Source organism: Caballeronia sp. SL2Y3 (genome assembly GCF_022879575.1).
GTDB lineage: Bacteria > Pseudomonadota > Gammaproteobacteria > Burkholderiales > Burkholderiaceae > Caballeronia.
In genome coordinates, this window is sequence record NZ_CP084262.1 from 57,672 (window position 1) to 115,342 (window position 57,671).

The 57,671-nt window shown below is 61.9% G+C and carries 52 protein-coding genes and 1 pseudogene (2 of these 53 cut by a window edge); 26 read left to right on the forward strand and 27 right to left on the reverse strand.

Going from position 1 to position 57,671, the window contains the following annotated elements; translation table 11 throughout:
• On the forward strand, nt 1–222 hold the end of the coding sequence (treA, locus tag LDZ26_RS19280) for an alpha,alpha-trehalase TreA (RefSeq protein WP_244850862.1). Its footprint begins 1,419 nt before the window's first position; the window shows 222 of its 1,641 coding nt (coding positions 1,420–1,641); its start codon lies off the left edge, out of view; it ends in the stop codon at nt 220–222.
• 53 nt (nt 223–275) lie between these two features.
• On the opposite strand, the gene LDZ26_RS19285 is transcribed toward treA, so the two are convergent.
• Complete coding sequence (locus tag LDZ26_RS19285; protein ID WP_244850863.1) at nt 276–569, reverse strand: DUF1330 domain-containing protein; 294 nt, start codon at nt 567–569, stop codon at nt 276–278.
• Between the two features lie 165 nt (nt 570–734).
• Nucleotides 735–1,616: an oxaloacetate decarboxylase gene (locus tag LDZ26_RS19290; protein ID WP_244850864.1), complete on the reverse strand. Its 882-nt coding sequence runs from the start codon at nt 1,614–1,616 to the stop codon at nt 735–737.
• A 141-nt stretch (nt 1,617–1,757) separates the two neighbouring features.
• Between LDZ26_RS19290 and LDZ26_RS19295 the strand changes: the two genes are divergently transcribed.
• Nucleotides 1,758–2,906, forward strand: coding sequence for an alpha/beta fold hydrolase (locus tag LDZ26_RS19295; RefSeq protein ID WP_244850865.1), 1,149 nt, complete (start codon nt 1,758–1,760; stop codon nt 2,904–2,906).
• A 22-nt stretch (nt 2,907–2,928) separates the two neighbouring features.
• On the opposite strand, the gene LDZ26_RS19300 is transcribed toward LDZ26_RS19295, so the two are convergent.
• Together LDZ26_RS19300 and LDZ26_RS19305 are read right to left on the reverse strand one after the other, a co-directional pair.
• A complete protein-coding gene (locus tag LDZ26_RS19300) occupies nt 2,929–4,302 on the reverse strand; it encodes a sigma-54 dependent transcriptional regulator (RefSeq protein ID WP_244850866.1) in 1,374 nt (457 codons plus the stop codon).
• 336 nt (nt 4,303–4,638) lie between these two features.
• Entirely contained in the window at nt 4,639–4,941 is a 303-nt protein-coding gene (locus tag LDZ26_RS19305) for a hypothetical protein (RefSeq protein ID WP_244850867.1), read from the reverse strand.
• 237 nt (nt 4,942–5,178) lie between these two features.
• Between LDZ26_RS19305 and LDZ26_RS19310 the strand changes: the two genes are divergently transcribed.
• Together LDZ26_RS19310 and ppk2 are read left to right on the forward strand one after the other, a co-directional pair.
• Complete coding sequence (locus LDZ26_RS19310) at nt 5,179–5,400, forward strand: YdcH family protein (protein ID WP_244850868.1); 222 nt, start codon at nt 5,179–5,181, stop codon at nt 5,398–5,400.
• Between the two features lie 39 nt (nt 5,401–5,439).
• On the forward strand, nt 5,440–6,576 hold the full coding sequence (gene ppk2, locus LDZ26_RS19315) for a polyphosphate kinase 2 (protein WP_370650754.1): 1,137 nt from the start codon (nt 5,440–5,442) through the stop codon (nt 6,574–6,576).
• Here the strand turns inward: ppk2 and LDZ26_RS19320 are convergent.
• Nucleotides 6,573–7,457 (reverse strand): LysR family transcriptional regulator, encoded by an 885-nt coding sequence (locus LDZ26_RS19320; RefSeq protein ID WP_244850870.1) that lies wholly within the window; start codon nt 7,455–7,457, stop codon nt 6,573–6,575. The two genes, ppk2 and LDZ26_RS19320, sit on opposite strands and share 4 nt — an antisense overlap.
• Before the next feature lie 81 nt (nt 7,458–7,538).
• On the opposite strand from LDZ26_RS19320, the gene LDZ26_RS19325 reads away from it, so the two are divergent.
• Nucleotides 7,539–8,306 (forward strand): sulfite exporter TauE/SafE family protein, encoded by a 768-nt coding sequence (locus LDZ26_RS19325; RefSeq protein WP_244850871.1) that lies wholly within the window; start codon nt 7,539–7,541, stop codon nt 8,304–8,306.
• A gap of 130 nt (nt 8,307–8,436) precedes the next feature.
• Here LDZ26_RS19325 and LDZ26_RS19330 read toward each other — a convergent pair whose 3' ends face one another.
• Both LDZ26_RS19330 and LDZ26_RS19335 read right to left on the reverse strand, forming a co-directional pair.
• Nucleotides 8,437–8,952 carry a hypothetical protein gene (locus LDZ26_RS19330; RefSeq protein WP_244850872.1) on the reverse strand — a complete coding sequence of 172 codons (516 nt, stop codon included), beginning with the start codon at nt 8,950–8,952 and terminating at the stop codon, nt 8,437–8,439.
• A 180-nt stretch (nt 8,953–9,132) separates the two neighbouring features.
• The gene (locus LDZ26_RS19335) at nt 9,133–9,336 is read right to left on the reverse strand and encodes a cold-shock protein (protein ID WP_008347993.1); all 204 of its coding nucleotides are present in this window, start codon (nt 9,334–9,336) and stop codon (nt 9,133–9,135) included.
• A gap of 355 nt (nt 9,337–9,691) precedes the next feature.
• On the opposite strand from LDZ26_RS19335, the gene LDZ26_RS19340 reads away from it, so the two are divergent.
• Entirely contained in the window at nt 9,692–10,252 is a 561-nt protein-coding gene (locus LDZ26_RS19340) for a M48 family metalloprotease (RefSeq protein ID WP_244850873.1), read from the forward strand.
• Between the two features lie 219 nt (nt 10,253–10,471).
• Entirely contained in the window at nt 10,472–10,756 is a 285-nt protein-coding gene (locus LDZ26_RS19345; RefSeq protein ID WP_236572379.1) for a response regulator, read from the forward strand.
• Nucleotides 10,757–10,783: 27 nt separating this feature from the next.
• Here the strand turns inward: LDZ26_RS19345 and LDZ26_RS19350 are convergent, their stop codons facing one another.
• From LDZ26_RS19350 to LDZ26_RS19360, 3 genes are all read right to left on the reverse strand, one after another.
• On the reverse strand, nt 10,784–11,041 hold the full coding sequence (locus LDZ26_RS19350) for a hypothetical protein (RefSeq protein ID WP_244850874.1): 258 nt from the start codon (nt 11,039–11,041) through the stop codon (nt 10,784–10,786).
• Nucleotides 11,042–11,095: 54 nt separating this feature from the next.
• Nucleotides 11,096–12,331 (reverse strand): glycosyltransferase, encoded by a 1,236-nt coding sequence (locus LDZ26_RS19355; RefSeq protein WP_244850875.1) that lies wholly within the window; start codon nt 12,329–12,331, stop codon nt 11,096–11,098.
• Between the two features lie 489 nt (nt 12,332–12,820).
• On the reverse strand, nt 12,821–14,776 hold the full coding sequence (locus LDZ26_RS19360; RefSeq protein WP_244850876.1) for a methyl-accepting chemotaxis protein: 1,956 nt from the start codon (nt 14,774–14,776) through the stop codon (nt 12,821–12,823).
• A 406-nt stretch (nt 14,777–15,182) separates the two neighbouring features.
• Between LDZ26_RS19360 and LDZ26_RS19365 the strand changes: the two genes are divergently transcribed.
• Nucleotides 15,183–16,472, forward strand: coding sequence for an MFS transporter (locus LDZ26_RS19365; RefSeq protein WP_244850877.1), 1,290 nt, complete (start codon nt 15,183–15,185; stop codon nt 16,470–16,472).
• A 49-nt stretch (nt 16,473–16,521) separates the two neighbouring features.
• Here the strand turns inward: LDZ26_RS19365 and LDZ26_RS19370 are convergent, their stop codons facing one another.
• Nucleotides 16,522–17,529: a LacI family DNA-binding transcriptional regulator gene (locus LDZ26_RS19370; RefSeq protein WP_244850878.1), complete on the reverse strand. Its 1,008-nt coding sequence runs from the start codon at nt 17,527–17,529 to the stop codon at nt 16,522–16,524.
• Nucleotides 17,530–17,710: 181 nt separating this feature from the next.
• On the opposite strand from LDZ26_RS19370, the gene LDZ26_RS19375 reads away from it, so the two are divergent.
• The 4 genes from LDZ26_RS19375 to LDZ26_RS19390 all read left to right on the forward strand — a co-directional run bounded on the left by LDZ26_RS19375 (nt 17,711) and on the right by LDZ26_RS19390 (nt 22,103).
• Nucleotides 17,711–18,541: an NAD(P)-dependent oxidoreductase gene (locus tag LDZ26_RS19375; protein WP_244850879.1), complete on the forward strand. Its 831-nt coding sequence runs from the start codon at nt 17,711–17,713 to the stop codon at nt 18,539–18,541.
• A complete protein-coding gene (locus LDZ26_RS19380) occupies nt 18,538–19,446 on the forward strand; it encodes an SMP-30/gluconolactonase/LRE family protein (RefSeq protein WP_244850880.1) in 909 nt (302 codons plus the stop codon). The genes LDZ26_RS19375 and LDZ26_RS19380 overlap by 4 nt, the downstream gene beginning before the upstream one ends.
• 156 nt (nt 19,447–19,602) lie before the next feature.
• A complete protein-coding gene (locus LDZ26_RS19385) occupies nt 19,603–20,946 on the forward strand; it encodes an MFS transporter (RefSeq protein ID WP_244850881.1) in 1,344 nt (447 codons plus the stop codon).
• A gap of 179 nt (nt 20,947–21,125) precedes the next feature.
• Nucleotides 21,126–22,103: an aldo/keto reductase gene (locus LDZ26_RS19390; protein WP_244850882.1), complete on the forward strand. Its 978-nt coding sequence runs from the start codon at nt 21,126–21,128 to the stop codon at nt 22,101–22,103.
• 36 nt (nt 22,104–22,139) lie between these two features.
• Here the strand turns inward: LDZ26_RS19390 and LDZ26_RS19395 are convergent, their stop codons facing one another.
• Both LDZ26_RS19395 and LDZ26_RS19400 read right to left on the reverse strand, forming a co-directional pair.
• Nucleotides 22,140–23,495, reverse strand: coding sequence for a TAXI family TRAP transporter solute-binding subunit (locus tag LDZ26_RS19395; protein ID WP_370650745.1), 1,356 nt, complete (start codon nt 23,493–23,495; stop codon nt 22,140–22,142).
• Nucleotides 23,496–23,634: 139 nt separating this feature from the next.
• A complete protein-coding gene (locus tag LDZ26_RS19400) occupies nt 23,635–24,522 on the reverse strand; it encodes a hypothetical protein (RefSeq protein WP_244850884.1) in 888 nt (295 codons plus the stop codon).
• A gap of 401 nt (nt 24,523–24,923) precedes the next feature.
• On the opposite strand from LDZ26_RS19400, the gene LDZ26_RS19405 reads away from it, so the two are divergent.
• Nucleotides 24,924–25,088 (forward strand): hypothetical protein, encoded by a 165-nt coding sequence (locus tag LDZ26_RS19405; RefSeq protein WP_244850885.1) that lies wholly within the window; start codon nt 24,924–24,926, stop codon nt 25,086–25,088.
• A 13-nt stretch (nt 25,089–25,101) separates the two neighbouring features.
• Here the strand turns inward: LDZ26_RS19405 and LDZ26_RS19410 are convergent, their stop codons facing one another.
• The 3 genes from LDZ26_RS19410 to LDZ26_RS19420 form a co-directional block, all read right to left on the reverse strand.
• On the reverse strand, nt 25,102–25,539 hold the full coding sequence (locus LDZ26_RS19410) for a hypothetical protein (protein WP_244850886.1): 438 nt from the start codon (nt 25,537–25,539) through the stop codon (nt 25,102–25,104).
• A gap of 164 nt (nt 25,540–25,703) precedes the next feature.
• Nucleotides 25,704–26,627, reverse strand: coding sequence for a DNA-3-methyladenine glycosylase (locus LDZ26_RS19415; protein ID WP_244850887.1), 924 nt, complete (start codon nt 26,625–26,627; stop codon nt 25,704–25,706).
• A gap of 232 nt (nt 26,628–26,859) precedes the next feature.
• Entirely contained in the window at nt 26,860–27,603 is a 744-nt protein-coding gene (locus LDZ26_RS19420) for a GntR family transcriptional regulator (protein ID WP_244850888.1), read from the reverse strand.
• Between the two features lie 165 nt (nt 27,604–27,768).
• Between LDZ26_RS19420 and LDZ26_RS19425 the strand changes: the two genes are divergently transcribed.
• From LDZ26_RS19425 to LDZ26_RS19455, 7 genes and pseudogenes are all read left to right on the forward strand, one after another.
• Nucleotides 27,769–28,989 (forward strand): alanine--glyoxylate aminotransferase family protein, encoded by a 1,221-nt coding sequence (locus LDZ26_RS19425; RefSeq protein ID WP_244850889.1) that lies wholly within the window; start codon nt 27,769–27,771, stop codon nt 28,987–28,989.
• Nucleotides 28,986–29,777, forward strand: a complete 792-nt coding sequence (locus LDZ26_RS19430) for a 2-keto-4-pentenoate hydratase (RefSeq protein WP_244850890.1) — start codon at nt 28,986–28,988, stop codon at nt 29,775–29,777. Before LDZ26_RS19425 ends, LDZ26_RS19430 begins: the two co-directional genes overlap by 4 nt.
• 69 nt (nt 29,778–29,846) lie before the next feature.
• Complete coding sequence (locus LDZ26_RS19435) at nt 29,847–32,888, forward strand: FAD-binding and (Fe-S)-binding domain-containing protein (protein ID WP_244850891.1); 3,042 nt, start codon at nt 29,847–29,849, stop codon at nt 32,886–32,888.
• A 241-nt stretch (nt 32,889–33,129) separates the two neighbouring features.
• On the forward strand, nt 33,130–34,419 hold the full coding sequence (locus tag LDZ26_RS19440; protein WP_244850892.1) for an MFS transporter: 1,290 nt from the start codon (nt 33,130–33,132) through the stop codon (nt 34,417–34,419).
• Between the two features lie 71 nt (nt 34,420–34,490).
• Entirely contained in the window at nt 34,491–35,273 is a 783-nt protein-coding gene (locus tag LDZ26_RS19445) for an enoyl-CoA hydratase/isomerase family protein (protein ID WP_244850893.1), read from the forward strand.
• A gap of 79 nt (nt 35,274–35,352) precedes the next feature.
• Nucleotides 35,353–36,540 carry a CaiB/BaiF CoA-transferase family protein gene (locus tag LDZ26_RS19450; protein ID WP_244851093.1) on the forward strand — a complete coding sequence of 396 codons (1,188 nt, stop codon included), beginning with the start codon at nt 35,353–35,355 and terminating at the stop codon, nt 36,538–36,540.
• A 120-nt stretch (nt 36,541–36,660) separates the two neighbouring features.
• Nucleotides 36,661–37,808: pseudogene (locus LDZ26_RS19455) on the forward strand (DSD1 family PLP-dependent enzyme).
• Here the strand turns inward: LDZ26_RS19455 and LDZ26_RS19460 are convergent.
• From LDZ26_RS19460 to LDZ26_RS19480, 5 genes are all read right to left on the reverse strand, one after another.
• On the reverse strand, nt 37,805–38,833 hold the full coding sequence (locus LDZ26_RS19460; protein ID WP_244850894.1) for an aromatic acid exporter family protein: 1,029 nt from the start codon (nt 38,831–38,833) through the stop codon (nt 37,805–37,807). The pseudogene LDZ26_RS19455 and the gene LDZ26_RS19460 sit on opposite strands and share 4 nt — an antisense overlap.
• A gap of 53 nt (nt 38,834–38,886) precedes the next feature.
• Nucleotides 38,887–39,525 carry a LysE family translocator gene (locus LDZ26_RS19465; RefSeq protein ID WP_244850895.1) on the reverse strand — a complete coding sequence of 213 codons (639 nt, stop codon included), beginning with the start codon at nt 39,523–39,525 and terminating at the stop codon, nt 38,887–38,889.
• Nucleotides 39,526–39,581: 56 nt separating this feature from the next.
• On the reverse strand, nt 39,582–41,162 hold the full coding sequence (locus LDZ26_RS19470) for a diguanylate cyclase (RefSeq protein ID WP_244850896.1): 1,581 nt from the start codon (nt 41,160–41,162) through the stop codon (nt 39,582–39,584).
• Nucleotides 41,163–41,400: 238 nt separating this feature from the next.
• A complete protein-coding gene (locus LDZ26_RS19475; protein ID WP_244850897.1) occupies nt 41,401–42,255 on the reverse strand; it encodes a hypothetical protein in 855 nt (284 codons plus the stop codon).
• Between the two features lie 264 nt (nt 42,256–42,519).
• Nucleotides 42,520–43,620 (reverse strand): tartrate dehydrogenase, encoded by a 1,101-nt coding sequence (locus tag LDZ26_RS19480; protein ID WP_244850898.1) that lies wholly within the window; start codon nt 43,618–43,620, stop codon nt 42,520–42,522.
• A gap of 269 nt (nt 43,621–43,889) precedes the next feature.
• Between LDZ26_RS19480 and LDZ26_RS19485 the strand changes: the two genes are divergently transcribed.
• The 4 genes from LDZ26_RS19485 to LDZ26_RS19500 are packed head-to-tail and all read left to right on the forward strand — an operon-like array spanning nt 43,890 to nt 48,159.
• Complete coding sequence (locus tag LDZ26_RS19485; protein ID WP_244851094.1) at nt 43,890–45,128, forward strand: efflux RND transporter periplasmic adaptor subunit; 1,239 nt, start codon at nt 43,890–43,892, stop codon at nt 45,126–45,128.
• A 1-nt stretch (nt 45,129) separates the two neighbouring features.
• Nucleotides 45,130–45,822 (forward strand): ABC transporter ATP-binding protein, encoded by a 693-nt coding sequence (locus tag LDZ26_RS19490; protein ID WP_244850899.1) that lies wholly within the window; start codon nt 45,130–45,132, stop codon nt 45,820–45,822.
• Nucleotides 45,823–45,825: 3 nt separating this feature from the next.
• A complete protein-coding gene (locus LDZ26_RS19495) occupies nt 45,826–46,980 on the forward strand; it encodes an ABC transporter permease (protein ID WP_244850900.1) in 1,155 nt (384 codons plus the stop codon).
• Nucleotides 46,981–46,992: 12 nt separating this feature from the next.
• Nucleotides 46,993–48,159, forward strand: coding sequence for an ABC transporter permease (locus LDZ26_RS19500; RefSeq protein WP_244850901.1), 1,167 nt, complete (start codon nt 46,993–46,995; stop codon nt 48,157–48,159).
• Here the strand turns inward: LDZ26_RS19500 and LDZ26_RS19505 are convergent.
• Nucleotides 48,156–48,794: a DUF2278 family protein gene (locus tag LDZ26_RS19505; RefSeq protein WP_244850902.1), complete on the reverse strand. Its 639-nt coding sequence runs from the start codon at nt 48,792–48,794 to the stop codon at nt 48,156–48,158. The two genes, LDZ26_RS19500 and LDZ26_RS19505, sit on opposite strands and share 4 nt — an antisense overlap.
• 259 nt (nt 48,795–49,053) lie before the next feature.
• Between LDZ26_RS19505 and LDZ26_RS19510 the strand changes: the two genes are divergently transcribed.
• Both LDZ26_RS19510 and LDZ26_RS19515 read left to right on the forward strand, forming a co-directional pair.
• Entirely contained in the window at nt 49,054–51,381 is a 2,328-nt protein-coding gene (locus LDZ26_RS19510; protein WP_244850903.1) for a TonB-dependent receptor, read from the forward strand.
• A gap of 85 nt (nt 51,382–51,466) precedes the next feature.
• Nucleotides 51,467–51,754: a hypothetical protein gene (locus LDZ26_RS19515; RefSeq protein WP_244850904.1), complete on the forward strand. Its 288-nt coding sequence runs from the start codon at nt 51,467–51,469 to the stop codon at nt 51,752–51,754.
• Nucleotides 51,755–51,774: 20 nt separating this feature from the next.
• Here LDZ26_RS19515 and LDZ26_RS19520 read toward each other — a convergent pair whose 3' ends face one another.
• The 5 genes from LDZ26_RS19520 to LDZ26_RS19540 all read right to left on the reverse strand — a co-directional run.
• Complete coding sequence (locus LDZ26_RS19520) at nt 51,775–54,252, reverse strand: glycoside hydrolase family 2 protein (protein WP_244850905.1); 2,478 nt, start codon at nt 54,250–54,252, stop codon at nt 51,775–51,777.
• A gap of 61 nt (nt 54,253–54,313) precedes the next feature.
• The gene (locus tag LDZ26_RS19525; protein ID WP_244850906.1) at nt 54,314–55,306 is read right to left on the reverse strand and encodes a DUF1839 family protein; all 993 of its coding nucleotides are present in this window, start codon (nt 55,304–55,306) and stop codon (nt 54,314–54,316) included.
• Nucleotides 55,303–56,376, reverse strand: coding sequence for an amino acid--[acyl-carrier-protein] ligase (locus LDZ26_RS19530; protein ID WP_244850907.1), 1,074 nt, complete (start codon nt 56,374–56,376; stop codon nt 55,303–55,305). The genes LDZ26_RS19525 and LDZ26_RS19530 overlap by 4 nt, the downstream gene beginning before the upstream one ends.
• Before the next feature lie 2 nt (nt 56,377–56,378).
• Entirely contained in the window at nt 56,379–57,644 is a 1,266-nt protein-coding gene (locus LDZ26_RS19535) for an acyl-CoA dehydrogenase family protein (RefSeq protein WP_244850908.1), read from the reverse strand.
• Nucleotides 57,641–57,671: the 3' portion of an acyl carrier protein gene (locus tag LDZ26_RS19540; RefSeq protein ID WP_244851095.1), read on the reverse strand. Its footprint extends 221 nt past the window's final position; only the last 31 of its 252 coding nucleotides appear in the window; its start codon lies beyond the right edge, outside the window; its stop codon occupies nt 57,641–57,643. Before LDZ26_RS19540 ends, LDZ26_RS19535 begins: the two co-directional genes overlap by 4 nt.

Consider the following 57,671-nt stretch of genomic DNA (forward strand, 5'->3'; position numbering starts at 1 on the left):
CGGCGCTATGGCCGCGGCGATCTCGCGCAGCAGATCGGCACGCGCTTTCTCGCCGACGTGAACCATGTGTATGCGACGCAGCAAAAGCTCGTCGAGAAGTATGTCGTGGAAGGGGCGGGGACAGGCGGTGGCGGGGGCGGGGAATATCCGCTACAGGATGGCTTCGGATGGACCAATGGCGTGACCTTGCGCCTGCTCGATCTCTACGCGCCGGGTCAATGAACGCTTGAGCATGCGATGGCGGCGCGAGCACGCCGCCATCGGCTCACCGTGTTTTACGCGATGCCTTCGACGACGCGGAAATCGCGTTCGCATGCATCGCCCAGCACTCTCAGCGCTTCCTGGTACTTTTCGCCGTTGAACGTGGCGAGCGCCTGATCGAGCGAGTCGAATTCGACGAGCACCGTGCGTTCCGCAATGCCCGCGCCGTGCACCGTCGACGCTACGCCGCGAACCAGCGCGCGGCCGCCGCCTTCCTGAATCGCGACCGTTGCGAGCTTCGAATACTCAGCAACCTGATCGGGCTTCGTAATCTTGCGGTAAGCGCTGACCCAATAGCCTTTTGCCATCTGCAATCTCCTGATTTTCGTTGAGCGCCATGCGCCATGAGGCGAATGCAACGCGTCTGCAACCCGTCTGCGACGCATGCATTCTTGCGTAGGCGAGCATAGCAAAGAATCGGCTCGTGCCTTGCACTGTCGTCGCGATCGTTCTATCTGCGCATCCGCCAAGACTTACTCCGCTGCGTACTTGCGGTCGAGTTCGTCGAAGAGAGGCTTCTTCACGAGCCGTTGACGCTCGGAGAACGGCGCGACTACAGCCGGATCTTCATCCAGCTTGCCTTCTTGCTTCAGCGCGGTCAGCGCCGTCTGCATGCCGCGCACCGCGCTCTGCAACGCGGCGTTCGCGTAGAGCACGAGACTGAAGCCGAGGTTCTGCAATTCGTCGCGGCCCGTGACCGGCGTCTTGCCGCCGATCACGATGTTGATGAGTTGCGGCGCGGCGACGAGCCGCGTCAACGATGCGATCTGCTCCTGCGTTTCGATCGCTTCGATAAAGAGAATATCGGCGCCAGCCTCGACGAACTGATTCGCGCGTTCGATCGCGGCATCGAAGCCATGCACCGCGCAGGCGTCCGTGCGCGCGATGATCTGCAGGTTCTCGTCCTCGCGCGCATCCACGGCGGCGCGTATCTTGCCGAGCATCTCGCTCGTCGAGATGACGCTCTTGCCCGCGAAGTGGCCGCATTTCTTCGGCATGACCTGATCTTCCAGTTGAATGGCATCCGCGCCGGCGCGCTCGAGCGTGCGTACCGTATGGCGCACGTTGAGCGCGTTGCCGAAGCCCGTGTCCGCATCGACGACGAGCGGCAAGTCCACTGCATCGCGAATGCGATTCGTATGCTCCGCGATCTCCGCCAGTCCCATGAATGCGAGGTCCGGCAAGCCGAGGGACATGTTGGTGACGCCCGCGCCCGTGATGTAGATCGCCTCGAAGCCGAGGTCCGCGATAAGGCTTGCGCTCATCGCGTTGAACGCGCCCGGCAGGAGCAGACCACGGCGGGCATTCACGAGTTCGCGAAAGGCGGCGCGGCGGCGGGAAGTAGAGGTTGTCATGGCTGAAGAATCCCGGAAGTAGACGTAAGGCGTCGAGGCGAGCGTCGATAGCCGCCTCATAACCCGCCATGTTAAAGCGTGCAGCGCCTCGGCGCTTGCTGGAAATGGCATCATGTGGGCTCTCGCAGAAAGGAGCCGCGCATGAGTGAAACGCTGCCGGATATGCCCTTGCCCGACGGCGTGCGCGCGCGCATGGTCGACAACGGCAACGGCCTGTCGATGCATATGCTGGAAGCGGGGTATGAGACGCCGGACGCGCCGTGCATCGTGTTGCTGCACGGCTTTCCCGAACTGGCCTATAGCTGGCGCAAAGTCATGAAGCCGCTTGCGGATGCCGGCTATCACGTCATCGCGCCGGACCAGCGAGGCTACGGCAGAACCGGCGGGGCGGACACGCGCTTCGACGCCGGTCTCGCCGATTACGCGATGCCGAACCTCGTCCTCGATACCCTGGGCCTCGTTTTCGCGCTGGGGCATCGGTCGGTTGCCGCTGTCGTGGGGCACGATTTCGGCTCGCCCGTGGCGGCGTGGTGCGCGCTGACGAGGCCCGACGTCTTCCGCTCCGTCGTCATGATGAGCGCGCCGTTTGCAGGACCGCCTCGCTTCGCGTTCGACGAACCCGCCTCGCCCTCGATGACCGATGCCATGAACGAACTGGCCTCGCTCGATCCGCCGCGCAAGCACTATCAACGCTACTTCACGGAGCCACAGGCCAACGACGATATGCTGCACGCGCCGCAAGGCCTCGCCGATTTTCTGCGCGCGTATTGGCATGTGAAGAGCGCGGACTGGTCCGGCAACCGGCCGCATCCGCTCGTCGCGCCCGTTGTCGAAGAACTCGCCTTGCTGCCCGCTTATTACGTGATGGACGCGGACAAGACCATGCCGCAGACCGTCGCGCAAACCATGCCGTCCGCGGAAGAAGTTGCATCGTGCGCGTGGCTCGACGACGCCGAACTGCACGTTTATGCGAGCGAATTCGCACGAACGGGATTTCAGGGCGGATTGAACTGGTATCGCGCGAGCAACGACGCAGGCGAGAGCGCGCGCTTGCGCCTGTGGGCAGGGCGCACGATCGACGTGCCTGCGTGTTTCATTGCGGGAAGCAGCGACTGGGGCTGCTATCAGCGACCGGGCGATTTCGAAGCCATGCGTCAGTACGCGTGCACGAATTTTCGCGCGGCGCACTTTATCGAAGGCGCGGGGCATTGGGTGCAGCAGGAGCAGGCGCGAACCGTGGTGAGCCGCATCCTCCGCTTTCTGCGGCAGGACGCCGCGCTGCCCTTCTGAAGACGCGCGTAGCCGTGCGGCTTTAAGCGCTCGATACCTGCAACGTGCGCTCCTCTTTCGCGCGCAGCCCATAGGCCGTGAGCAGACGATACAGCGTGACGCGCGAGATGCCGAGCTCGTCGGCCGCTTCGCCGAGGCGCCCGCGATGCCGCAACAGCGCCACTTCGATGGCCTGCCGTTCCGCCGCTTCGCGCGCCTGCGCAAGCGTGGTCGGCGCGGCTTCCACATAGTCGCCGAGTTCGAGATCGCTCGCGAAAATCTGCCGCCCTTCGCTCATGACGATGGCGCGCCTCACCCGATTGATGAGTTCACGCACGTTGCCGGGCCACGCGTAGTTGTGAAGCGCGGCAATGGCGCAGGGCGAGAACCCGCGCAAGCGGCGGCTCGCATCCCGCCTGAAGCGTTCGAGCATATGGTTGGCGAGCAGTTCGATGTCCTTGCCGCGCACGCGCAACGGCGGCTCGTCGATCTGCAGGACGCATAGACGGTGATACAGGTCCGCGCGGAAGCGTCCTTCGAGCATCGCGGTTTGCATGTCGACGTGCGTGGCCGAAATGATGCGCACGTCCACCGCCGTCGACGTCTGCCCGCCAAGGCGCTCGATCTTGCGTTCCTGAAGAAAGCGCAGCAGGCTCGCCTGACTTTCGAGCGGCAGATCGCCGATTTCATCCAGAAAGAGCGTGCCGCCGTCCGCCGCTTCGACGCGGCCGATCTTGCGCTGGTTCGCGCCGGTGAACGCGCCGCGTTCGTAGCCGAAGAGCTCGGACTGCAAGAGATGCGGCGGAATCGCGCCGCAGTTAATGGCAACGAACGGCTGGTCGCGCCGCGCCGAACGCGCGTGAATGGCAAGCGCCGTCAGTTCCTTGCCGGTGCCCGATTCGCCCGAGATGAAAACCGGCGCATCGGTCATGGCGACCTTTCGAATGGAGCGATACAAGGCCTGCATCGCCTCGCAGGTGCCGACCATGCCGACTTCCTGGCCATCGGTCTTATAGGCATCGTTGGAGGCGGCGTCGTGCAGCGAGACCATGCCGTACGCATGGCCCACCGCATCGACGATGCGGTCGGATGCCGACGGCATTGTCACGTAGTCGAAGCAGTAATCGCGAATCAGGCGGGAAATATCGGGGTTTTCCGCGTGATCCGGATCGACGGTCGCGACCCAGCCGATGCGTTGGCTCGAAAGCAATCCGACGAGCGCGGCCGTGTCCTCGGCATAGCCACGGCTCGTCAGATCGATGATGCCTGCCGCCGCGCGCTTGTCATGCTTCGCGGCTTTAGGCGGCTTCGCAGGCGTCACGTATTCGATCGCCCAGCCACGCGCATGCAGTCGTTCGGTCAGATCGTCCGACGCTGCGCGGCCTGCGAAGTAAAGTGTTCTCGGTTCCCCGTACATGGCTTTCTCTCAGCATTTATTTGTATGTACCTACAGTATGCCTTCGACATCGCCGAGCGAAAAAGCCGCGCAAACGATAACCTGATTTTGATTATTTGAATGGGTCCGACTGAAACGATTAAGAAAGCTTCAGCAGAATTTGCGGGACAACCGTTCGTTTCATGCAAGAACGATCGTGCGATTCTTGCGCGAGGCGCGCGGCGCATGGCGGGGCGGCGCTTTCAGAGCCGGGCGCTTTTACTGATCGACTTTGATGTCGTGCAGCCGCGCGGTGCGTCGCCTCTGTGCCGATGCGGACAGGGCTGCGCGCATCGCGCGCGACGGAGCCAGTCTGCTTTATTTGCCGCTGCCTGCTGCTGCGCCTGCGCGAGCGGCGGCGCCGGTGTTGGCGGCAGCGTTCGACGGGTTCTGGCTGTTCACGCCGTTCGCCGTGTTTCCGTAAGTGCTTCCGGTGGAGGTCGAGTTTGAGTTCGAATAGGCAGGCGCCGATTTCGTCGGCTTAGGCTGAAGCGTCTGATTGATGACGCCGATCTGCCCGAGCTTGTGGGCAGCGGAATTGTCGGCTTGCGATACGGTGGCGAAAGCGAGGCCGCCGGCGCCGATCGCGAACGCGACGACGGAGGTAAGGGTTGTCTTCATGATGTCTCCCTGCGGGAACGCGCCGTCCCCGAACGACTATTGTGCGCGGCGCACGGGTAGTCCGGCAGAGGGGTTTTCGCCTACGACTCGCGTGCGGCGCCTCGCTGCCGCTTTACGATGCGGCGAAATCACGCAGCATCGAAGCAGGCGGAGAAGGGCGAAACGCGGTCGCGAATCGGTAAGATGTACTACGTAGTGTTGAGCAACGCCCTCGTTAAAACCGCATTGGAGAATCGCATGTTTCCCGAATACCGTGACCTGATATCCCGGCTCAAGACTGAAGACGCGCACTTCTCGAAGCTCTTTGAGCGGCACAATGCGCTCGATCATGAAATCCGCAACATGGAGAGCGGCGTAACGCCGGCCGATCCCTTCGCCGTCGAAGCGTTGAAGAAGGAAAAGCTGCGGCTGAAAGACAAGCTGTACGTCGTATTGCGCAAGGCCGCAGAAGCAGTTTGACGACACGGCTAGCGTACGCGCTGCCGCATACGCCGCGGCATTAGGGAGAAAAGGACTTTGAAAAACGCAAGACCAACCGGGACCCCCGCACGCCCGACTTCTCGACGCAACCCGCAGGAACAGGACAGCGACGTGAGCGTTGCCGAAGCGTCCGAGGCCATCTTCAGGCAGGAAACGCAGGACGCAGTGGATGCGGCCAATGAACTCATCACGAGCGGCATGGCGGACGTGCTCGCATCTGCCGCGTCGAACAGCGAAAGCACCGAAACGCGCATCGACACGCTGAAGGCCATCATAGGCGGCCTCTCTCCGGACGAAGCGGCCACCTTGCGCGCCTATCTCTTCGAGGCCACATCGCTCGTGGGAGCGCCGGCATCGCGCAGGCAGCGTCAGGACGAAGAACTGTCGGCCGGCTGGCGTCACGGAGAATATCCGTACAAGCATCTGATGTCGCGGCAGGCGTACGAGAAGCAGAAGTACCGGCTGCAGGTCGAATTGCTGAAGCTGCAGGCGTGGGTGAAAGAGACGGGTCAACGCGTCGTGATCCTGTTCGAAGGGCGCGATGCCGCAGGCAAAGGCGGCGCCATCAAGCGCTTCATGGAGCATCTGAATCCGCGCGGCGCGCGCGTGGTGGCGCTCGAAAAGCCTTCGGAACGCGAACGAGGCCAATGGTATTTCCAGCGTTACGTCGAACACCTTCCCACTGCCGGCGAGATCGTGCTGTTCGACCGCTCGTGGTACAACCGCGCGGGCGTCGAGCGCGTGATGGGCTTCTGCACGAATCAGGAGTACGACGCGTTCATGCAGCAGGTGCCGGCGTTCGAGCGGCACCTCACGCAAAGCGGCGTGCATATCATCAAGTTCTGGTTTTCCGTGAGCCGCGCGGAGCAGCGCCGCCGTTTCAAGGAACGTGAAGTGCATCCGCTCAAGCAATGGAAGCTCAGTCCCGTGGACCTCGCTTCACTCGACAAGTGGGACGACTACACCGCGGCGAAGGAAGCCATGTTCGCGCACACCGATACCGCCGATACGCCGTGGACCGTCGTGCGCTCCGATTGCAAGAAGCGCGCGCGCCTCAATGCCATGCGCTATGTGCTGCATCGGCTGCCGTATGCGAATCGCGATATCGGGACGATCGGTCCGGTCGATCCGCTGATCGTCGGGCGGGCGTTCTAGGCCGCAGCCTCGATCAGTTGATGCGCGAGCAGACTCGCATGAGGCGTCAGCGCATCGAAAGCGCGGGCGCAAAGCAGCAGGCGGCGCGCGGCCCACGGCTCCGATAGCGGCACGATCGCGAGACCGGGCCGCCGCAGCGCCTGCGCCGACACATCCGAAAGAATGGCGATTCCGATGCCCGCTTCGACCAGCATGCCCACGTTGTCGAGACTGCGCATGTGAATGCGGTAGTCCAGTTGCTTGCCGAGCCGCGACGCGCGTTCGGCCAAGTGCATCTCCAGCGCGGCATCCGCGAGTCCGACGTACGCTTCGCTCACGATATCCGCGAACGAAGCGGCGGATTGCTGCGCCACGCGGTGCGTGCGGTGCGCGACCACGACAAGCTGATCCTGCGCGATCACATGCGTTTGCAGGCTGGCAAGGTCGGTGATATCGGCCACGATGCCCAGGTCCGCGCGGCCTTCGGCGAGTGCCTGCACGATATCGACACTCGGCCGTTCGTCCAGATCGATCGAAAGATCGGGATGCGCCGCGAGAAAGCGCGCGAGTTGCATCGGCAAGAAGGCGGCGAGGGCAGCCGTATTGGACAGCAGTTTGATGCGGCCTTTCAGACCGGTCGCGTAATGACGCAGCTCGCCCTTCATCTGTTCGACCTGAGCCAGAATCATGCGTGCATGCCGCACGAACGCTTCGCCCGCGGCGGTCGCGTGTACGCCCCGGCGATTGCGTTCGAGAAGCGGTGCGCCGAGCGCCGCTTCCGTGCCCGCGATGCGTTCACTCGCCGATGCCAGCGCAAGATGCATGGCCTGCGCGCCCGCCGTGATGCTGCCGCGCTCCAGCACGGTCAGAAAAAGCCGCATGTCGGTGAGATCGAAGCGCATGCCGTGCCTTCGGTCGCGCCGAAGCCTCGCATTGGAATTGCCAGATTGTAAGCGCGCAGGCTGCCCGCTACGATCTGCCGCATGGAACCTCTTATCGTTGTGACAGGCGCGGGTTTCCTCGCGGGCGCGATGAACGCGCTCGCGGGCGGCGGCTCGTTCGTGAGCCTGCCCGCGCTCATTGCAGCGGGTTTGCCCCCGGTTCAGGCGAACGCTTCGTCGACCGTGGCGCTCTTTCCCGGCGGCGTGGTCAGCGCGTGGGCGTACCGCGACGGCTTGAGTCCGGTCGGCCCGGTGTCGCTGCGCGCGATGCTCTTCATCACCGTGATCGGCGGGTTGATCGGCGCGGCGCTGTTGCTGCGCACGTCGTCATCCACGTTCTCGTTCCTGTTGCCGTGGCTCATGCTCTGCGCGAGTCTCGCGCTCGCATTCGGCCGCACGCTGGGCGAAGCCTTGCGGCGACGGTGGCGCATCGGCGCGCCGTCGGTCCTCGCGATTCAGCTGGCGCTCGGCGTCTATGGCGGCTACTTCGGCGGGGCGGTCGGCATCATGATGATGGCCGTCTGGGGCTTGCTCGACGCGCGCGATCTCAAGAGCCTGAACGCGCCGCGTACGTTGCTCGTCAGCGCAGCGAACTCGGTCGCGGTGGTGACGTTCGCGCTGGCGCATGCGGTACGCTGGCCCGAGACCGGCGCGATGCTCGTCGCGGCCATCGCGGGCGGATACAGCGGCGCGCAGTTGGGACGCCGCGCGCCGCCTGGCGCGATCCGGGCCGGCACGCTGCTTCTGAGCGCAGGCATCACCATCGCGTTCTTCGTGCGAACGTATGGGCCGATGCTTCCGCATCGATGAAACATCATGATCGCCGCTCTGTTGGAAACGATTGGCGCGTTATCCGTGCTCGCGAGCGTGGCGGCGAAGATCGCATGGGCCCGCGACCATGCCGATGCAACGCCGCACGGGGATCAGCCGAGCGGGCCGCTCATTGAAGCGGACTTGCATAAGGCGGCAAGCCAAGCGCCTTCGCCGCCGATTCATACGCGCGGACGAAACGCGGGTCGTCGGCCGCTTCGCGCGCCATCCACGCGCCCAGCTCTTCGCTGCAAGCGGCCTGCGCGATGGAATCGAAACAGGCCGACTTCTCGGACATCATGCTCGCCGCCCAATAAAAGCCGAAGAGCGTTCTCTTTTCGGCAGGAGCCATACGGATCGCGTCGGGATCGACACCGGAAAACCAGCGCGCGAGCTTCATCTTGAGCGTGGCATCTGTCTCGTGAGGGTCGTAGGAAAAAAGATATCCGCCGCCTGATTGAGCCGTGTGAAAGTCGTCCATCACGACCGCGCTGACAAAACGCGCTGCCCGCGCGTTTAATGCAAACGATTGCGCGTGTGCGTTAGCGAACACACACCAGAGCATGATGAGCAACACATGGGCGGTGTACCGTGGCCAGACACGGCGCTTTTCTAGGCTGCTTCGCGGATTCACGCCAATGAACATCCAGGAATGTCGCTGCTTTGGATCGCAGCTTTGTATGCGATGCGTGAATTCTACTGACTTATTGCCTTTGCCGCGACGCGGATAAGGCGGCCTCATCGCCTTGGAGAAAGAATCTACAGTGCAAAAAACAAACGGCCCCGAAGGGCCGTTGTGCGCCGAGGCAGCCTGCTGATCAGTGACTTACAGCGGCTGGATCGTCGAAGCCTGCTTGCCCTTGGGGCCTTGCTTGACTTCGAAGCTCACCTTCTGGTTTTCCTGAAGCGACTTGAAACCCTTGGACTGGATTTCGGAGAAATGTGCAAACAGGTCCTCACCGCCGTCGTCCGGCGTAATGAAACCAAAACCCTTTGCATCGTTAAACCACTTGACGGTACCTGTTGCCATTTTTCCAACCCTAAGAGACGAATTTCGTTGAAGATGCGCTCGTGATGTCGAGCGAATACATTTTTACCATGACTCGGGATTTTGGTCCAATACGCGTTTTTGCTAAGCATGTGTACTTGCGCACGTCACAATAAACAAAATTACTTGGCCTCTCTCAGACGTCGGTTTAATTTGCCGCTTTTACTGAGCGAGGCATGATATGAGTCGATTGCATCGCGAGGTGGCAGGGTCGCAAGCACGTTGACGGCATAGCGCTCAAAATGACTGACACGCCGCCATCTTCTACGAAGAACTCGATGTCAGCATAAAGAGCGACTCACCGGCGAGCGATAGCCCAGTGGACTGACGTGGCGACATGGACAAGACGGAACAACTCGCATCGCGGCTCGTCGCGCATTACGCGCAGGCGTTGAGCATCGCGACGCCTGGTGTCCGGTTCGTGGAGACGTCGTGCGGGCCGTGCTATGACGCCTTGTTCAATCGCATCGAAATCGATTCGCGCACGCTCGCGTTGCCCGAGCCTGCGCTTCGTCTCGTTCTTGCGCACGAAGTCGCGCATGCGACTCAGCGCCCCGCGTTGCTCGCAGACTTCGTGCTGACCCTGCTCGGCGTGAGCTTGATCTTTGCGGTCCCATGCGCCCTGTTCGCGTCGTTGCCGGACGCGGAGCTGTGGCGTGTGTCCGTTCCGGGTGCATGCTTCGCACTCGTTCTGTTCGCGTCACGTAGGGCATGGCGCACACATGCCGACGCGCGGGCGGCGCGATTCGAACTCGACGCGGATGCAAAGGCCATGCGCCTTTGCGGCTCGCAAACGACGCTCGACGCGTTGGACTCGATGGTCGCGCACGGCTATCTCGATGCCACCCGGCATCGCGCGCTGAAGCATCAGCTTATCGTGCGCCGGGAAATTCACTAGAGCATTAGCAGGGCGCTCGGTCACTGGCCTCAATAAGGCAATCCGACTTTCGCGACCTCACTGCACGGCCAAAAGAATGGCTCGGTTTTTGCGTGCGTCTATTGCCTGACGCATCGGCCTCAAGCGCGACGCGAGCCCACGCCTTCCGGATGACCGACCATGTATGTCCTGTTTGTAGAAGATGACGCCCGTCTTTGCGATGCATTCAGAGACCTCGCCGTGTCTCTCGGACACGTTGCGCATGTCGCGTATGACGGTCATCAGGCGATGCTGCTCGCAGCCGAAAACCGCTACGACACGATCTTTATCGACATCGGCTTGCCGGATGTCGATGGCCGCGACCTGTGCCGGCGATTGCGGGCGGCAGGACCGAGCCAGCTTGCATGCGTCGTGGCGGTCACCGGCGACGACCGCCACAGGAACGAACTGCACGAGCATTTCGACGGCTATTTCCTGAAGCCTTTTACCGCCGATGGTTTTCGCGCCGTGCTCGACGCCTGCTGAACGCCAAACACGCTGACGTTCAAACGCTCAAACGTCCAGATCGTCGGCGGCCTTGCGCTCGCGGCGCTCTTCGTTCGCGCGGCGAGCGCGCAGGCGCTGTCGCGACAACTGGGCGATGACTTCGCCCGTCGACGCGCCGGCTGGGATCTCGTTGCGTATCACTTTGGGAACCATGGGCAAGCCCATGCGCTGCCTGCGCAGCGCAAGCGCGATGGCGGTGCGGCATGTTTGTCCGTGACAGTCCCATTCGTCGCGGATTCTTTCGCAATAGGGGCACTTTTCCATGCATGCAGTTTACTGCGAAACGCGGGACGCTCGCCCGCGCTCCCTCGTGCGGCTTTAGACGCGTGAGCGTTCGGTCATGCCCAGCCGCTCTCTCCTGAGCGGCCGCCGCTCCCGTTGATGACGATCGAGGCTGCGCCTCAGCACCTTCTTCACGAGCGACTTCAGAAAGTGAATGGACCGGTCGGTGCGCACATTGAGGTCGAAAGGCTTGAGTTCGACGACTGTACGTCCGTTGCGCTCGGCAAGTCTTGCGCGCGTGTTGCGGTGGTCGGCGGCCATGTCGGACAGGATTTCCGAAGCCTCGCGAAACGATGCTCGATCGACTCGCGCGCAAACGTGGCAGGCGCGCTGAAAGACTTTATCGAAGACGGCGAGCCAGAAGTCGTCCATCTCGCCGCCGTCGCAGCGCGCGAGCGCCTCTACGCCGTTCACCTGCAGATCGCGCATATCGTGCAGCGTGGCTTTCTGCGTGATGCTGCCGAACCGTCTGCGATAGCCGATCAGCGGCTCTGCAATGCGATAGATGCGATTCGCGAGCAGATACAAGGACGGCATGAGCGCCATGTCTTCGTAATGGCGGCCCACAGGAAACTGCGTGGTCTTGAAGAGTTCCGTGCGATACACGCGCGCCCAGACGAAAGTGTGGAACGTATCGGCGAAATGCAGTCGCGCATGACGATCCACCGGATGATCGCCGCCCTCCGCTTCGCTCACGAGAACGAGCTCGTCCAACTGGCGCCCCTCGTCGTCGATGATGCTCACGTTGTACTCGATCATGTCGTATTTACCTTCGGCGAGGCGCGGCATGATGGCCTCGGTGAATCCTTTCAGGTAAATGTCGTCGCCATCCAGGAAGCCGACGTATGGGGTCGTCACCGCGGCAAGACCCAGATTGCGGGCGGCGCTGACGCCGGCGTTCTCCTGCCGGACGAGTTGAATATGCGCGCCGCCGTCGCGTTCGATCATCAGTTGGACTGCGGAATTGGTCTCGTCATGGGACCCGTCGTCGACGACGATGATGCGCATCGCGTCGATGTGTGGCTGGCTCAGTAGCGACTCGAGCGCTTCTTCGATGTACCCCTCGACGTTATAGGCTGCAACCACGATGGTGAGCAGCGGACTTGTGTCTGACACAGGGTCACGCTCGAAAGACATAGGGACGCTCCGTCTAAATCGGGTTGAAGGAAGCGGCGCCGCGATGGCGACGCCGTGGCGCGAAACGCCGCGCTCCCCGGACGAATCTTGTGGTCGATCGCATCGCACACCTCGGCGTGGCATGCCGCCCGACAAGCGGCACGTTGCCGGTTGCGATGTCTAGTTATAGATGCTGGCAGACCCGGTCGCATGTCGAAAGACAGTGGACGAGCCAGTGGATGCCTTATACACCGAAGCGCATGCCCCGATGTGATGCACATCTTGTCAACCGCGCCACGCAATAGAGCATCTTCGCTGCGGTGGGTTCCCCGAATGAGCCTGAGAATCACGCCGATGCGTCTATTCACGGGCTTCTTGCATCCTAGCCGTTTAAAAGGAAGGATGGGTGGTCGTCGTTTAAATACTATGTCGCCTTGCGCAGGTCAAGCTCGTGCTGCTTATCAAGCGACGAAGATAGAGCAAGGACAGTGCCACGTTGCATGGCGGCGAGGCTGCGCACTGGCGTGCAGAGACGTATGTTGGCGGATAAGGCAGCCTCACGCGCCACTTATACAGCAGCGAAGTCGAACGGACCGCAAGCGATCCGTTAGCCGCTTGCGGCGAGGCGTTCAAGTCACGCGTACGTCACACGCGAAACATGCTGACTGCGTGTGCCAGCCGCTCGGCCTGATCGCGCAGCTCGGCGGTCGAATGTTCTGCTTCGCCAACGAGCGACGCGTTCTGCTGCGTCGCTTCGCCGATCTGCATCACGGCCATGTTCACCTGCTCGATGCCGCAAGCCTGCTCGCGTGAGGCGACACCGATCTCGCCGACGATTGCGTTCACGCGCGCGACGTGATCGACAATGCCGCGCATGGTGCCGCTTGCTTCCTCCGCTATCTTGAAGCCGTGCGACACCTTGTTCGCGGACTCCGAGATCAACGCATCGATTTCCTTGACCGCGCCAGCACTGCGCTGGGCGAGCGCCCGCACTTCCGATGCGACGACCGCGAAACCCTTTCCATGTTCGCCGGCACGCGCCGCCTCGACGGCCGCGTTGAGCGCGAGGATATTCGTCTGGAATGCGATGCCCTCGATCGTCGCGGTGATGTCAGCGATGCGCCGAGCGGATGCGTCGATCTCGCTCATCGTCTCGACGACGCGCGCCACGGCTTCGCCGCCCGCGCGTGCCGCGTCCGATGCCGATGCCACCAGCGTGCCCGCTTGCTCGGTGTTCGCTGCGTTTTGCTGAACGGTCGATGTGATCTGTTCCATGCTCGCCGCGGTCTCCTCGACGCTCGATGCCTGCGTCGCGATACGCATGGCGATGTCGCTGCTGCCGGACGCGATGCGCGCGGTGCCGTCCGTCATATCGGCGGATGCGCTTCGCACCTGCGCGACGATGCCGGCGAGCCCTTGCGAGACGCCGTCGATCGCGCGCATCAGACGCCCGATGTCGTCCTGGCGCGCCGTGTCGATGCGCACGGTCAGATCGCCCGCCGCGATGCGTTCGGAGGCGCGCGTCACTTCGTCGATAGGAGCGCCAACGAGCTTGGAGACGGCATACAGCAGCGCGCCGACGAGCGCGGCGATGACGACGAGGCCGAGCAAAAGGAAGCGATTGCGGCTTGCGTGAATGCCGGCGAGCAATTCATCGCGATATGCGATGCCGCCGATCATCCAGTTCCATTCGGGCACCGTTGTAAAGACGATCTCCTTTGCGCCGCCGTGGACATGCGCGTCGGCGCCGGCGATGTCGGCGCCATCGAACGCGAGCAGGCCTTCGCGCGTATCGAGCATGTGCGCGAACGGTGCAACGCGCTCGTCCGCCGCCTGCCCCTCGTTGCCGGGATGCACGAGCAGCTTGCCGCGGTTCGGCCCGTTCGACGCATCGACGACGAAGTGATAGCCGCTCTCGCCAACCGTCAACTTGCGGATGTCGTTCTGAAGCGCGGCCATTTCCGCCGTCACGTCGACGCCCACGAACAGCGCGCCGATCACGCGGCCTGCGGCATCTTTCACGGGCTTGTATTCGGTGATGTATTGCTTGCCGAAGAGCGCAGCCATGCCGATATAGCTTTTCCCTGCGAGCACCGGACCGTACGCGGGGCCTTTGCGGTCGAGCATCGTGCCCACGGCACGCGACCCGTCCTGCTTTTTGAGCGACGTGGTGACGCGCACGAAGTCGTCCCCGGTGCGCGCGAAGATGGTCGAGATCGCGCCGCTTTCTTCCAGAAACGCATCCGGAATGGAAAAGTCGCCGTTCAGGGGCTTATCGCCCGCGCTGAGGCGAGGCGTCGCTGCCCCGGCGACATCGACGGTTTGCGTGCCGTCGAGTGCGAAATCGTTAGGCAGGCGATGCGAGAACATGGTCATGAAGCGCGCGACTTCGGCGCTCACTGCCGTGTCGTACAGACGGATCATCGTCACTATCGAACGATTGTCGCTTTCCACGCGGGCGAGCGCATGAGCGTCGACTTGCTCGCCCGCGGAGCGCGTGACGGCAAGCGTGAAAGAGGCGACGACGATGGCGGCGAGCGTGCATGCGAGAACCGCGAACTTTGTCCCGGCATTCATGCGGGCGAGACGTTGAAAGAGCATAAGTACTTAAATCTTGGGAAGGTGTCCGGTATCTATCGGCAAAAAGTGGACGCAGCTTTAGTCGATCGGCCCTTTTTCCGTCTCGAGGTCTTCGCTTCGCACTGTCGGCCGTAATGGTCGCCGGCATTCTGTGTGCGGCATTCCGCACGCAAAATGCCACGGAGCCGCACTTGCTAGAAAACGATTAACGCTGCCGGCTCGCGCGGCATCACGTGGAACGACCCGTCGGCTCCGTTAGGGTAAGTCCCGGGGTAGGCGTCTTCGTGCAAATCGCTATATCCTTCGAAAAACGTTTTCCAAGAAAAGCGCAGCGCGGCTCTTTTAGCTCGACGCATGCAAACGGCGCCCGTCGCCTTCACAAACTGACACGCGGCACGACGAGCGCCGCCGCGTACCGGAGACATTCATGCAAACAGCCGTCGTCGGCCTCGCACGCACCGCCAGCAGGTATCGGTGGACCGTGTGTGCGTTGCTCTTCTTTGCGACCGTCATCAACTACATGGACCGGCAGATCCTGGGTCTGCTCGCGCCCCTGCTTCAGCATGACATCGGCTGGACGCAGATCCAGTACGGGCGCATCGTCATCGCGTTTTCGGCGTTCTATGCGGTCGGGCTGTTGTGCTTCGGGCGTATCGTCGACTGGCTCGGCACCCGGCTGTCGTACGCACTGGCGATGTTCGTCTGGAGCCTGGCCGCGATGCTGCATGCGGCGGTCGGTTCGGTGATGGGATTCGCGATGGTTCGCGCGCTGCTCGGCATCGGCGAGGGCGGCAACTTCCCGGCTGCGATCAAGACGACGGCGGAATGGTTTCCGCGCCACGAGCGCGCGCTCGCCACTGGTATTTTTAATTCAGGCGCGAATATCGGCGCGGTGTTCGCGCCCGCCATCATTCCGGCGCTCGCCGTGGCGCTGGGCTGGCGCGCGGCGTTCGTGATCGTCGGCGCAATCGGCCTCGTATGGCTCGTGGTCTGGTTCTTCATGTATCGCCAGCCCGACAGCCGCACGCACGGCGACGACCTTTCGCACGAAAAGGACGAAGCGGAAGCTGCCGACGCCGGCCATGCCAAGGCGGGCGCGCCGGGCTTCAAGGTGCTGATCCGCAAGCGCGAAACGTGGGCCTTCCTCATCGGCAAGTTCCTGACCGACCCGGTGTGGTGGTTCTACCTGTTCTGGCTGCCGAAGTGGCTCAACGAATCGCGCGGCATGGACATGCAGCACATCGGCCTGCCGCTCGTCGTGATCTATGCGATCACCACGGTGGGCAGTATCGGCGGCGGCTGGATTTCGTCGGCGCTGCTGCGCGCGGGCTGGAGTGTGAATGCAGCACGCAAAACCGCGATGTTGATCTGTGCATGCTGCGTACTGCCGATTGCATTCGTTTCGCAGGTCCACGATCTGTGGCTCGCCGTGGCGATCGTCGGTCTCGCGGCGGCGGCGCATCAGGGATGGTCGGCGAATCTCTTCACGACGGCTTCGGACTTGTTCCCGCGTCGTGCGGTGGGCGCCGTGGTCGGCATCGGCGGAATGGCAGGGTCGATCGGCGGCGTGCTGTTCTCGGAAGTGATCGGCCAGGTTCTGCAACGTACCGGCCAGTACTGGGCGCTCTTTGCGATCGGCGCGCTGGCTTACCTCGTCGCGTTCGGCGTCATGCATGTGCTGACGCCGAAAATGGCGCCCGCCAAACTCGACGCCTGAGCGCATCTTGCGACGCATCGTGAACGACATCGACACGATGCGTCGCGCGTCACTCGGTCGTCATGGCCGCGGCCGGAGCCGTCGATTCACGCACGATCAAGCGCGGCTCGAACATGGAATTGCCGGGGTCCGGATGGCCGGCGAGCGCGTCGATCAGCTTCTGCATCGCGAGTTCGCCCATCTTCTCGCTCTGTATATCGACGGTGGTGAGTCCGGGCGCGGCGTATGCGCCGTAGGGCACGTTGTCGATGCCCGTGACAGAGACGTCCTGAGGCACGCGAATGCCGAGCGTCGCGGCTTCCTTCATGAAGCCGAGCGCGATCAGGTCGTTGTAGCAGATCACCGCTTGGGGACGCTTCGGTCCGAGCATGACGCGCGAGCACGCATGTTCGCCGGCAAGCGAGGTCGGAGCATGCGCATCATATACGTCGAGTTCGAGCCCTGCATCTTGAAGACATTCGCGCACGCCGCGAATCCGTTCATCGTTGATGCGCGCCTGACCGAAGCCAAGGTATGCAATATGCCGATGCCCGAGATTCAGCAGATGCCGCGCGAGCATGTGCGAGGCGAGGCGGTTGTCGATTCCGACGCTCGGAATGGGCAGGGCCTCGGCATTGCGCAGAAGCACGACCGGCTTGTCGAGATCGAGCATCCAGCGCGCGTCTTCGTCGGAGAGGCGCGAGCTGACGATCAGGCCATCCACGCGCTGCGCCAACGCCTCGATGAGCGGACGCTCGCGCGCCTGACTTTCGTCGATATCGACGAGCAGCAGCGTGTAGTCGTGTCTCAGCGCAATGCGATTCGCGCCTTTGACCACGTTAGTGAAGTGCGGATTGCTGATGTCGAGGATCGTCAGACCGATGGTGCGCGTGCGACCCGTGATCATCGAGCGCGCGAGCGGGTTGGACCTGTAGCCGAGCGAGTCGATTGCGGCTTTGAGCCGCGCTTCCACGGGCGCGGAAAACCGCTGCGCGCCATTCATGTATTTGGATACCGTCGCGACCGACACGCCCGCTGCGGCGGCAACATCGCGAATGGTCGGAGAGGTCTTCTTCATGGCGGGTAACGTTTTCGCGCGTTTTTCCAAGTTTCCGGATTGTCGCAGAAAAGTGGAACGTAGAATGGTGTTTTGAATACCGCATACAACACGCCGGCTGAGCGGGGACGTGCGTTCGCCCAAGCCGACAGAGCCGAAAAACGTTTTACCGCATCGCATTCAATCTAGTAGAGGAGTTTCGATGGACAACACCAACGTAACGGGGAAACCCTTCAGGCGCCTGCTGCTGACCGGGGCGGCCGGCAATCTCGGCCGTCAGGTGCGCGGCGCGCTTGCACAGTGGGCCGACGTCGTGCGCGCATCCGATATCGCCCCGCTCGACGATGCCGCGGCGCATGAAGAAGTCAGCTCGGTCGATCTCGCGGACCGCGACGCGGTCATGCGCCTGGTGGAAGGCGTGGATGCGATCGTGCATCTTGGCGGCATATCGGTGGAAGCGCCTTTCGACGACCTGATCGAAGCGAACATTCGCGGCACGTACAACATCTATGAGGCGGCGCGCCGTCATGGCGTGAAGCGCGTCGTATTCGCGAGCTCGAATCACGCGATCGGCTTCCATCCGGTGACCGAAGTGCTCGACGCCGACGCGCCGCAGCGCCCCGACAGCCTCTATGGCGTGACGAAGTGCTTCGGCGAGTCGCTTTCGCGTTATTACTTCGACCGCTTCGGCATCGAGACGGTGTGCCTGCGCATCGGCTCTTCGTTCGAAGAACCCAAGAATCCGCGCATGCTGGTCACCTACCTTAGTTACCGGGATTTCATCGAACTGGTGCGCTGTTCGCTGTTCACCAATCGCGTCGGACACACGGTCGTGTATGGCGCATCCAACAATCCGGTGAAGTGGTGGGACAACACGAAGGCGGCTTTCCTCGGGTTCAATCCGCAAGACAGCTCCGCCGAATTCAACGACCGGTTCCCGGTCACCGCGCCGACGGCCGAGCGTGACGATCCCGCGCAGCAGTTTCAGGGCGGCGCGTTCGTTCTCGGCGAGCCGATGGAGCGAAGCCAATGAGCGGTGCGCCGCGCGTCGAGCGGCTGGAGGCGGCCGGGCGCGCGACGGTCGGGGAGTGTCCTGTCTGGCATGCAAAAGACAGCGCGTTGTATTTTGTAGACATCCCCGACCGGCGCATCGTGCAGCTGCAGGTCGATAGCGGGCGGCGCGCCGACTGGACGCTTCCCGAGCAGATTGCGTGTTTTGCATTCAATGCCGCGGGCGCGATCGTCGCCGGCATGGAAAGCGGGCTGCACGCGTTGACGCTGGAGAATGCAGGGGAAGCGCGGGTTACCCGGCTTGCTGCGCCCCATTTCGACGCGCCCGGCATGCGCTTCAACGATGGGCGCTGCGACCGGCAAGGGCGTTTCTGGGCGGGCACGATGGTGCAGGATATGTCGCTTGCCAGCCCGGCGGGCGCGCTGTATCGCTATGGCGCAGACGGCGTGCTGTCCGAGCCGGTCGTCGAGGGTCTCATCACGCAGAACGGGCTCGCGTTTTCGCCGGACGGCGCGACGATGTACCTGTCCGACTCGCACCCGACGCGGCGCCTGATCTGGGCCTTCGATTACGACGTGGCGACAGGCACGCCGCATCATCGCCGCGTGTTCGCCGATCTGCACCACCATGCGGGGCGTCCGGACGGCGCCGCTGTTGATGCGGACGGCTGTTACTGGACTTGCGCCAACGATGCGGGCCGCCTGCTGCGCTTCACCCCGGAGGGCAAGCTCGACCGATCGATCGCCTTGCCCGCTGTCAAGCCGGCGATGTGCGCGTTCGGCGGGCGCGATCTCTCGACGCTCTACGTGACGTCGATTCGTCCCGCCGTCAACGCGACCGACGACGACGGCTGCGTCTTCGCTTTGCGCCCCGGTGTGCAAGGATTACCGGAACCGGAGTACGCCGGTATGTTACCGGTCGCATAAATGCCATGAAAAGACGGTGATCGACCCCGCGAAGTGGGCGACTCCCTCTCTCAGTACAGGCTAAACACCAGTTCTGTACTGCCTTCGTAAAGAGTAGGCTGGCAAGTCGTAACTTAAATCAACGACCTGCCGCTTGCACATTCGGAGGAGATATTGATGGACCTTGAAACTCGCACCATGAAGCACGTGATGGTACGGCTCGTTCCGTTCCTGATCGTGTGTTACTTCATCGCCTATCTGGATCGCGTCAATGTCGGCTTTGCTGCATTGCAGATGAACAAGGCGCTCGGCTTCTCTGCGAAAGAATTCGGCTTCGGCGCGGGCATCTTCTTCATCGCGTACTTCTTTTTCGAAGTGCCGTCCAATCTCTTGCTCGAACGCTTCGGCGCGCGGCGGTGGATCGCCCGCATCATGTTCACATGGGGCATTCTGGCGGCGGCGATGGCCTATATCCCGCACATCGCGCAAGCGACCGGCTTGTCCAATGCGTACGTGTTTTACGGCCTGCGTATTCTGCTGGGCATCGCCGAGGCGGGGTTCTTCCCGGGCATCATCTTCCTGCTCACGCTCTGGTTCCCCGCGAAATATCGCGGACGCGTGGTGGGATACTTCATGGCTGCGATCCCGCTTTCCACGGTAATCGGCGGACCGATCTCCGGTGCGCTTCTGCAACTCGACGGCATCAATGGCATGGCGGGCTGGCAGTGGCTCTATCTGATCGAGGCCTTGCCCGCGCTGCTCCTCGCGTTCGTCGTGTACTTCTATCTGACGGACAGGCCTGCGGACGCGCACTGGCTCGCCGATGACGAGCGCCAGTGGCTCGTGGACCGCCAGGCGCACGAGCGCGCGCATCGTGAGGCGGTGCATTCGTTCAGCGTCAAAGAGGCGCTCTTCAACCGTCGAGTGCTGGCCATTGCGTTGATCTATTTCGGCGCCAATTCAACCAACTATGGCTTGAGCTTCTTCCTGCCGCAAATCGTCAAGGCATTCGGCCTGAGCAACGTACAAACTGGCTTCGTGACATCGCTGCCGTATGTAGTCGGCGTGATCAGCATGGTGCTGTGGGGACGTCATTCGGACCGCAAGCTCGAAAGACGCTGGCACGTGGCTATCGCGCTCATGGTCGCGGCGGGCGGGATCGCAGCGTCGGCTGGCCTCGATAATCCGGTGCTGAAGATGATTGCGCTGTCGATCGCCGGCTTCGGCATCTTCGGCTGCCTGCCGGTGATCTGGACCTTGCCTGCCGCGTTTCTTTCCGGCGCGGCGGCTGCGGGCGGTATCGCGGCGATCAACTCGCTCGGCAATCTGGCGGGCTTCTTCGGTCCGTATGTGATGGGCTGGATCAAGGACAGCACGGGCGGCTTCGGCGCGGGACTGCTGTGTCTGTCGGGGGCGGGGCTGATCGGCGTGGCGGCGGTGTTGCTGCTGCATCATGATACGGCGCTCGAAACCATATCCGGCCCGCAGGATATGGAAGAAGGGGAACCGGTGAGGTCCTGATTCAGATCCGTTTCTAACCTGTGTGACTCTTAGTGCCCGCCACCGTGCGGGCACTTTTCTTTTGGCGATGACTGACTCCCAAGCAACGCATCGCAACCTGCGCTAATGTCAGTGTCTTGGCCTCTCACAGCGACGACGCCATCTATTGAAACTCAATCGACTGCAAGGAGAACGTCCCGATGGACTACGTGAAACTCGGTACAACCGGTCTGGAAGTGTCGCGCCTGTGCCTTGGCTGCATGACCTTCGGTATTCCCGAACGCGGCACGCATCCCTGGACGCTGGACGAAGAGAAAAGCCGTCCCGTCATTCAACAGGCGCTCGATGCAGGCATTAATTTCTTCGACACTGCGAATAGCTATTCGGATGGGACCTCGGAAGAAATCGTCGGACGCGCGTTGCGCGAAATGACGACGCGCGATGACATCGTGATCGCGACCAAGGTCTTCAATCGCATGCGGCCTGGTGCCAATGGCGCGGGGCTGTCGCGCAAGGCGATCATGAACGAGATCGACAACAGCCTGCGACGGCTCGGGACCGATTACGTGGATCTCTATCAGATCCATCGCTGGGACTATACGACGCCGATAGAAGAGACGCTCGAAGCATTGCACGACGTCGTAAAGGCCGGCAAGGCGCGCTATATCGGCGCATCGTCGATGTATGCATGGCAGTTCAGCAAAGCACTCTATACGTCGCGTGCCAATGGCTGGACTGAGTTCAAGACCATGCAGAATCATTTGAACCTTCTCTATCGCGAAGAGGAGCGCGAGATGTTGCCGCTATGCGCGGATGAGGGCATCGGCGTGCTGCCGTGGAGTCCGCTTGCACGAGGACGTCTCACGCGCGATTGGGATGCGACTTCCGAGCGTCAGCAAACGGATACGTTCGGCAGCACGCTCTATCAAACGCATGATGCGGATCGTGCGGTAGTCGAGGCAGTGGCGGCCGTGGCGAACGCACGCAACGTTCCGCGCGCTCAGGTCGCACTGGCCTGGGTGGCGCAAAAAGCGCCGGTGACCGCGCCAATCATTGGCGCGTCGAAGCCTCATCATGTGAGCGATGCAGTCGCAGCGTTGTCTCTGAACTTGACGCCCGAAGAGATCGCGCTACTCGAAGCGCCGTACGTTCCGCACGCGGTGGCGGGCTTCAAGTGATGCGTCGATTGTGGTCAGGCGCTGCACGGCCGGCGGTCACACGGTCTGCTTGTCTCGTCTGCCCGCAGTACTCAACCGCGAGCGCACGAAGCCGATGTGCTCGCGAAGCACATAGAGCGCATCCGTATAGGCGAGCGGCAGCTTCAGCGTATCCAGTGAGGCTTCGATGTCGTCCAGCTCGACAAGCAGCGCGCGCCGTTCGTCATCGCTTGAAAGATGCATCGCGCCGCGCTCCAATGCAATGAGCGCGCCGTAATAGCGATAGATGCGCGATCGCACGCGCCACCGATACAACGCTGGCACGATGCGAAGCGCCGGAAAGATCAACACGGCCACGGGCAACAACAACACGAGCGCGCGATCGGCCAGGTTCGCCAGCCAGAACGGCAGCGCGCGATAAAGGAAGCTCTTGCCGGAGCGGTAATAGCGGCTCGCGTCTTCACTGATCGGGAATTCGTGCGCGACCGGGCTCGGAAATTGGCCCGCGCGCTGCAACAGCCCCGCCTTGCCGTGCACTTCCTGCGCCGCTTCGATCAACAAGTCGGACAACGCCGGATGCAGGCTCGTGCGAGCCACCAGTTCGACGGTCGGGCTGATCAAATGCACGGCTTGCGGCGGAATGCGCCGGCCGAGATCGAGGACGCCGGGCGGCAACTCGATCTCGTCGAGATAGGGAAAGAGGCGCGTATAGGCGTCCGCTTCGTTGAAGTCCATCACCGAGATGCCGGGCACCTTCAAGAGGCGCAGCATCAACGTGCGCGTCGCGGAATCGCCACTTAGGAAGACTGCATCGGCCTCTTTGCTGACGAGCTGCGTGGCAGCCTCAAGTCCATCGGTCGATAGCAGTTGCGTGCTGCCGCCGGGCGTGATGCCGTTCGCTTCGAGCAGCTTCAGCGACAGCGTGCGCGTGCCGCTTCCTTCGCGTCCGATGGCAACGCGCTTGCCTTCCAGTTGCGAGAGCAGTGTCAGGCCCTTGCCGCGATAAAACACGACCAGGGGCACGTAAGCCACGCTGCCGAGCGACATCAACGTGGCCGCTTGCCGCGGCGTGGCGATGCCGCCTTGCACGAGTCCGAGATCGACGTGGGTCTTCGAATCGAGCAGGCGTTCGACGTTTTGCACCGAGCCGTCGGACGGCAGCACCTTCAGCGCGACGCCGTTACGTGCCAGCACTTTCGCGTACTCCCCGGCGATCTGATACAGCGAGCTATCGGGTGGCCCCGCTGTGATGATGATGGATCGCGGCGGTGCGGGATTGACGAGCCACACCACTAGCGCAATGGCGAGCGCCGATGCCACGATCAGCGGCCCGACCGACCACGTGAGGTCGTGCAGAACTCGCCTGGCATGATCGCGGGCGAAGTGCGATCGTGGCATGCGAGGCCGCGTCATTGGCGGGCCGCCTTCGCATTTTGCATACCGAAAACGCCTTCACGCATGTCGAGTCCGTTCGAAAGCTGCGTTGACTGGCAGTGTACCGCCAGCCGGTCACCCGACGGCAGGGGCGTTTTATCGCGATTGCATTCTGCATTCAGGCCCAGTGCGCTGGAACCCACACGGTTCCGACCCAGTGACCCGGGACCCAGACGGCGGGACGCGGCGCGGGTGCGGCATATACCGCGACCGGCTGGGGCGGCGGCGGGGGCGCAGCCACAACGACCGTCGTGGGCGAAGGCGGCGGAGCGACTAACACAGTCGAGGAAGGCGGCGGCGCCGCGACGACCGTGGTGCCGCCGGTGACGGTGCCGCCTGCCACGACGGTCGTGCTATGCGTGCCCGTGGTGGCGGTGACGATGCTCGACGTGACAACGACGCCCTGCGCGACGCTCGTTCCACTTCCTGCATGAGCAACCGTGCCGCCGTTCGATGTGTCGATGGTGCCCGAGCGGTTGCATGTGTAGCCGGCGCAAGTCGTGGACGCGCTGTGCTCGGATGTGTTCCCGTTCGGTCCCGTTACCGAGCCCGAAGACGAGTACTGCCCCGGCGCGCTACGCGTCACGGTATCCGCGGTGGTTGCGGTCTTGCCGTTCGGGCTGGTGACGTTGCCAGTATGCGAGCACGAACCGCCCGCGCACGTGGTGTCGCCTGCATGCTGCATGGACCGTCCGTAGGGACCATAGGCCGTGCCCGAGTTCGAGAACTGACCGGGGGCCGTGCGCGTCACCGTGCCGGAATTCGTCGCGACGCTGCCCCACGGGTTCATGACGCCGCCCGCATGGGAACAGCTTCCGCCGCCGCACGCGCCGACGTGCGCGCCGCTATAGGCGCCGCGGCCGGTATATGCCGTGCCGCCGCGCGCCCAGCCCGCGAACGCGGAACCGCTCGAGAGCGCGAGCGCCGTCGTCGCGACGGCGATCAGCAGCCGGCGCAAGCCTGCCTTCGAGGAGAATAAGCCAGCAGAAGTCGATTTGTCGTTCACGGTAGTTCTCCTCCATGAGTGAGCCACTTGACGTTGCGTGCGGCGACGCGGTGACTATAGGAGAACGCCGCGGCGATGTCCCGCGCGAACTTGTTTCACGCGATGTCATCGGTTTAGTCTTGCGACAACCACATGAATCATGGCGGCGTGTGTCTTTTCGCGTGGCTTCGATCAGGCGGGTGATGCGCGTGGCGATCACACCGCAAGCATGTATGGACGTCGCGCATGTAGGACTCGCTTAAACCAAGTGATGAAGTGACGCGATAGGTAGTCGTCCGAATCATCGTTTCGCGTCTTGCAGATCGCCATCAGCGCACGGCCCATGGGGCGCTGTGGTGAGTCACGGTCCACCTGGCCGTTCTCGCGAAGCTAAGTCGCGGTGTTGGCCGATCATTCGCCCGATGATCGCTTCGACGCCCGGCCGTTCGAAAGCGGACAACGCGAATTCAAGCGAACTCGTGATGGATGCTTTGCATGGGATCTTCGCGGCGCAACTGCGCCATGCGCTCAGCATGCATGAAAGTTGGTTAGCCGACCCGGCAACCATCACGATGCTCCGTGCGTGAACCGCACGTTCCGTCAATCTTTGCCGTACGACGGCGGTTGCGGATTGTGCGCCGGGTTCGAATCCAGTTTGCTAACGTCGATGATGGCGTCGCTGAAGTTCGCCTTGAGCTGCAAGAGATCGGCCTGGAGCGCATCGGCTAGCGTCTTGTCGTATAGCTCGTCGCCACGCACGTAAAATGTGAAGGCTTCTAGGTACTTCGCTTTTTTAGCGGGATTCTCAATCGTTTCGCGCGTCCATCGATAGAGCGGATAGTGCTGCGTGCCTTCGCGTTCCGCTTCAGCGACGTAATCGGCGAAGGCGTCGAATTGGCATTTCAGCACCGCGTGGTGCTTGCCGAGCAGCGCATTCAGCGATGACAGCGCCGCATGTTCCGGTTCTTTGCGAACCAGTTGCGCATAGTACGGACTGAGGCGAATGCGCACCTGGTGCTGCCACGTCTCGTCGTTCATCGTGTTCTCCTTTGTGCGTCACGCAGACTATACGCCTGCATGGCAGTCGTGAACTGGGTGCCGGAGGCTGTCGTCCCTCCACGGGTCAACAATGCCGCGGAAATATGAGTTGCATTCGGTATGCAAACGTCGGGCATGCGGCATACAAACGACGGCATGCAAACTCACCCGCCTCGGGCGCGCCCCGCTTGCATCGCGACGCCGTTCCACAGATGCATGGCGGCGTAGGCACGCCAGGGGCGCCAGCGATCCGAATACGCTCTCTGTTGCGCCGATGTGGTCAGCGACGGCTCGTGCCGCGCGATTGCCTGCATGAGCACGAGGTCGGCATCGGGCCACGCGTCGGGATCGCGTAGCGCCCGCATCGCGACATAGCCGACGGTCCACGGTCCGATGCCGGGCATCGCGAGCAGGTCACGTTTCAGGTGCTCGCGATCGATTCCCGGTGTGTCGATCGGAAGTGCGCCCGTTGCCACGGCTTGCGCGAACCGCTGCACGGTCTTGACGCGTTTGCCCGGCATGCCGATCTGGCGGAGGTCGGCGGCCGCGAGTTCCGCTGGCGTCGGAAACCGCCAGGCCGTGCCTTCATGCGCATGACCGTCGATGCGGCGCCCTGCGCGCTGAACAATCCGCGCCATGATCGTCGATGCACCTTTCACGCTGACCTGCTGGCCGACGATGGTTCGCACGACAAGCTCGAACCCCGACCAGGCGCCCGGAACACGCAAGCCGGGCGCGGCCTCGACGAGCGGCGCGAGCAGCGGATCGCGCGCGAGCCAGCGACCGATGGCGCGCGGATCAGCGCCGACGTCGAACATGCGCGAAAGCGGCTGCGCAAGTTCGTCGGCGTGCCGACGAACATCGCCTTGAACCGTTACCACCAGACGATGCTTGCGCTCATGCGGCGTCACCTCGACGATTCCATCGTCGCCACGCCATTCGATCGCGCGACGATACACGCCGCCCTCGACCGTCTCCACGCCCGCCGACGCTCGTCCGCCGATGAAGGCGCACAAGCGAGTCCAGTCGAAAGGCCGGGTGAAAGGCAGTTCGATGACGGTGGCAGCGACGCCTTGGGTCGATTGCATGCTGAATGCCGAATAAAGAATGCCGGAAATGGGCCTTTGGCAATTGTCGAGGTCGACAAGATCTTGCGATACAAGAGAACCGAATGAGCAGGAGGAAAGCTGCGTTGCGGACTTCGCACGCATCCGGATCAGCGCCCCGCACACAACCATTGGATCACGTCGAGAAAACGTACCGTCAGCCTTCGGGGATTCTTCGACCCCGCAGTGAGGCAGCTATCTCAACGTGCATTCATTATGCGTCTTTGGCGCGGCGCTTTGCCGCCGCAGCAGGCTTGACCGTCGTGAGCGTGCGTTCAGCAAGCACCGCATCGCGCTTGCCCAGCAGATGGCGACGCAGGATGCCGGCCATGCGCGAGCCGTCGCGCGTTTCCAGTGCCGCGATCATCTCCTCGTGCTCACGGATAGCGCTATCCCACTTCGGCGTCTGAAAGTTTGAGCGAAACCGCAGCGCCTGCAAACGACGATTGATCGACACGTAGGTTTGCCGTAGGGCAGTGTTGCGCGCGGCCTCGTTGATCTTGTCGTGTATGGCCCGGTTCCGCGCGTAATAGCCGGACAGATCGTTTTGCGCGCGGCATTGAACCATCTCTTCATGCAGCGCCTTGATGTCCGCAATCTCGGCAGGCGTGATGCGTTCGCAAGCCAGTTCGCCGGAGAACGCTTCGAGCCCGCTCATCAGTTCGAACATCTCCCGAATCTCGAGGTCGCTCATCTGCGCGACGGAGGCGCCTCTATTGGGCGCGATCTCGATCAGCCCTTCAGCCGCCAGTACCTTGAGTGCTTCACGCAGCGGCGTGCGCGAAATGCCCAGCGTCTCGCAGAGCTTGCGCTCGTTGAGCTTGACTCCCGGCGCAAGCAAGCCCTCGACGATGAAGTTGCGCAGGTTGTCCACGACGGTGTCATGTAGCCGCAGCCGTTCCAGCTTGGGCAGCAAGGCGGATGGCAAGCGCGCTTCCGGTAGATCCAGGTTTTGCATTCAATACCTCGAAATTCGTTTCAGGCAATTCTAGCTCACCGAAAGCCCGGAAAACCGCTAACGGGTTATCCCTAGGCCATTCGGCCTAATAAATCCTTGGCCGGGGAGAGTCGCTGCGTTAGAGTATTTTGCATGCAAAATTCAATTTTCTAAGGACGCGCATCGATGCTCAAGCTCGACTTTCATCCCGCTGGCCGTCACTTTTTGCAGATTCCAGGGCCTAGTCCAGTACCCGATCGCATTCTGCGTGCAATGAGCTACCCGACCATCGACCATCGCGGCCCGGAGTTCGGCGCGCTGGGCTTGAAGGTGCTGGAGGGCATCAAGCGCATATTCAAAACGACGCAGCCGGTAGTGATCTATCCGGCGTCGGGAACGGGCGCGTGGGAAGCGGCGCTTTCCAATACGCTGAGTCCGGGCGATGCCGTCGTCATGTACGAGACCGGCCACTTCGCGAGCCTTTGGAAGAAGATGGCCGAGAAGCTCGGCTTGAGACCTGAGTTTCTCGGTTTGCCGGGCATCGAAGGCTGGCGTCGCGGCGTGCAGCCGGACATGATCGAAAAGCGTCTGCGCGAAGACACGCAGCATGCGATCAAGGCCGTCTGCGTCGTTCACAACGAGACGTCGACCGGCGTGACGTCCGACATTGCCGCAGTGCGCCGCGCAATGGATGCCGCCGGTCATCCCGCGCTGCTCCTCGTGGACACCATCTCGGGCCTGGCATCCGCCGATTACCGCCACGACGAGTGGGGCGTCGACGTCACGGTGTCGGGCTCGCAGAAAGGCCTGATGCTTCCGCCTGGCATCAGCTTCAACGCGGTCTCGCAGAGGGCGCTGGAAGCATCGAACGAGGCAAAGCTGCCGCGCGCGTTCTGGGACTGGAAAGAGATCATCGAAATGAACAAGCAGGGCTATTGGCCTTACACGCCCAATACGAACCTGCTTTACGGCCTCCTCGAAGCACTGGACATGATCTTCGCGGAAGGACTCGACAATGTGTTCGCGCGACATCAGCGGCTTGCCGCGGCGTGCCGTTCCGCAGTCACGGCGTGGGGACTCGAAATTCAATGTGCCGATCCCGCCGTCTACTCGCCGGTACTCACGGGGGTGATGATGCCGGAAGGCGTCGATGCCGACTCTGTGCGCAAGCTCATTTACGAACATTTCGACATGTCGCTCGGCACGGGCCTCGGCAAGCTGAAGGGTCGCATGTTCCGCATCGGGCATCTGGGCGACTGCAACGATCTCACGCTGATGGCCGCACTCACGGGCTGCGAGATGGGACTGAATCTCGCCGGCGTGCCGCTAAAAGACAGCGGCGTGGCCGCAGCGATGAGCTATCTGACGAGCCATACCGCAAAGCCCGATCTGAAGGTGGCCGCATGAGCGCCCGGTTCGACGCTGCCGCTGCCGCTCGGCTCTTCGTGCAAGCGAAGGCGCACCGCGCGAAGCTCGACACCTTGCCCGAAGGCGCGCGACCTTCCAGCGCGGACGAAGCCTACGCTGTGCAAGAGGCGACCTTGCGCGCGCTCGGCGCAGGCGCTGCAAATGCGGGTCATGCAACTGCCATCGGCGGCTGGAAGGTCGGCGCCAAATCGACGGACGGTCCCATTCAGGGTGCGCTCCTGCCGGCGGACGGCGTGCATCGCTCGGGCGCGCGCCTTTCGATGCAGGCTTTCGGCAAGGCCGGGCTGGAACTCGAGGTGGCGTTCACGTTCAACCGGCGCTTCGAAGCGGGTAGCGGTCCGTATGACGAGGCGCAAGTGCTGGCAGCTATCGATTGCATTCATTCGGCAATCGAAGTCGTCGCGAGCCGCTTCGCCGCATGGCCGGATGTCGACAAACTCTGGCAACTCGCGGATTTGCAAAATCACGGCGCGTTGGTGCTCGGCGAAGGCGTGCCGTATGACGAGTCGTTCCCGTTCGTATCGCCGACGATGGCCTTTACGTACGACGGCCGGCCGCTCTTCGACGCGACGCCCGCGAATCCCGCAGGCGACCCGCGGCGGCTGCTGGCATGGACCATCAATCACGCGGTGTCCCGCGGCCTCGCCGTCGAGAAGGGCGTGGCGATCACAGCAGGGTCTTACACCGGCATCGCGTTTCCCGACGGACCCGGTACAGCGATTGGCGCAATCGACGGCCTTCCTCCGGTTCAATTGCATTTTGAATGACGCATTAGGCATTAGGCATTAGGCATTACGCATTCAAAAGTCCACGGCCCCTTCAGCGATAGCGCGACGATGCTCAACTCGACCACCGACCGTCTAGTCAAGCCGATACATCTGGTGCCTGCTTCCGAGCGAGCGCGGGTCGGCTCGGCGCCTACGCCTCTGCAGGCACGCTTGCAGCGCGAGTTGAAGGGAGATGTGCTGTTCGACCGCGCCTCGCGCGGGCGCTATGCGACCGATGCATCCATCTACCAGATCATGCCGCTCGGCGTAGCGGTCCCGAGAGATCAGGAAGATCTTCGCGTGGCCCTCGACATCGCGCGTGCACACGGCGCGAGCGTCCTCGCACGCGGCGCGGGAACGAGCCAATGCGGACAGACCGTCGGAGAAGCGCTCGTCATCGATACGACGAAGTGGCTGAACAATATCGTTCACTTCGACAAAGACGCTCGCACGGTGACCGTAGAGCCGGGTGTCGTGCTCGATCATCTGAATGCCTGGCTCAAGCCGCATGGCCTATGGTTTCCTGTCGACGTATCGACGAGCGCGCAATGCACGATAGGCGGCATGGCCGGCAACAACTCATGCGGCTCGCGCTCGATGGAATACGGCATCATGGTGCACAACGTCGAGGCGATCGACGCGATCCTCGCTGACGGCCATGAAGCGCGCTTCGCCAGGCTATCAGCGATGCAACTGGATTCACGCATGCGCGACCTCGTCGACGGAGTGCGCAGCATTGCAATGCGCGAACACGATGAACTGCGCGAGCGCGTTCCGAAGGTACTGAGACGCGTGGCGGGATACAACCTCGATCTCTTCGATTGCCAGAGCCCGCTGCCTTTCAGCGACGGTGAGCCCAACCTCGCGAACCTGCTGGTCGGGTCCGAGGGCACGCTTGCGTTCAGCCGGCAATTGACGCTCAAGCTCTCGCCGATTCCTGCGCATAAGACGCTCGGCGTCGTCAATTTCCCGAGCTTCTATGACGCGATGGACATGACACAGCGCATCGTGAAGCTCGGACCGGTTGCAGTGGAGCTCGTCGATCGCACGATGATCGACCTCGCGATGTCCAATCCGTCGTTTCGTCCGGTCATCGAGAAGGCGCTCGTCGGCAATCCCGAAGCGGTGCTGCTCGTGGAATTCGCAGGCGCCGATCGCGACGCGCAGTTGATGAAGCTGGCGCAGCTGGTCGAGTTGATGGGCGATCTGGGCTTGCCTGGATCCGTCGTGCAGATGCCTGAGGCCGGCCCTCAAAAGGCGCTATGGGAAGTGCGCAAGGCGGGGCTCAACATCATGATGAGCCTGAGGGGCGATGGCAAGCCGGTTTCTTTTATCGAGGATTGCGCGGTCCCGCTCGAGCATCTTGCGGCATACACGAGCCGTCTGACTGAAGTCTTCAGAAGGCACGGCACGGAGGGCACATGGTATGCACATGCAAGCGTCGGTACGTTGCATGTGCGGCCCATTCTCGATATGCGTCGCGATGGCGCGTCGAAGATGCGCGCCATCGCGGAAGAGGCCGCGGCGATGGTGCGCGAATACAAGGGCGCTTATTCGGGCGAGCATGGCGATGGCCTCTGCCGTGGCGAATGGGTCGCATGGCAATACGGGCCCCGCATCAATGAAGCGTTTCGGGACATCAAGCGGCTCTTCGATCCGGATAACCGGATGAGCCCGGACCGAATCGTCGCGCCGCCGAAGATGGACGATGCCGCGCTATTCAGGTTTCCGCCGTCGTATCGCGAGCGGGAGACCACGACGCAACTCGACTGGTCCGCATGGAACGTCACGCGCGATCCGTCGACGGGCCTCGAAGGCGTTGTCGGCTCGGGTGGCGATCTCACGGGCGGCCTCGCGAAAGCCGTCGAGATGTGCAATAACAACGGGCATTGCCGCAAATTCGATGCGGGGACCATGTGCCCGAGTTACCGCATCACGAAGGACGAGCAACATGTCACGCGAGGCCGTGCGACCACGCTGCGTCTTGCGCTCTCAGGTCAGCTCGGCGAGTCCGGAGAAGGGCTCGCGAGTCAGGACGTCAAGGAGGCGCTCGACCTCTGCGTTTCCTGCAAGGGATGCAAGCGCGACTGTCCGACGGGCGTCGATATGGCGCGCATGAAGATCGAAGCGCGTGCGGCATGGACGGCGCGTCATGGTCTGCGTATGCGCGAAAGACTCATTGCTTACCTTCCTCGGTACGCGCCTTTTGCGAGCCGCATGCCGTGGCTCGGCAGCGCCCTCGAAAGGAACCTGCCCAGCACGGGGCGCTGGCTCAAGGCAAAGCTGGGACTCGCGCCACAACGCGCGTTCCCCCGATTCAAGAGGCCATTCCTGGATGCAGCGGCGACCGAAACGGTCACATCCGCGACGAAGGAAGTGCTGCTGTTCGTCGATACGTTCAACAACTACATGGAGCCGGAGAATGCTCGCGCCGCGCAGCGGGTGTTGCAAGCGGCCGGCTATACGGTGCATCTGAACACGAGAGCAGGCGAGCGACCGCTTTGCTGCGGGCGGACGTTCCTTGCGGCGGGACTCGTCGAAGACGCGAAAGCCGAAGCGCGCCGCACGCTCGATACGCTGCTGCCGTATGTTCAGCGCGGCGTGGCCATAGTCGGGCTGGAGCCTTCTTGCCTGTTGTCATTGCGCGACGAGTTTCTCGGCTATGGATACGGAGATGCAGCTAGTAAGGTCTCCGAAGCATCACTTTTGTTTGAGGAATTCCTCGTTCGGGAACATGCCGCCGGTCGCTTAGAGCTTGCGCTGAAGGCGCTCGACAAGCCCAGGGCGCTGCTGCACGGCCATTGCCATCAAAAGGCATTCGACGCCGTGCGGCCGGTCGAAGCGGTGCTTGCATGGATTCCCGAGTTGGACGTCAAGACTATCGAGTCGTCATGCTGTGGCATGGCCGGTAGCTTCGGCTACGAGGCGGAACATTACGAAGCATCCCAAGCCATGGCGGAGTTGTCGCTCTTGCCGGCGGTGCGTAAGGCCCGCGACGCGCAAGACGGCATCATCGTGGCGGATGGTACGAGTTGCAGGCATCAGATCAGCGATGGCGCACAGACCGAAGCGTTGCATGTGGCGCGCGTGCTTGAGCAAGCCCTCGCATGAAACGGAGCAGAGTGTAGAGCTTAACGATTCATTCATCGACACATAACAGCGGACACGTTATCGATCCGCGAATCGGAGACGAAGCCATGACACCATCGTACAAACCGGACAGGCGACGATCACGCCGACGAGCGCCATAGACACGCGCCAGTCTTCCGTTCCAAGCAACAACACGCTGTTCCGTAAGTCGTGGCAGGCGCCATGATGCGCCGGCTCACGCACGCGACCACTCAAGGAGACGATGATGTTCCGTCGAGCCACCACGCGCGTTCTATTGCTGCTATGCGCGATGTATTTCATCACTTATATCGACCGCGTGAACGTCAGTACCGCTGCCAGTCAGTTCGGCGCGGAACTCGGTCTTTCACATACACAGATCGGCTTTGTGTTCTCCGCATTTGCATACCCGTATCTGGTTTTCCAGATCATCGGTGGATGGGTGGGCGACCGCTTCGGGCCGCGTCGGACGCTCACGGTATGCGCCATTATCTGGGCGGGCGCGACGGTACTGACCGGCATGGCTGGCGGCTTCGTTTCGCTGATCGTCGCTCGCGTTCTTCTCGGCCTGGGCGAGGGCGCTACCTTTCCGACCGCAACGCGCGCCATGTCGAACTGGATGCCGGCCGATCAGCGCGGTTTCGCACAAGGTATTACGCATGCAGCATCCCGCATCGGGAATGCAGTTGCGCCACCACTGATCGTATGGCTGATGGTCGCGACGAGCTGGCGCGGTGCTTTCGTCATTACCGGTATCATCAGCTTCTTGTGGGCGCTCGCATGGGTGTTCTACTTCCGCGACAATCCGCGCGATCATCCCCGCATCACCGACAGCGAATGCCAGACACTCGCCACTTACTCGGGCGTGAAGGAACGGAAGGCCGTGCCATGGCGCACGTTGCTCGGTCGCATGGCGCCCGTGACCGCCGTCTATTTCTGCTATGGCTGGGTCCTTTGGCTGTTCCTCGGGTGGATCCCTCAGTACTTCCTGCACAACTATCACATGCAGTTGGGCAAGTCCGCGCTGTTCGCATCGGGCGTGTTCTTCGCGGGCGTACTGGGTGACTGGCTCGGCGGTTCTCTGACGGATCGCATCCTGCGCAAGAGCGGGAACGTGCGGCTGGCGCGCAACATGATGGTCGGCGTATGCATGCTGCTGACGCTGTTATCGCTTGCTCCGATCATGCTGGTGTCGAATCTCTCCATCACGCTCGTGGCCCTGTGCCTGTCGGCCGGGTTCTTCTTCAACGAGATGACGATCGGACCTATGTGGTCGGTTCCGATGGATATCGCGCCGAAGCACTCGGGCACGGCCGCCGGCATTATGAATTCTGGATCGGCGCTGGCGGCTATCGTCAGTCCGGTCGTCGGCGGATGGATCATCGATCGCACCGGCAACTGGAACCTCCCGTTCACGGTGTCGATGATCCTGATGGCGGCCGGCATCATTCTCTCGTTCGCCATGCGCCCCGACCGTACGCTGGAAGTAGAAGATGAAAAGAATGAGACAGCGCATGCGAGGAAGTTCGTGTGACGTGTCCGGTGGGCCGTTCCGGCTGTGCGTCGGCGGCCCGAAGCGCATGCAATATTCAATCAGGAGGCAAAGTGGCGGAAGCATCCATCGTGACGACGCGCGACGGCGATATCGCGACGGTCATCATCGACCGGCCCGAGAAGCTCAACGCAATGACCAAGTACTTGTGGCAATCGCTGGGCGAGACCATCGACGCGCTGTCCAGAGACGATGCGCTGCGCTGCATCGTCCTGCGCGGCGCGGGGGAGAAAGCATTCTCGCCCGGCAACGATATTGCCGAGTTTCGCACCGACCGGTCCAACGTGGAGCAGGCGCGGGCCTACGGCGCGATCATGCATCGAACGCTTGCGGCGTTGAAGGGTTGTCGTCACCCGCTGATTGCGATGATTCACGGCATATGCGTCGGAGGCGGTCTCGAGATTGCGGCGATGTGCGATCTGCGCATCTGCGGCGAGTCCAGCCGATTCGGCGTGCCGATCAAAAACCTGGGCCTGGTCATGGCCCATGCGGAAATGGACGGGCTCGTCCAACTGGCGGGTCCAGCGGTCGCGCTGGAGATCTTGCTCGAAGGACGAATTTTTGGCGCGAGCGAGGCTCTCGCGAAAGGACTGGTCACACGCATCGTTCCCGATGGCGACGTGACATCGCATACCTATGAGACCGCGCGCCGCATTGCCGATGGTGCGCCGCTCGTCGCGCGCTGGCACAAGCAATTCATCCGTCGCGTAATGGATCCGACGCCGCTCAGCGATGAAGAACGTGACGAAGGATTCGCCTGTTTCGGCACGGATGATTTCCGCACAGGATACGAGGCGTTTTTGAGCAAGACCAAACCTGAATTCAAGGGGCGTTGAGATGGCATACCAAATACCAGACGACGCATCGTTGCAGGCCGCGGAATCGGCAGGAAAGGGGAATGGACCGCTAGCGGGCATGCGGGTTATCGAACTGGCGCACATCATGTCAGGTCCCATCTGCGGGATGATGCTCGCCGACATGGGCGCGGAAGTCATCAAGGTGGAAAAGATCCCGAACGGCGACGATTGCCGCCGATTCGCGCCGATTCTGGCGAGCGGTGAATCGGCGTCGTTCATGATCGTGAACCGGAACAAGCGAGGCATCGCGCTCAACCTCAAGACCGAGGGCGGCAAGGAGGTGCTCAAGACGATGCTCGCGACTGCCGACGTCGTCACTGAGAACTATCGGCGCGGCACGATGGAGAAACTCGGCATGAGCTATGAAGCGCTACGCGCCGTCAACCCCGGCCTTATCTATTGCGCGATCTCGGGCTATGGGCGCAGTGGTCCGATGGCCGACAAAGGCGGCTTCGACCTCATCGCCCAAGGCATGAGTGGGTTGATGAGCATGACCGGCGAGCCGGGGCAGGCGCCGATCAAGGCGGGATCCCCTGTCACGGACATCAACGCGGGCATTCTCGCCGCGCTCGGCATCAGCGCGGCGTATGCGCGAAAACAGGTCACCGGCTTGGGGCAGATGGTCGACACGTCGCTCTTCGAAGCGGGGTTGCAGCAGATGTACTGGGCCTTCGCCAACTACTTCGCGGACGGGACGGTGCTGCCGAAGGCCGGCTCGGCCAACCCGACGAGCGCGCCGTATCAGGCTTTTCGCACACATGATGGATGGGTGAACATCGGGGCGGCCAACCAGAGCAACTATGAGAGATTGGTTGGAGTACTAAATATAAACGGATTGACTGAAGACGAGCGTTTTCAGACCAATGCCGGACGGCTCAAGCATCGGGAAGCGCTCGTCGAAATTCTCACCGCACGCCTTGTCGAGCGGACCACGGACGAGTGGCTCGCTGCATTCGACGAAATCGGCTTGCCGAGCGGACCGGTGCTCAGCGTTCCCGAGGCGTCGTCGCACGAGCAAGCCCTGGCGCGGGGAATGATCGTCGAGACCGAGCATCCGCTTGCGGGTCGCATGCGCGGCATCGGCTTGCCGATCCATTTCTCCGACTCTTCTACTCAGTCGTCGCGTCCAGCACCGCTTCTGGGGCAGCACACGTCCGAACTGCTGCATGAATACGGCTTCGATGACGAGCGCATCCAGGCGCTTAAAGACGAGGGGGCGATTCTGGAGACCGAAGTCCCGGCTTAAGCCTCCAATAGCTTTCAGGCCTGCATGCGGCACTATGAATGCGGCATTTTGCATGCCGCATGCTTGCGAGCGGACTGTCACGCGATAAGATGACTTTCCGCCACCTCACTCGATGCGCCCATGACGCTCGTTCCACCGCCCGCAGCCCGTATCGGCGACACGCTCGCCGCAGTCTCGACGCCCTCTCTCGTCCTCGATCTCGACGCGTTCGACTCGAATCTCGCACAGATGAGTTCATTGGCGGCACGTCACGGCGTGGCTTTGCGGCCGCACGCAAAGGCGCACAAGTCCAGCGCGATCGCGCGACGTCAGACGGACGCGGGTGCGGTCGGCATTTGCTGCCAGAAGTTGTCGGAGGCGTACCCGTTCGCAGCGGCGGGCATCGCGAGCATCCACATCAGTAACGAATTCGTCGGCGCGGCAAGGTGTCGATGGCCGTCGAACTCGCATCGCACGTGCGGCTGTCGGTCTGCGTCGATGCGGTCGCGCAAGTCGCCGCGCTCGGAGAGGAGGCGGCACGCGCGGGCGTTCACATCGACGTATTGGTCGAAGTCGATGCGGGCCAGCATCGTTGCGGCGTAGCCAGTGACGATGCGCTGCTGTCGCTCGCCGATGCGATCGCCGCGCAGCGGGCGCTCCGCTTCTCGGGTATTCAGGCGTACCACGGCGGCGCCCAGCACGTTGTCGACTGGCACGCCCGCAAGACCGCAGCGAGTCGGGCGGCTGAACGCGCGGCGCATTTTGCATGCACATTGGAGGCACGTGGCATTCAATGTACCGTCATCACCGGTGGCGGTACGGGCACTGTCGAGTTCGATGCCGCCAGTGGGGTCTATACCGAATTGCAGCCCGGGTCGTACCTGTTCATGGACGGCGACTACGGTGGTCTGACATGGAACGACGCACTGCGCTGGCGGCAAAGTCTCTTCGTCTTGTCGACCATCATGAGTGCCGCGCGCCCCGGTATGGCCGTCTGCGATGTCGGACTCAAAGGATTGGCGGTGGACTCGGGATTGCCGCGCAGCGTGCAACCGCTCGATGCATCGGACGAGCAGGTCTTCACCTATATTGCCGCCAATGACGAGCACGGCATGCTGGACGCGCAGCTTGCGCGATACGACGACACCGACGCGCTGCTGGGCAGACGCATTCTGTTGCCGCCCGGACATTGCGATCCGACTGTCAATCTCTACGATGAATACGTGTGCCATCGCAACGGACAAGTCGTCGAGATCTGGCCCATCGATGCGCGCGGACTGTCGCGCTAATGCGTGCTTGGTGGTTCGCTTGGATAAATCGCCGTAGCGAGGGCATCGAGGTCCGTGACGATGAGGCCGACGACGAAATAGGCGACATCCCGCTCCCCGTCATTCGCCCGCTTGTCCGCGAGCGCCTCTTTCAGCTGGCGCATGCACTCGCGCACGCGCTCCCGCTTCGACGGATCCTGCCTCGTGTCGGAGAGCGCGTCCCTCAGTGCTGCGAATGACGTCTGCAGCGCGCGGCCGATCTCCCGGTTATGCATTTTGTATTCATCCGGCCGCTCATTCGACAGCGCTTTTCCGAGAAACAGTGCGTCACTATGTAGTCGACGCAGGAACGGTGCAGCCTTGTCGATTGCATCCGAGCGACGACTACGCAAAGGCACGATGATGTGCTCGCGCTCGGCTTCCTGAAGGGCATCGTCCAGGGCCTGCTGGGCCTGCACGCTGAGGGTTTCGAGACGTGCGGCCTCGTCTTCGTCCGCTTTTCCTGAGAGCTGGATGTCGATGAGCCGACGAAGACTATCCAAGGTATCGGCGACGCGTCGATGAGCAGTGCGCAGCGCACGATTCGGCCAGATCGCCGCAACGATGAACGCCGCCGTCACGCCAATGAGAATCTCCAGTACTCGATGCAACGGCCGTTGAAACGGCGGTCCTGAGCCCGCCGGTATCAAGACGACAATGACGAGCGTTACGCAGGCGAGCCGCATGGCGGGACGCTTCGCGGTCAGCGCGGCGAGCGGCACCAACGCGACCGCGAACACAGCGAGCGGCGCAACGCCCCGTTGAGTCGCCATGACGCCGAGCACGCCCGCCACGCCGCCGGTGCAGGCCCCGATGATCTGATCGCGTGCGGTGCCGAGCGCTTGCGTGAGGCTCGGTTGAGTGACTACGACTAGCGTCGTGATCAGCGCCCAATAGCCTTCTGGAAGTGCGGCCAGGCGCGCGCCCGCATAGCTGAGTGTGCACGCGACGAGTGTGCGCACGAAACGGCGCGCTTCCGGGACACCGAAGGACAGCCAATTCGGCATATTGGTGTTCTGAATTCCTTATTGTTGGGTCGGAATTCTGAATGCAAGCCGGTTCAAAGGCCGTTCTTGCCTGCAGCGAGGATGAGTCGTAGCCCGAGCGTTGCGACCATCGTTGCGGCGATACGGTCGATCCAGACTTTCGCGCGTAGATACACATCGCGCGGCCGACGGCTCGAGAAACAGACCGCCACCACGGTGTACCAGCCGAACTCGATGCAAAAGACGAGCGACGGCAGCACGAAATAACACCAGAGCGGCGGGTGCTGTGGCAGGAGCGCCGCGAAGATGCTGCCGTACCAGATCGCGGTCTTCGGGTTACTCAGTTGGGTACCCAGGCCGAGCCAGAACGAGCGGCGCACACTGCCGGTTTCTCGCACGCCGTCGGTCTGCATCGACAGCGGCCGCGAGGCCCCGCGCCATATGCGCAGCGCAATGTAGGCGAGATAGAGTCCGCCAGCTATCTTCAACGCAACATAGAGCCACTCGACGGCGAACAGCAGCGTGTAAAGACCCGCGAGCGCGATTCCGGCGAACGTGATGCCGCCGAGGCCCATGCCCAACGCCGTGGCGAGGCCGTGGGCCCGCGAAAGACCGACCGCGTTCCGAGCGACGATGACGAAGCTCGGTCCGGGAACTATCGCGCCGAGAAGAATCGCGAGCAGGATCGCGGATATGGCCGCCGACGTTGTCATTGGATGGCTCCTTCGTATGCAAAATGCCGACGCTCGCGTAAGCCAGTTGACCGTGCCTACGCGTTGCCGCTCGCCATGCTGTTTTCGTGAACCGCACGATTACGGCCGGCGCCTTTCGCGCGATAAAGCGCGGCATCGGCGCTGTTGAGCAGCTTGAGCGCATCGTCGCCTTGACGCGGATGAACCGTTGCACATCCGATGCTGATCGTGAGCACGCCCTTCAGCGACCTGCTGTTCGGGATGGCAAGTGACTCGACCTTGGCGCGCAGGCGCTCGGCGAAGACGACTGCTGCAGGCGCGGAAGTGCCGGGCAGCACGATCACGAATTCCTCGCCGCCGTAACGCGCGACGATATCGCCGGGCCGCTGGGCGGCATTCTGCATGCAATCGGCAACTGCCACGAGCGCATCGTCGCCCATCGCGTGACCGTAGGTGTCGTTATAGAACTTGAAGTGATCGACATCGACGAAGAGTGCCGAGATGGGATAGTCGGCGCGGCGTGCGCGACGCCACTCTTCGCCGAGACGTCGATCGAGCGCGCGACGGTTGCTCAGGCCCGTCAGCGAGTCCGTGCCGGCGAGGCGCTGCAACTTCTCGAGCGCCATGGCGCGCGAACGCAGCGAGATCGCGAGTAGCCAGGAAATGGCCACGAAGCCGCCGCCGAACGTCAGCGTCAGGCCGCCGATGACCGTGCTGCGTTCGCGCCAGCCTGCGAGCACGTCGTCTTCGGCGGGTGCGACCGCGGCGATCAAATTCGTACCGGGCACGCGCACGAAGGTGTACAGGCGGCGCACGCCATCGAGCGGAGAAGTGGAAATGTAGGAGCCGGAGCTTTCCTCCTTCATCGAGGCAAACGTCGGCGATGCCGATACGTTGTTCGCTCCGTCGCGAGGCAGCGGCGGCTTGCGGGCAAGCATGAGACCGTCGCGCTGCACAATGAATACCGATCCCGAGCGTCCAACGTTCACGCGCGACAGCAAGGAATCGAAGTAGCTGACGTTCATCGCAATGACCGCGACTCCTGCGAAAGAGCCGTCGGGCGCGTTGATGCGCCGGCTCAACGCGAGAGAGCGTTGACCGCTGCGCAGACGGGAACGGTACGGGCCGGAAATGTAAAGCCCGACGTCTGGCCGCTCGACGTGGACCTTGAAGTAGTCGCGGTCGTTGAACAGGAGATCGGCATGACCGGAAGGATCGCGTTCGTCGACGATGCGCCCTTGCGCATTCATCACGAAGGCGCCGCCGATGTAGCTCACGGCCGTCGCGCCGTCGAAAAGGACCAGCCGGCGCAGTTCCGGGGACAGGCCGGTCACGATTGGATTTTGCATGCCACTTACGATGGATCGCAACGACAGATCGCTCGACTCGATACTGCGTGCAATGTCGGCGCTCAGCGTGGCCACCACGTTCGACGATGCGTCGTGCGCGTTCTGCAGCGCCTGTGCGCGACCTTGCCATAGAGCGGCGAACGACAGCACGGCCATCGAAAACGCCACTGCGGTGCCGATCGCGCCCGCGAGGAGTGGAAAGCGCGAGAAGACGTCGGCTATGCGCACCCATGCATGAGTATTTCGGCGAAACAGCCGTCGCCGGACGGCTCTGCCGCTCTGACGCATGGCCTTGAATCTACGTGGCATTCATCTCTCCGTGACGCGAGCGCGTCCCGATTGATCCGCTGCGCGCATGCCTAGCGCTGGGGATGTTCGGGTGCAGCACTCTTACGTATGCAGTCGTCAGCGAACCTGCGCGTTCGCACTTTCGGATTGTAGATGGGTGCCGGCACGTTTCGACCTTGCTTCGGTCTTTTGCATGCACTTCGAGAAGTGAAGCTAACAGCCGCCGGCTTTTGCATAAGTTTTGTCTACCGGCGGGTGTCTATTTGCCAAGACGCAGACGCCTTGTGATGACCGTGCCGTCGTTCCGGTCCACCAGCCAGAGCGCATCGATGCGACCGTGCAACGTCGATGTTCTCCTCGTAATGTCCGTGGGTTCTTCGTCGGTCGGCTCGCTGTGTTCCGTCCGGTCCGAGAGATACGGTGGCTCGAGTGAGCAGACGATGACGATCGCGAAGTCATCGCTGCCACGTGATGCGTCGAACGTTGGTACGACGGCTCGCCCCCGCACGGTAGTTTTGGCGCGCTCGCCAGTTTCGAGCTGGATCGTGTCGATGGTCTGAACGAACCCCTTTGCCTTGGCTTCGGGTGCGATCACCAGCTTGCGTCCGCTCTGCCCGTGGACCTGGCGTTTCAGGAGGATGGCGTCCCGCTGGTCGGGCGCGGCAAGCGATACATCGATCGACAGAAGTTTCTTTTTGGATTCGAAACGCACGCCGTAGGCCGCAGGAATAACGAATACAAAAGTTCTGTCCGGACGGGATGCGTCGTTGATCGACGACCGGTGCCCGGTTGCAACAAAGGGCCGCGACAGAAAGCTGCGAACACGACTGCTCACGGATGGGTTCGACGTTGCAACCTGCTGCCCGGGATTCGTCGCCGCCGCCAACGAATCTCGCACATGCTCGGGATCGTCGCCTGCGAAATGAGGCGGCAGCGATTCGGCAGAAAGAATACCGGCGGCGGTGGCGCTCGGGGCGCTTGCGGCAAGCCCTGCGCTCCCAGCACTCCCTTGCGCTGCGCTGCGCGCCGCTTGCGCATGTAAAGCGATCGACAGGCAGAGCGCCGTGCCAGCAGCGCGAGCCACGGTGTTGCGGCCTGATAGTGAAAAAGACACGTACCTACCCCTGGCAAACGTCGCCGAGTCACGGAGAAGCGGCTATCTTAAAATAAAAGCAGGGGAATCGGCCGCGCCGTTTGCATTTCGAACTTTGCATGCAACTAAGCAGGTCGGCCATGCGGTTGTGTGCTCCACGGTGGAGAGCCAAAGGAGGCTCACTGGGTGCGACTCAATGGCGGACAAGGGAAGAAGCGGCGTCCCCGACTGTCGCCGGCCCCGACTGGCCTCACGCGTCGGACAGCCGCATTCGCCTGGACGAGGCTAGTCGTTCCGCCGCTGCATTGAGTCAACCCCGCCGCGCTCGATGAACGCGCACACTGCGGCCGTCACTTGCGCAGTCGTCGCGTTGCCGCCGAGATCGCCCGTGTGCAACGATCTGTCCGCCGTCGCGGCTTCGATCGCGGCCATCACTCGCTGCGCCGCTTCGGATTCTCCGAGATGCTCGAGCAGCATCACGACCGACCAGAATGTGCCGATCGGATTGGCCAGACCCTTGCCCATGATGTCAAATGCCGAGCCGTGGATCGGCTCGAACATGGACGGATAGCGGCGCTCGGGGTCGATGTTGCCGGTCGGCGCAATGCCCAGACTGCCCGCCAGCGCGGCTGCGAGATCGCTGAGAATATCGGCATGCAGATTCGTCGCGACGATGGTGTCCAGCGTCGCGGGGCGGTTCACCATGCGCGCGGTCGCGGCATCGACGAGTTCCTTGTCCCACGTCACGTCGCTGAATTCCTCCGCGCCTTGCTGCGCGATTTCGTCCCACATCACCATGGCGTGACGCTGCGCATTGCTCTTCGTGATGACGGTCAAATGCTTGCGGGGACGCGACTGCGCAAGTTTGAATGCAAAACGCATGATTCGCTCGACGCCAGCGCGCGTCATGATTGAAACGTCGGTCGCGGCTTCGAGCGGATGACCCTGATGCACTCGCCCGCCGACACCCGAGTACTCGCCCTCCGAATTTTCACGAACGATGACCCAGTCCAGGTCCTTCGGTCCGCAGTGTTTGAGCGGCGCGTCGATGCCTGGCAGGATGCGCGTCGGGCGGACGTTCGCGTACTGATCGAGGCCCTGGCAGATGCGCAGGCGCAGGCCCCATAGCGTGATGTGATCCGGCACGCCCGGATCTCCTGCCGAGCCGAAGAGGATGGCGTCTTTGTTGCGAAGCGCGTCGAGGCCATCGCTAGGCATCATGACGCCGTGCCGACGGTAGTAGTCGGCGCCCCAATCGAAGTTTTCGACTTCGAATACAAAATTACCCGTGCTGCGAGCGAGCGTTTCAAGAACCTGTCGTCCGGCGGGCACGACTTCCTTGCCGATGCCGTCACCAGGAATGGTCGCAATGCGATATGTCTTCAACTCTTTCTCCTGATCCGTCGAATTTCAACGTTACCCACGTTATCGATTGCCAGCCTTAGAAGCCGCGCATCAGCCCGCGAAACCTCGACATAGTCGCTATGGGCGGTCGAGCATTCTGCATGCAGAATGCCACGAGTCGCGCCTGCATTGCGAAGCCGATCATAAACCGCAGGCGTGAGCGAAAGCACCTGTAAGCTCCGGCGCTATACTGAGCATCCCTTCACCGCAACACGCGCCGGACTGCTGCCTCAGGCAGCCATCTCTCAGGCATCCAACGGCGCTTACGTCAGAAATTGGCTGAACACGACCTAGAAAAGTTAAGAATTGATCGGACAACAGGTCCGGGCGCCTTGGCGCCGCGGAGGCGGCGCAACTGGCTCCGCTACGCGGTCGTCCTGGTCCTCGTTCTCGTGCTGATCGGCGCCGCTCTTCGGTTTGCCGGGCCGCAGACTGTCGAGACGACCACCGTGACGTCCGTGTACCCATCGCAGAGCTTTACCATTTTGAATGCAACCGGTTATGTTGTGCCGCAGCGGAAGGCGGCAGTCGCATCCAAGGCACAAGGGCGCGTCGAATGGCTCGGCGTACTCGAGGGGACGCCGGTGAAGGAAGGGCAGATCATTGCGCGGCTCGAGAGCGCGGATGTGGCCGCGGCGCTCGCTCAGGCGCAGGCACAAGTGAAAGTCGCTCAAGCGAATCTGCAGTTGCAACGGGCCGAACTCGAGAATGCATCAGCCAATCTGAAGCGTTCACTCGTGCTCGCTCCACACGGCGCAATCTCCGCTTCCCAATACGACGCCGACCGCTCGCGTTTCGATAAGGCGAAAGCGTCGATCAACAGCGAGCAAGCGGCCATTCAATCTGCGCAGGCGAATGCGCGCGCGGCTCAGGTCGCCGTTGATCAGACGGTGATTCGCGCACCGTTCGATGGCGTCGTGATCGAGAAACACGCGAACGTCGGCGACAACATCACGCCGTTCTCGTCCGCATCGGACAGCAAGGGGGCGGTCGTCACCATTGCAGACATGAAGACGCTCGAAGTCGAAGCCGATGTGGCGGAATCGAACATCGGACATATCACCGTCGATCAACCCTGCGAGATTCAACTCGACGCGTTGCCGGAGACGCGTTTTGCGGGCCGTGTATCGCGCATCGTGCCGACCGTCGATCGCTCGAAAGCCACGGTGCTCGTGAAGGTGCGTTTCGTCGAACGCGATGAGCGCGTGCTTCCCGATATGAGCGCGAAAGTCGCTTTTCTCTCGAAGCCAGTGCCCTCGGATCAGAGGAAAGCCGTCGTGGCCGTGCAGCCCGCTGCGATCGTCACACGCGAGGGCAAAAAGGTGGTGTATAGGGTCGACAACGACAAAGTGCGCGAAGTGCCGGTGACAACGGGCGAGCGCATCGGCGACGTGTTGGCCGTTTCGGGCGTAAAGCCTGGCGATACGCTCGTGCTCGCGCCCGGCGACAAGATCAAAAACGGCGCGAGCGTCACCGTGGCGAAGAAATAGCGTGACCACAGCGCCATTGATTCAGATCAGCCACGTCGCGAAGTCGTACCGGCGCGGCGTGCAAACGGTACCCGTGCTGACCGACATTACCCTGTCCATTGCCGAGGGCGACTTTGTCGCGCTGATGGGGCCGTCAGGTTCGGGCAAGAGCACGTTGCTCAATCTCATTGCCGGCATCGACCGGCCGGACAGCGGCGAGCTGCGCGTCGGCGGGCTCGACATTACCCGCTTGCCCGAGGCGGCGCTCGCGGACTGGCGCGCATCGAATGTCGGCTTCATCTTCCAGTTCTATAACCTGATGCCGGTGCTTTCCGCTTTCGAGAACGTCGAGCTTCCGCTGATGCTTACGCGCCTTTCGCGTGCAGAGCGGCGCGAGCGTGTCGCGATGGTGCTCGACATGGTGAACATGAGCGAGCGCATGAGCCATTATCCGTCGGAGCTTTCGGGCGGGCAGCAGCAACGCGTCGCGATCGCGCGTGCGGTCGTGACCGATCCGAAGCTGATCGTCGCTGACGAACCGACGGGTGACCTCGACCGCACGTCCGCGTCCGAAGTGCTGACCATGTTGCAGCGTCTGAACGATCGCCTCGGAAAAACGATCATCATGGTGACGCACGACGCGCACGCGGCGAACGCAGCGAGAAAGCTCGTGCATCTGGAGAAGGGCGAACTCATCGATGCCGAGGCGCGCTGACACATGTATGCGCTCAAGCTGATTCTTCGCAATGCGACGCGCCATCGATTACGTACTGCGTTGACCGTCCTCGGCTTGACCATTGCCGTGCTCGCGTATGGTTTGCTCTATACGGTCGTCGATGCTTGGTATGCCGGTGCGGCGGCTGCATCCAACGCGAGGCTCGTCACGCGCAATGCAATATCACTCGTATTCCCGCTGCCGCTCGCCTACGAGAACCGCATTCGCGGCGTCGAGGGCGTCACGATGGTTGCGCGCTCGAACTGGTTCGGCGGCATCTACCGGGACCCGAAGAATTTCTTTGCGCAGTTCGCCGTATCCGACAATTACCTCGACCTCTACCCGGAGTTGGTCATAACGCCGCAAGCGCGCGCCGACTACCGTCGCGATCGCAAAGGCTGTCTCATCGGACGTCAGCTTGCGACGCAATACGGCTTCAAAGTGGGTGATGTCATTCCTCTCAAGGGCACCATCTATCCGGGCACGTGGGACTTCGTCGTGCGCGGCATCATGGAAGGGCGCGACGAATCCACCATTACGCGGCAGCTCGTCTTTCACTGGGAATATCTCAACGAAACGATTCGAAAGACCACGAAGCGCAACGTGGATCAAGTGGGCGTATATGTCGTCGGCATCGACGATCCTGATAATGGCGCGACGGTTTCCCGTAACATCGATGCGGTTTTCAAGAACTCGCTAGCGGAGACGTTGACCGAAACGGAACAGGCCTTTCAGCTCGGCTTTGTCGCGATGTCGAATCAGATCATCGCGGCGATACGCGTAGTGTCGTATGTAGTCATCCTTATTATCATGGCGGTGATGGCGAATGCCATGGCGATGAGTGCGCGCGAGCGTACAGTCGAGTACGCGACGCTCAAGGCGCTCGGCTTCGGCCCCGCGTTTCTCTCGACACTGGTGTTCGGCGAATCGCTCGCGATTTGTGCGATCGGCGGCGGCATTGGCATACTGGCCACCCCGCCTGCCGCCGTAGTATTCCAGCATGCGACGGGCGGCGTGTTTCCAGTCTTCAAGGTGTCGCACGAAACGATGCTGTTGCAGGGCGCATGCGCATTCGTGATTGCGCTTTCAGCGGCGATCGTGCCGGCGGTGCAGGCTAGCCGCGTGCGTATCGTCGAAGGCCTGCGGGCAATTGGTTGAGGACATACGGCGATGGCCATTCCCGTCACCTACGTCGCACGCAACCTATGGGCGCGCCGTCTCACGACGCTTCTGACCGCTAGCGGCCTCGCGCTCGTCGTGTTCGTTTTTGCCACCGTGCTGATGCTGGACGCGGGCCTCAAAAAGACGCTCGTCTCCACGGGAGAGCGCGATAACGTGGTGGTGATCCGCAAGGGCGCGGAGACGGAGATACAGAGTTCCGTCGATCGCGCGCAAGCGAACGTGATGGAGATGCATCCGTCGGTCGCGAGGAATGGCGATGGTCAGCCTCTCGCTTCGAAGGAAACTGTCGTGCTGATCTCTCTCATCAAGCTCGGTGCGAATACGCCTGCCAACGTAGTGATACGCGGCGTTTCCCCGATGGGTGTCGAATTGCGCCCGCAGGTGAAGCTGTCGGCAGGGCGCATGTTCAGGCGTGGATCGTCGGAAATCATCGTGGGCAGCAATATCGCGAAGGGGTTCGCCGGTACACGCATCGGCGACCACTTGCGGTTTGCGCAACGCGACTGGACCATAGTCGGTCATTTCGATGCGGGCGGCAGCGGCTTCGACTCCGAGATATGGGGCGATGTCGATCAACTCATGCAGTCGTTTCGCCGAACCAGTTACTCGTCGATGGTCGTGCGCCTCGTTCGCAGCGACGCGCTAGAACGCTTCAGGACCGACATCGACACAGACCCGCGCCTCGCGGACGAAGCCAAGCGCGAGCAGGTCTTTTATGGCGATCAGTCGAAGGCGCTGTCGACGTTCATCAACATACTCGGCTTCACTCTCTCGATCATCTTCTCGATTGCAGCGATGATCGGGGCGATGATCACGATGTATGCGTCGGTCGCCAATCGCGTGGCCGAGATCGGGACCCTGCGTGCGCTCGGCTTCAAGCGGTTCGACGTTCTGCTCGCGTTCTTGCTGGAGGCGCTGTTGCTCGGCCTCGTGGGCGGCATGGCGGGCTTATGCTGCGCTTCCTTGATGCAGTTCGCCTCGTTCTCGACAACCAACTTCCAGACGTTTTCCGACCTGTCGTTCCGTTTCATGCTTACGCCTGCAGTGGTATTCCAGACTGTCGTCTTCTCGCTCGTCATGGGTATCGTAGGCGGCTTTCTGCCCGCGCTCAGGGCATCGAAAATGAATATCGTCGATGCGTTGAGAGCGCATTAAACCGGCTGCACGGGATTGCCGTTGTCATCGGTCTTAGTCGTCTGCGTTGCAAAGCGGACGAAAAGGGCAAACGTCTCGCCGCCTGCGAAGCGAATGAAAAGCGCGCCGTCACCGTTGATGCGATTATCGTCCGCGAATTTGCCTGAGTTGCCCTGCATCATATGAATATCGTGTACGCCGCGGCCAAGCGAGAAGGCGAGCGGCTCACGTGTCGCATAGTCGTCGAACTTGTCACCGACGGCGAGCACCACCGCTTGCTTATCGTTCTTCGCGCGCTGTATCTGTCCGTCGAGAAGGGCGGACATCGTGCTGCCTTTACCATCTGCCGCGATGGGTCTCATCTGATCCAGCGGGAAGAGATCATCGCGTAGATAGTCGAGTCCCTCACCTTGCTTGCCTGTGGCGAGCGGCGTGAAACCGTGCGATCCCGACATGCGTCCGGATATGCCGAGTTTCGTATCGTTCGTGTAATGGTTGCTGTTGTAGGCGAGCACTTCGCTGCCTTCCACCGAACGGATATTGACTGCAACGCGATACGGGGTACCGGCCGCATCGACGAGAATCTCGTAATGCGGTGAATTGCCGTCAGGGTTCTCTTTGCCATCGGTAATGCGTCCGACGAGCGCGCCGTACACATACTTCGATGTTGCCGGGCGGAAGCGTTCGATCATTCTCCAGTCCTTGCGTTGTCGGTTGAGACGGCTCTACCCATGTTATCGCAGTTCACCGAAGCGGCGGACGACGACTTCTGTTCGCATCGAGTTGTCGCCTTCGGGCGAGATTCCCAGCGCGATCGGGAAAAAGTCCCGGCGCGCGCAGCGTTCGTCATGCGACTCTTTCAAAGTCGGAACAGCTCGCGTGCATCTTGACAAAATAAAATGACAGGAGACGACGATGAGGAGCAATTCCTGCACCTTTATTCAGGAGCGTTCGCTAACGCTCCGCGCGAGATATAAGTTGGCGATCGGCGGCGCGCTGGCGAGCATGACTGCGGGGGCATGGGCGCAAGCCGCGAGCGCGCCCGACGCGACGTCCACTGCGAACACAGAGTTGCCGACGATCGTAGTCGTTGGAACGACTCCGCTCGTGGGCGTCGGCACTCCGCTGGAGAAGGTGCCTGCTAATGTCCAAACCATCAAGGGCAGTGAACTTCAAGCGCAGCATACGTCCACCACGTCGACCATGGCGGATTACATGCAGAGAAATGTGACGAGCGTGGACACCAACGACGCACAGGGCAACCCTTCCCAAACCGACATTCTCTATCGCGGATTCACTGCTTCCCCTTTGCTGGGCACGCCACAGGGTTTGTCGGTCTTTCTCGATGGCGTGCGAGTGAATGAACCCTTCGGCGATGTGGTCAATTGGGATCTGATTCCGCAAGCGGCAATTCAGACGATGCAGATCATCCCGGGCTCGAACCCGACGTTCGGACTCAATACGCTCGGTGGCGCGGTGGCGGTCACGACGAAGAACGGCCGCAGTAATCCTGGGGGGAATGTCGATGTGAGCGGCGGATCGTGGGGAAGGAAGGCGGCGCAGATCGAACAGGGCGGTGCGATTGGCGGTCATCTCGACTATTACTTCACGGCCAACATCACGAATGACAACGGCTGGGCCGAGCACAATGCGAGCCGTTTGCGTCAGGCATTCGCAAAACTGCGCTATACCGATGCGGATACCACGGTGTCGCTGTCGATGGGCGGCGCCGACAATACGCTCAACGGATCTCAAACCATCCCCAGGTCGTTTCTCGACAACTTCCGTCAGGCGTACACCTATCCGGACACGAACGAGAACCAACTCGGTTATATCACGATCAATGCCGAGCACTATCTCTCGGCCAACGTGGAACTGAGTGGAAACGTCTATTACCGGCACTATCGCAACAAGAACACGAGCAGCAACGTCAATGACGACTACAACCCGGGGACGGGGGGCGGCGATGATATCTACCTCGTACAGGCGACCAACCAGCAATCCGTCGTACTGACTGACAGTTATGGCGCGAGCCTTCAACTTACCGTGCTGAACAAGCTATTCGGCAAGGACAACCAACTCGTTCTCGGAGCGGCAGGCGACTTCGCCAACACGCACTTCACCCAAGCGACGCAGCCGGCGGAATTTACGGACACTCGCGCGACGCTTGGCATAGGCCCGTTCGTTCCCGGCACGAACGCCAGGACACGCAACGAGAACTGGGGCATCTACTTCGAGAACACTTTCTCTTTCACCGAGCAATGGTCGATGACGCTGGCGGGTCGATATAACTGGGCCAAAGCGACTATCGGCGACGAAAGCGGCGTGCAGCCCTTGCTCGACGGAAATCACACGTTCTCGCGTTTCAACCCCGCGATTGGCTTCAACTGGAACCCGACGCCATGGCTTACCGCGTACGCCACGTACAACGAAGGCATGCGCTCGCCTACTGCTATCGAACTCGCTTGCGCGGACCCGAATGCACCTTGCTCTCTACCGAATGACTTCATTGCAGACCCGGACCTCAAGCCTGTGATCTCGCGTACATTCGAAGTCGGTGCTCGGGGCCGCATCGGCAGCGCGACGACCTGGAGCGCTGCGGCATACAGCACGACGCTGTCCGATGATATTCAGTTCGTCAGTAGCCAAGGCGCGTCGAGCACGCTCGGGTATTTCCAGAACGTGGGAAAGACGCGTCGCCAGGGCTTCGAACTCGCGGGGCGGACGCAATGGGGGCCTTTGGGTGTCGGCGCGAGCTATGGATATGTCGACGCGACCTATCGCTCGACGTGGGTCGAGCATAGCCCGAGCAACTCGAGCGCAGACGGTAGCGGCAACATTACCGTGCATTCGGGCGACCGCATTCCGGGCATCCCCTCTAATACCGTGAAGCTTCGTGTCGATTACACCCCGGTCTCACGATGGAATGTCGGTAGCAACCTGACTTACCGTAGCAATATCTTTGCGCGCGGGGACGAGAACAATCAGGACGCGAATGGCAGCGTCGCAGGCTACTTCTTGATTGACTTCGACACGACTTATAACGTGACGAAGCAATTGCAGATCTATGCAACCGTGAAAAATCTTTTGAACAAGCGCTATGCGAGCTTTGCCATTCTCGGAGAGAACGCTTTCAATGGACCTAACCATACATTCAGCGGAACCGATGCGACGAGTGAACAATTCCTGGGCGTAGGGGCGCCGCGTGGCGTTTGGGTAGGGCTTCGCTACGCGTGGAAGTAATGTGTGACGCGTGCGGTCGCTGCCTGATAACGGCGGCCATCGTGAGCCGTGCTATTGTGAGGAGATCCGACAGTAACGAACCCGCATGCGTAGCCATATGATCAATGGCGCAGCCAGATCGGCGCTCGACGCGCAGATCGTGGACTTCGTGTCGAAGCACGCGACCTGCATGCCAGGGCCGCGCGGCGGCATGCGTGTCGGCATCAAGAATGAATCAGGGGCGCTCTATCGAATCATTGCAGCGGAAGGCATGATAGATATGATTCGTATCGACAAGTTTTTGCTCCGCATGGGGTGCACGGAGGAATTCACAGACGCATTTGATGCGTTGTATCGCGTTCCCCAACCTGTCCATCCAAACGAAGCCCCGTAGAACAACGCAAAAGCATCACATCACGCTCTATACGACGCACCCGCAGTCCCGTTCAATGCGAAGACATCGCCTTCCGGATTAGTAGAGACGTCCGGGCGACGCGCGACGAGCGGAACTCGTCGCGTGCTACCAGGCGCGAGATGAAACCAATCGACTTCCGCATAGTAGTTGGGATCGTCGACATGTACCCAGCGCGCGAGTCGCGTCGTGGTGATGTCGAGGCACCATCCCGCAGCATGCTTCTCGACAGTCACGCTGAGGCCAGGATCACGGCGATCCGCAACGCCGAGGTCGGGAAAGTGGAAAGCCTCGGACAATACTTCGCCCGTGGCGATGTCGCTTAGAAGAACGTGAGTCGCGTCGTGAGCGCGAGGGCCGAAGCGATAAGCATAGGTCGTATCGAAGAACGCACCCAGAAGAGCATTCGAGTTGATTCGCTCGATGCCGCGAGCGGGCAACGTGATCTCGCACGAACCGCCCGCCACTTTGATCGCGCCATCGCGCAGGCAGCTCATTACCACACGGGTGCGAATGTCGTGCGCCGTTTCGTTCACGAGATGAATATCGAGCCCGTCGAGCCCTTCGTCGGTGACGAGGACTTGCACCGGCTGAAGCACGCGAGCCAGTCCATGCAAAGCACTCTTTGGAACGCCGTGGACATCGATGATTCCCCAGCCCGCGCCGGGCCGCACGTCCAGAAGATTCCACACGATGCCACCGGCACAGGACGAGCCTTTGCGTCGCCATTCGGAAAAGACTGCGCCCATCACGTCGGCGACGACGGCGCGCGACAAGGTGAGATACCGCTCAGGGTCTTCATACCGCAAACGCGCCACGTCCACGCCGTACACCGTGCGCATGTAGTGCTCACGCACGTCGTCGAAGTCCCAGGCAGCGCCCGGATCGCGCGGCACGCCGGCTTTCCAACGCGGCTCGTGCGGTCGCGAGGCGTTCGGCACTAGCCGCAACGCCGCGTTATCGGGAACATTGGCAAACGCAAGGCATTCGCTCGCGAAGCGCACGTCAGCACGGCGCACATCGTCGAAGGAACGCTGATATGCGCCGACGCCGTAGTAGTGCGTGATGCCGCCACGTGTTCCAAAAGGCATCGACGAAGTGTCTCCGGGCGCGGCACTCGGTGAGTTCACAACGTAGGGCACGTCGGGACGCATAGCTGCGACGATCGAGGGCAATTGCTCCGTGAAGAGCGGTTGCGGATAGGCGTCGAACGGAAGCCCGAGCATGGCGGCCTGCTGATGCACTTCGCTTCCGCCGCATAATACGGCAAGCGACGCAAAGCGCTGCGTGCGCGCAAGGAACTGCTCAGCTTCCTGCTGCACGGCGCACTGAAAGCGCTCGTCAGTCGGGTAATCGAAATTGGCGAAGGCAAAGTCTTGCCAGACCAGAATGCCATATTCGTCGGCAAGCTCGTAGAACGTGTCCGACTCATACAGCGTGGTGCCGCTCACTCGAATGATGTTCAGACCCGCGCGACGACATGCGTCGAAGATCGACGCGAGCTTCTCTCGCGATGCATCGAGTGCGACGATATCGGCGGATGTCCAGCACGCCCCGCGCGCAAAGATCGGCACGCCATTCACGACGAGTCGAAAGCCGGCTTTATCCGTGCCTCGGTCCACGTCAATCGTGCGAAAGCCGATCTCGCCCAAACAGACGACGCCTGTCGATGCCCCGACGAGTTGCACGCCATAGCGTGCAGGTTGCCCATGCGTATGAGGCCACCATAAGCGCGCTTGTGACACGCGCACGCGACCGGCCACGGTGTGCGCATCTTTCCAGACCAGCGTGGCCGACGCCTCGCCGCATCGCAGGCGCATATCAGTAGGTGCTTGCGCGTGAAAGAAGCGCACCGTTACATCGACGACGCCATCGCCGCCGTCTACACGCGAAGCTAGATCGACGCGATCAATGGATTCAGGCGAGTCGCCGATCAACTCCACGGGGCGCCAAGGTCCAGCAGGTTGCACCGGCGGACACCATCCGGGCATATGACCGAGCAGGGTCGTACGTATGTTGCGCAGCGTCGCGGGTTGCGCAAGCCTCGGACGCCAGCGAGCTCTCCCGCGTTTTGCCGCAAGCGCAGACGTAATAGACCTGAAGCAAAGATGGAGGGTAGTCGTTCCCGTGAACTCGTAGTCGATGTCATGCGTGATGAACATCGAGTCCGACTCCAATAGCTTGCGTTCGTCGATCCAGACCTCGGCTATCGCGGCGAGTCCGTTGAAGCGCACGCGTCGTTTCCCTTGTGCGTGCAGCGTCAGACGATACCAATGGTCCGAGAGCGCGAACGGTTGGGCGAGTGCTTCATCGTCCACGCCTGCTGCGCGATGCGCGGAAGCAACCGTGCCCGGCACTTGCGCATCGAGCCACTTGATGCAGGCGTCGAGCGCCGTCGGCGCCGCGTATGCGCCGGCAGGCGTGCTGGCGCATTGCCACCCTGCGTCCAGGCGGCGAGGCGCGAGCGGGGAGCCATTCATATCACAACCTTCGGGGCGATGAATAAGATAGCCTGTGCCGCGTCGAGGCGCGGCACGGGCTTCAAAGAAGAAGCGAGGCGAGCGGCTCGATGACCTTCTCGTACGCCGCTTCGAGTGAGTCCAGGCAGTCGCTGCATGGGTCCGGACGCGAACGCATACGTGCCCGCGCAAGCCGGAACTGCATCACCATGGCTTCGCTGGCAATGGCCTGTGCGTTGCTCCTGATGTCCTCTGGAACATTTACGCCATTCGAATTCAGCCAGGCCAGATATTTCGACAGCAATTCGAAATTCGAACCTAGCTGACGCATGACGTTGAACGTGTACAGATGGTAATAGGCGACGTCGCGTTCGAGGAGTCTCTGCAAATGCTCTGGGAATTCCGTGCGCCATTGCGTGATGGGATTCACGCCCGGCCGATCTACGAGACGCAGCTTGAGTAGTTCGAGCGAGCGTTGCACCAATGCTTCGCCCTCGAGCGGCGCCCTCGCGCGCTTCACGAATTCGACGTATGGAAATAACGCAAGCACATCGCTCGCGAGATCCGGCATTAATCGGAAGACGCCGTCATAGTCCTCGCCCGATAGCGCGAAATAGCCTGCGTTATGGAAATACGTGAGGCGCTTTGCTCGAGCGTCGATCGAGTCGATTGCGATGGTCGTCTTCGAGTGCGTCTGGCGATAAGCAGTGGCGCGCGTATCCGGCAGATAATGCGCGTCGACTTCGGCGACCACCACATGCCCGCGTTTCGTCTGTTCGCAGACGTGTGCTTCGAGCGTATCGTAGATAGCCAGTTCTTGCGCCTGCAGGCCGTAGAGCCTGCCGATATCGTCGAGAGAAAACTTGGGGAACGTGAACTGGTCTCCCTCGAACGCTTGCGTCACCGTGAAGCCGAGCGCCGCATGCGGATCGCAGCCGAAGTGATGCAGTAGCTCGATCCACAAATCGACATAGCAATTGGTTTCGAGCCAGACGCGCTCGCCGCGATGCAAGGCATGGCGGCTTGCTTCGTCGTCCGCGCCAGTCAACGCTTCTGCAGGCGAGCGCGCGTTCATGCCTCTTGGCCCATGTTAGCCAGGCCATTCGCGATGATCGGCGCTGCATCGCCCCAAAGCAACTCACGCACGGCCGCAGGCCACGTCTTGACATCGAGACCGTGATGGCGGAACAGGGCCAGCGTCGTGCGTTCCATCCCGAAGCCAACGCATGCCGTATGCGCGACGGCGTCATCTGCCTGGCGAATGTTCCACAACTCGCCGAAGTGTTCCATGTGATAGTTGAACGACAGGCATGCGGTCGGACGGTCGGGTGTCGCGACCGGAACGAGCAGTTCGAATTTCAATTGCTGCGCGCGCTGGCTATCCGCAACGATCTTGCCGCCGCGCCCGAAGAAGGGATCGTTGGCGAGATCGATTTCAAACGGCAACTGCAGGAGATTCACGAGCAGCGAGCCGCGTTCGATCCATTTCTGGCGGAATGCCATGACCTGTTCCGGACTGCCTACGCGAATGTATTCACGCATGCGGAACATCTGCATCCGGCCCGGATCGATGGACGGCTCATGACGGAAGCAGTAGGAGAATGCGTCGAATGTCGCGCCGTCCTTCGCGAGGTTTCCGCGTTTGGCGACGAGCGGATAGATCGGATAGCACGCGGCCGGAGTGAGCACGAGGCGCGTGGGCTTCTGCTGGTCCATCCATTCGTCGGAGCGTTCTTCCTCTTCGCCGATATGAACGATCTTTTCGAGCGCTTCCAGCAGGCGATGATGCCCGCGATCGCTGCCCTGGAAAGAATGAATCGTACCGGCGAGATTCGGGAAACTCTTCAGGTACTCACTATCTTCGAAGTCGCGGCGACGCATCGCGGGCGGAAAGCGCAGCACTTCCGCGTGCTGGTCAGCGCCCAGCAACGTAATGGCCTGATTCAGTCGTTCGACGATATCTTCGAAGATCGCACTGCGGCCATAGAGTCCGTCTTCGCCGGTATCGATGAGGATGCCCGCTTCGATCAGACGGTCCCGCAACGTGACGTCCGACTTGTCGTAGTGTGTTTGCGTCGCGTTCGATTGTGTTTGCGCGGTTGCTTCAGCCGGCACGAGCGCGGCTTGTTCCGTCGGCATGTTCATGGTTACAGATCCCCGGTTGCGGCGCGCTGCGCGAGCAGCAGATTCGCCGTGTTCAATTCAATGCGGTCGTTGCTGATCATGAGCGGCGCGGAATGCAGGTCGCGCAAATGCCGCCCCACGCTGAAAGGCGTGTCGTTTTTATAGCCTGCCATTCCACAGATCATCAGCGTCTCTTGCACCACATGCACAGCCGATTGTGAAATCGAGAGCTTGAGCATGTTGAGGTCCGATGCAAGACCGATGGATGCGGTGAGCGGCGCATCGATGTCGTCTGCATTGCTTGCCTGACGTATCACGCGTTCGCGCTGCGACGCTTCGACCGCCGCGAGCGATTCACGCAAGCGCGCCTGCATCATGCGAATAAGCGTGACGGCTTGTGCGAGCCGCGACGCGGAGGGCGGCAACGCGCCCGGCTTGCCACGCGCCTGATTGCGAAAGAATTGATGCGCGCGGTTCACGGCATCCGATGCAATGCCGATCCATACTGACGACCACAGCGTATGGGATACGGGCAGCATGCTTTCGTCGGCGATCTTCGAAAACGGTACCGGCAGAATCTGCTCCGCGGTCCCGCGTGCGACGAGGCGATGGCCCTCGCTGCATGTGCCGCGCATGCCGAGCGTGTCCCATGTGCCGCGCTGTTCGAGCGTACACGTCTCGCGCGGCGCGACGATCAGTACCTGATCGGAGGGCGGGGCGTCGGGGTGGCGGCGTGCCGTGACCAGAATGCAGTCGGCGTACTTGCCATACGAGATCGTCGGCGCGAGCTTCTCGATCGTGAACGCGCCATCGACGAGATCCACCGCGCACGCGCTCGTGCGCATATTGCCGCCGATGGTCTCTTCGGAAGTCGCGGAAGCGAGCAGCAATTGCTCGTCCACCATGCGCGTCAGGAAATCGCGCTGCCATTGCACATTCGCGCCGTGATCGACGATGCAGATCACCTGGCTCTGATGCATTGCATAGATCATGGCGGCGGACGCGCAGCCTTGCGCGAGCGTTTCGCACAGGCGAGCGACGCCCGAGAGCGAGAGGCCGTCGCCACCATGAATCACGGGAACCATGGCGGAGAAAAGCCGTTCGTCACGCATCGCGGCGACGGCCTCTGCGGGAAAGCGCGCTTCTTTGTCGACGGCGCTCGCATGCGTTGCTGCAATCGCGGCGACGCGACGCGCGGCTTCGAGCAACTCAGTCTCGCTACGGGCGCCTGCGCTGCGATCGAGTTCGGCCAATTGCGACGCTTCGGCTTCCTGCGCGGCGGCGTTCATGCTGCCGCCTGCTGACGACGAAGTTCC

Coding starts and splice junctions, on each gene's coding strand:
- LDZ26_RS19500 (WP_244850901.1), top strand. CDS start 46,993: ATGGCCATTCCCGTCACCTACGTCGCACGCAACCTATGGGCGCGCCGT.
- LDZ26_RS19325 (WP_244850871.1), top strand. CDS start 7,539: ATGGAACCTCTTATCGTTGTGACAGGCGCGGGTTTCCTCGCGGGCGCG.
- LDZ26_RS19525 (WP_244850906.1), bottom strand. CDS start 55,306: ATGAACGCGCGCTCGCCTGCAGAAGCGTTGACTGGCGCGGACGACGAA.
- LDZ26_RS19285 (WP_244850863.1), bottom strand. CDS start 569: ATGGCAAAAGGCTATTGGGTCAGCGCTTACCGCAAGATTACGAAGCCC.
- LDZ26_RS19300 (WP_244850866.1), bottom strand. CDS start 4,302: ATGTACGGGGAACCGAGAACACTTTACTTCGCAGGCCGCGCAGCGTCG.
- LDZ26_RS19415 (WP_244850887.1), bottom strand. CDS start 26,627: ATGCAATCGACCCAAGGCGTCGCTGCCACCGTCATCGAACTGCCTTTC.
- LDZ26_RS19390 (WP_244850882.1), top strand. CDS start 21,126: ATGGACTACGTGAAACTCGGTACAACCGGTCTGGAAGTGTCGCGCCTG.
- LDZ26_RS19515 (WP_244850904.1), top strand. CDS start 51,467: ATGCGTAGCCATATGATCAATGGCGCAGCCAGATCGGCGCTCGACGCG.
- LDZ26_RS19370 (WP_244850878.1), bottom strand. CDS start 17,529: ATGAAGAAGACCTCTCCGACCATTCGCGATGTTGCCGCCGCAGCGGGC.
- LDZ26_RS19425 (WP_244850889.1), top strand. CDS start 27,769: ATGCTCAAGCTCGACTTTCATCCCGCTGGCCGTCACTTTTTGCAGATT.
- LDZ26_RS19290 (WP_244850864.1), bottom strand. CDS start 1,616: ATGACAACCTCTACTTCCCGCCGCCGCGCCGCCTTTCGCGAACTCGTG.
- LDZ26_RS19385 (WP_244850881.1), top strand. CDS start 19,603: ATGGACCTTGAAACTCGCACCATGAAGCACGTGATGGTACGGCTCGTT.
- LDZ26_RS19435 (WP_244850891.1), top strand. CDS start 29,847: ATGCTCAACTCGACCACCGACCGTCTAGTCAAGCCGATACATCTGGTG.
- LDZ26_RS19380 (WP_244850880.1), top strand. CDS start 18,538: ATGAGCGGTGCGCCGCGCGTCGAGCGGCTGGAGGCGGCCGGGCGCGCG.
- LDZ26_RS19510 (WP_244850903.1), top strand. CDS start 49,054: ATGAGGAGCAATTCCTGCACCTTTATTCAGGAGCGTTCGCTAACGCTC.
- LDZ26_RS19305 (WP_244850867.1), bottom strand. CDS start 4,941: ATGAAGACAACCCTTACCTCCGTCGTCGCGTTCGCGATCGGCGCCGGC.
- LDZ26_RS19530 (WP_244850907.1), bottom strand. CDS start 56,376: ATGAACATGCCGACGGAACAAGCCGCGCTCGTGCCGGCTGAAGCAACC.
- LDZ26_RS19420 (WP_244850888.1), bottom strand. CDS start 27,603: ATGCAAAACCTGGATCTACCGGAAGCGCGCTTGCCATCCGCCTTGCTG.
- LDZ26_RS19410 (WP_244850886.1), bottom strand. CDS start 25,539: ATGAACGACGAGACGTGGCAGCACCAGGTGCGCATTCGCCTCAGTCCG.
- LDZ26_RS19495 (WP_244850900.1), top strand. CDS start 45,826: ATGTATGCGCTCAAGCTGATTCTTCGCAATGCGACGCGCCATCGATTA.
- LDZ26_RS19520 (WP_244850905.1), bottom strand. CDS start 54,252: ATGAATGGCTCCCCGCTCGCGCCTCGCCGCCTGGACGCAGGGTGGCAA.
- LDZ26_RS19430 (WP_244850890.1), top strand. CDS start 28,986: ATGAGCGCCCGGTTCGACGCTGCCGCTGCCGCTCGGCTCTTCGTGCAA.
- LDZ26_RS19365 (WP_244850877.1), top strand. CDS start 15,183: ATGCAAACAGCCGTCGTCGGCCTCGCACGCACCGCCAGCAGGTATCGG.
- LDZ26_RS19360 (WP_244850876.1), bottom strand. CDS start 14,776: ATGCTCTTTCAACGTCTCGCCCGCATGAATGCCGGGACAAAGTTCGCG.
- LDZ26_RS19340 (WP_244850873.1), top strand. CDS start 9,692: ATGGACAAGACGGAACAACTCGCATCGCGGCTCGTCGCGCATTACGCG.
- LDZ26_RS19440 (WP_244850892.1), top strand. CDS start 33,130: ATGATGTTCCGTCGAGCCACCACGCGCGTTCTATTGCTGCTATGCGCG.
- LDZ26_RS19335 (WP_008347993.1), bottom strand. CDS start 9,336: ATGGCAACAGGTACCGTCAAGTGGTTTAACGATGCAAAGGGTTTTGGT.
- LDZ26_RS19465 (WP_244850895.1), bottom strand. CDS start 39,525: ATGACAACGTCGGCGGCCATATCCGCGATCCTGCTCGCGATTCTTCTC.
- LDZ26_RS19295 (WP_244850865.1), top strand. CDS start 1,758: ATGAGTGAAACGCTGCCGGATATGCCCTTGCCCGACGGCGTGCGCGCG.
- LDZ26_RS19450 (WP_244851093.1), top strand. CDS start 35,353: ATGCGGGTTATCGAACTGGCGCACATCATGTCAGGTCCCATCTGCGGG.
- LDZ26_RS19460 (WP_244850894.1), bottom strand. CDS start 38,833: ATGCCGAATTGGCTGTCCTTCGGTGTCCCGGAAGCGCGCCGTTTCGTG.
- LDZ26_RS19320 (WP_244850870.1), bottom strand. CDS start 7,457: ATGCGCTTCGATCTCACCGACATGCGGCTTTTTCTGACCGTGCTGGAG.
- LDZ26_RS19375 (WP_244850879.1), top strand. CDS start 17,711: ATGGACAACACCAACGTAACGGGGAAACCCTTCAGGCGCCTGCTGCTG.
- LDZ26_RS19395 (WP_370650745.1), bottom strand. CDS start 23,495: ATGACGCGGCCTCGCATGCCACGATCGCACTTCGCCCGCGATCATGCC.
- LDZ26_RS19350 (WP_244850874.1), bottom strand. CDS start 11,041: ATGGAAAAGTGCCCCTATTGCGAAAGAATCCGCGACGAATGGGACTGT.
- LDZ26_RS19330 (WP_244850872.1), bottom strand. CDS start 8,952: ATGTTCATTGGCGTGAATCCGCGAAGCAGCCTAGAAAAGCGCCGTGTC.
- LDZ26_RS19310 (WP_244850868.1), top strand. CDS start 5,179: ATGTTTCCCGAATACCGTGACCTGATATCCCGGCTCAAGACTGAAGAC.
- LDZ26_RS19405 (WP_244850885.1), top strand. CDS start 24,924: ATGATCGCTTCGACGCCCGGCCGTTCGAAAGCGGACAACGCGAATTCA.
- LDZ26_RS19470 (WP_244850896.1), bottom strand. CDS start 41,162: ATGCCACGTAGATTCAAGGCCATGCGTCAGAGCGGCAGAGCCGTCCGG.
- LDZ26_RS19535 (WP_244850908.1), bottom strand. CDS start 57,644: ATGAACGCCGCCGCGCAGGAAGCCGAAGCGTCGCAATTGGCCGAACTC.